The organism is Streptomyces sp. NPDC058470 (genome assembly GCF_042721055.1).
Taxonomy (GTDB): domain Bacteria; phylum Actinomycetota; class Actinomycetes; order Streptomycetales; family Streptomycetaceae; genus Streptomyces.
Genome location: NZ_JBHXMF010000010.1, coordinates 76,248 through 133,918, shown reverse-complemented (window position 1 = coordinate 133,918; position 57,671 = coordinate 76,248). Strand labels below are relative to the sequence as shown.

General features: G+C 68.9%; 49 protein-coding genes and 3 pseudogenes (2 of these 52 cut by a window edge). 45 read left to right on the top strand and 7 right to left on the bottom strand.

The genetic code is table 11. The features are described from left to right. Positions 1–1,657 carry the 5' portion of an HSP90 family protein gene (locus tag ACFWP7_RS10185; RefSeq protein WP_384378971.1) on the bottom strand. It extends 182 nt beyond the left edge of the window, so the window shows 1,657 of its 1,839 coding nt (coding positions 1–1,657); it begins with the start codon at positions 1,655–1,657; its stop codon lies beyond the left edge, outside the window. Positions 1,658–1,820: 163 nt separating this feature from the next. Between ACFWP7_RS10185 and ACFWP7_RS10180 the strand changes: the two genes are divergently transcribed. From ACFWP7_RS10180 to mutM, 8 genes are all read left to right on the top strand, one after another. Further along, entirely contained in the window at positions 1,821–5,054 is a 3,234-nt protein-coding gene (locus tag ACFWP7_RS10180; RefSeq protein ID WP_384378968.1) for a helicase-related protein, read from the top strand. Between the two features lie 306 nt (positions 5,055–5,360). Further along, entirely contained in the window at positions 5,361–5,948 is a 588-nt protein-coding gene (gene rsmD, locus ACFWP7_RS10175) for a 16S rRNA (guanine(966)-N(2))-methyltransferase RsmD (RefSeq protein ID WP_384378965.1), read from the top strand. Positions 5,949–5,974: 26 nt separating this feature from the next. Further along, on the top strand, positions 5,975–6,454 hold the full coding sequence (coaD, locus tag ACFWP7_RS10170; RefSeq protein ID WP_384379060.1) for a pantetheine-phosphate adenylyltransferase: 480 nt from the start codon (positions 5,975–5,977) through the stop codon (positions 6,452–6,454). 135 nt (positions 6,455–6,589) lie between these two features. Beyond that, positions 6,590–7,672, top strand: coding sequence for an ATP synthase F0 subunit B (locus tag ACFWP7_RS10165; protein ID WP_384378962.1), 1,083 nt, complete (start codon positions 6,590–6,592; stop codon positions 7,670–7,672). A gap of 126 nt (positions 7,673–7,798) precedes the next feature. Further along, positions 7,799–8,452, top strand: coding sequence for a YceD family protein (locus ACFWP7_RS10160; RefSeq protein WP_384378959.1), 654 nt, complete (start codon positions 7,799–7,801; stop codon positions 8,450–8,452). Between the two features lie 2 nt (positions 8,453–8,454). Then, positions 8,455–8,628 (top strand): 50S ribosomal protein L32, encoded by a 174-nt coding sequence (rpmF, locus tag ACFWP7_RS10155; RefSeq protein ID WP_033321093.1) that lies wholly within the window; start codon positions 8,455–8,457, stop codon positions 8,626–8,628. Between the two features lie 19 nt (positions 8,629–8,647). After that, positions 8,648–9,502 (top strand): ribonuclease III, encoded by an 855-nt coding sequence (rnc, locus tag ACFWP7_RS10150; RefSeq protein WP_384378955.1) that lies wholly within the window; start codon positions 8,648–8,650, stop codon positions 9,500–9,502. Between the two features lie 119 nt (positions 9,503–9,621). Then, positions 9,622–10,482: a bifunctional DNA-formamidopyrimidine glycosylase/DNA-(apurinic or apyrimidinic site) lyase gene (gene mutM / locus ACFWP7_RS10145; protein WP_384378952.1), complete on the top strand. Its 861-nt coding sequence runs from the start codon at positions 9,622–9,624 to the stop codon at positions 10,480–10,482. 23 nt (positions 10,483–10,505) lie between these two features. Here the strand turns inward: mutM and ACFWP7_RS10140 are convergent, their stop codons facing one another. Continuing rightward, complete coding sequence (locus ACFWP7_RS10140) at positions 10,506–10,919, bottom strand: winged helix-turn-helix transcriptional regulator (RefSeq protein WP_384378949.1); 414 nt, start codon at positions 10,917–10,919, stop codon at positions 10,506–10,508. Between the two features lie 106 nt (positions 10,920–11,025). Then, entirely contained in the window at positions 11,026–11,991 is a 966-nt protein-coding gene (locus ACFWP7_RS10135; protein ID WP_384378946.1) for a CAP domain-containing protein, read from the bottom strand. 143 nt (positions 11,992–12,134) lie between these two features. Here ACFWP7_RS10135 and ACFWP7_RS10130 point away from each other — a divergent pair, with 143 nt between their 5' ends. The 4 genes from ACFWP7_RS10130 (at position 12,135) to ACFWP7_RS10115 (ending at position 18,460) form a co-directional block, all read left to right on the top strand. Further along, a complete protein-coding gene (locus ACFWP7_RS10130; protein ID WP_384378943.1) occupies positions 12,135–12,416 on the top strand; it encodes an acylphosphatase in 282 nt (93 codons plus the stop codon). A gap of 385 nt (positions 12,417–12,801) precedes the next feature. Beyond that, positions 12,802–13,002, top strand: coding sequence for a hypothetical protein (locus ACFWP7_RS10125; protein ID WP_365428924.1), 201 nt, complete (start codon positions 12,802–12,804; stop codon positions 13,000–13,002). 208 nt (positions 13,003–13,210) lie between these two features. Further along, positions 13,211–16,792: a chromosome segregation protein SMC gene (gene smc, locus ACFWP7_RS10120; RefSeq protein ID WP_384378940.1), complete on the top strand. Its 3,582-nt coding sequence runs from the start codon at positions 13,211–13,213 to the stop codon at positions 16,790–16,792. A gap of 252 nt (positions 16,793–17,044) precedes the next feature. After that, positions 17,045–18,460 (top strand): sugar porter family MFS transporter, encoded by a 1,416-nt coding sequence (locus tag ACFWP7_RS10115; protein ID WP_384378937.1) that lies wholly within the window; start codon positions 17,045–17,047, stop codon positions 18,458–18,460. A gap of 142 nt (positions 18,461–18,602) precedes the next feature. On the opposite strand, the gene ACFWP7_RS10110 is transcribed toward ACFWP7_RS10115, so the two are convergent. Continuing rightward, positions 18,603–19,574, bottom strand: a complete 972-nt coding sequence (locus tag ACFWP7_RS10110; RefSeq protein ID WP_384378933.1) for an LLM class flavin-dependent oxidoreductase — start codon at positions 19,572–19,574, stop codon at positions 18,603–18,605. A gap of 194 nt (positions 19,575–19,768) precedes the next feature. On the opposite strand from ACFWP7_RS10110, the gene ftsY reads away from it, so the two are divergent. Then, complete coding sequence (gene ftsY / locus ACFWP7_RS10105) at positions 19,769–20,980, top strand: signal recognition particle-docking protein FtsY (RefSeq protein WP_384378930.1); 1,212 nt, start codon at positions 19,769–19,771, stop codon at positions 20,978–20,980. 108 nt (positions 20,981–21,088) lie between these two features. On the opposite strand, the gene ACFWP7_RS10100 is transcribed toward ftsY, so the two are convergent. Beyond that, positions 21,089–21,751 (bottom strand): bifunctional DNA primase/polymerase, encoded by a 663-nt coding sequence (locus ACFWP7_RS10100; RefSeq protein WP_384378927.1) that lies wholly within the window; start codon positions 21,749–21,751, stop codon positions 21,089–21,091. A gap of 447 nt (positions 21,752–22,198) precedes the next feature. Between ACFWP7_RS10100 and ACFWP7_RS10095 the strand changes: the two genes are divergently transcribed. The 6 genes from ACFWP7_RS10095 to ftsH all read left to right on the top strand — a co-directional run bounded on the left by ACFWP7_RS10095 (position 22,199) and on the right by ftsH (position 32,006). Further along, complete coding sequence (locus ACFWP7_RS10095) at positions 22,199–23,680, top strand: hypothetical protein (RefSeq protein ID WP_384378924.1); 1,482 nt, start codon at positions 22,199–22,201, stop codon at positions 23,678–23,680. Between the two features lie 339 nt (positions 23,681–24,019). Next, positions 24,020–25,357: an ammonium transporter gene (locus ACFWP7_RS10090; protein ID WP_384378921.1), complete on the top strand. Its 1,338-nt coding sequence runs from the start codon at positions 24,020–24,022 to the stop codon at positions 25,355–25,357. After that, positions 25,354–25,692 carry a P-II family nitrogen regulator gene (locus tag ACFWP7_RS10085; RefSeq protein ID WP_164411711.1) on the top strand — a complete coding sequence of 113 codons (339 nt, stop codon included), beginning with the start codon at positions 25,354–25,356 and terminating at the stop codon, positions 25,690–25,692. The genes ACFWP7_RS10090 and ACFWP7_RS10085 overlap by 4 nt, the downstream gene beginning before the upstream one ends. 28 nt (positions 25,693–25,720) lie before the next feature. After that, entirely contained in the window at positions 25,721–28,183 is a 2,463-nt protein-coding gene (locus ACFWP7_RS10080; RefSeq protein ID WP_384378917.1) for a [protein-PII] uridylyltransferase, read from the top strand. 225 nt (positions 28,184–28,408) lie between these two features. After that, a complete protein-coding gene (gene ffh, locus ACFWP7_RS10075; protein WP_384378914.1) occupies positions 28,409–29,959 on the top strand; it encodes a signal recognition particle protein in 1,551 nt (516 codons plus the stop codon). 121 nt (positions 29,960–30,080) lie between these two features. After that, a complete protein-coding gene (gene ftsH, locus ACFWP7_RS10070; RefSeq protein WP_384378911.1) occupies positions 30,081–32,006 on the top strand; it encodes an ATP-dependent zinc metalloprotease FtsH in 1,926 nt (641 codons plus the stop codon). 207 nt (positions 32,007–32,213) lie between these two features. Here the strand turns inward: ftsH and ACFWP7_RS10065 are convergent, their stop codons facing one another. After that, positions 32,214–33,071 carry an SAM-dependent methyltransferase gene (locus ACFWP7_RS10065; RefSeq protein ID WP_384378908.1) on the bottom strand — a complete coding sequence of 286 codons (858 nt, stop codon included), beginning with the start codon at positions 33,069–33,071 and terminating at the stop codon, positions 32,214–32,216. 199 nt (positions 33,072–33,270) lie between these two features. Between ACFWP7_RS10065 and proS the strand changes: the two genes are divergently transcribed. From proS to ACFWP7_RS09955, 22 genes and pseudogenes are all read left to right on the top strand, one after another. After that, positions 33,271–34,686 carry a proline--tRNA ligase gene (gene proS / locus ACFWP7_RS10060; protein ID WP_384378905.1) on the top strand — a complete coding sequence of 472 codons (1,416 nt, stop codon included), beginning with the start codon at positions 33,271–33,273 and terminating at the stop codon, positions 34,684–34,686. A 250-nt stretch (positions 34,687–34,936) separates the two neighbouring features. Further along, positions 34,937–35,539 carry a hypothetical protein gene (locus ACFWP7_RS10055; RefSeq protein WP_384378902.1) on the top strand — a complete coding sequence of 201 codons (603 nt, stop codon included), beginning with the start codon at positions 34,937–34,939 and terminating at the stop codon, positions 35,537–35,539. A 324-nt stretch (positions 35,540–35,863) separates the two neighbouring features. Further along, positions 35,864–36,283: a 30S ribosomal protein S16 gene (gene rpsP, locus ACFWP7_RS10050; RefSeq protein WP_384378899.1), complete on the top strand. Its 420-nt coding sequence runs from the start codon at positions 35,864–35,866 to the stop codon at positions 36,281–36,283. Positions 36,284–36,285: 2 nt separating this feature from the next. Continuing rightward, positions 36,286–36,525: an RNA-binding protein gene (locus ACFWP7_RS10045; RefSeq protein WP_005479813.1), complete on the top strand. Its 240-nt coding sequence runs from the start codon at positions 36,286–36,288 to the stop codon at positions 36,523–36,525. 84 nt (positions 36,526–36,609) lie between these two features. Next, positions 36,610–37,182, top strand: coding sequence for a ribosome maturation factor RimM (gene rimM, locus ACFWP7_RS10040; protein ID WP_384378896.1), 573 nt, complete (start codon positions 36,610–36,612; stop codon positions 37,180–37,182). Beyond that, positions 37,179–38,000, top strand: coding sequence for a tRNA (guanosine(37)-N1)-methyltransferase TrmD (gene trmD, locus ACFWP7_RS10035; RefSeq protein WP_384378893.1), 822 nt, complete (start codon positions 37,179–37,181; stop codon positions 37,998–38,000). The genes rimM and trmD overlap by 4 nt, the downstream gene beginning before the upstream one ends. Positions 38,001–38,132: 132 nt before the next feature. Further along, positions 38,133–38,483, top strand: a complete 351-nt coding sequence (gene rplS, locus ACFWP7_RS10030) for a 50S ribosomal protein L19 (protein WP_384378890.1) — start codon at positions 38,133–38,135, stop codon at positions 38,481–38,483. A gap of 45 nt (positions 38,484–38,528) precedes the next feature. Further along, positions 38,529–39,245: a signal peptidase I gene (gene lepB / locus ACFWP7_RS10025; protein WP_384378887.1), complete on the top strand. Its 717-nt coding sequence runs from the start codon at positions 38,529–38,531 to the stop codon at positions 39,243–39,245. After that, positions 39,238–40,323: pseudogene (lepB, locus tag ACFWP7_RS10020) on the top strand (signal peptidase I); the annotation flags it as partial. The gene lepB (ACFWP7_RS10025) and the pseudogene lepB (ACFWP7_RS10020), both read left to right, overlap by 8 nt. Continuing rightward, positions 40,214–41,149 (top strand): signal peptidase I, encoded by a 936-nt coding sequence (gene lepB, locus ACFWP7_RS10015; protein ID WP_384378884.1) that lies wholly within the window; start codon positions 40,214–40,216, stop codon positions 41,147–41,149. The pseudogene lepB (ACFWP7_RS10020) and the gene lepB (ACFWP7_RS10015), both read left to right, overlap by 110 nt. A 166-nt stretch (positions 41,150–41,315) precedes the next feature. Further along, positions 41,316–42,089 carry a signal peptidase I gene (lepB, locus tag ACFWP7_RS10010; protein ID WP_384378881.1) on the top strand — a complete coding sequence of 258 codons (774 nt, stop codon included), beginning with the start codon at positions 41,316–41,318 and terminating at the stop codon, positions 42,087–42,089. Next, a complete protein-coding gene (locus ACFWP7_RS10005) occupies positions 42,079–42,639 on the top strand; it encodes an NUDIX hydrolase (protein ID WP_384378878.1) in 561 nt (186 codons plus the stop codon). The genes lepB (ACFWP7_RS10010) and ACFWP7_RS10005 overlap by 11 nt, the downstream gene beginning before the upstream one ends. 55 nt (positions 42,640–42,694) lie before the next feature. Next, positions 42,695–43,003, top strand: coding sequence for a DUF2469 domain-containing protein (locus ACFWP7_RS10000; protein WP_003965949.1), 309 nt, complete (start codon positions 42,695–42,697; stop codon positions 43,001–43,003). Between the two features lie 151 nt (positions 43,004–43,154). Continuing rightward, entirely contained in the window at positions 43,155–43,529 is a 375-nt protein-coding gene (locus ACFWP7_RS09995) for a YraN family protein (RefSeq protein WP_384378875.1), read from the top strand. Then, positions 43,529–45,151 carry a YifB family Mg chelatase-like AAA ATPase gene (locus ACFWP7_RS09990; protein ID WP_384378872.1) on the top strand — a complete coding sequence of 541 codons (1,623 nt, stop codon included), beginning with the start codon at positions 43,529–43,531 and terminating at the stop codon, positions 45,149–45,151. Before ACFWP7_RS09995 ends, ACFWP7_RS09990 begins: the two co-directional genes overlap by 1 nt. Further along, a pseudogene (locus ACFWP7_RS09985) lies at positions 45,151–45,801 on the top strand (DNA-processing protein DprA); the annotation flags it as partial. The gene ACFWP7_RS09990 and the pseudogene ACFWP7_RS09985, both read left to right, overlap by 1 nt. A 55-nt stretch (positions 45,802–45,856) precedes the next feature. Continuing rightward, positions 45,857–47,056, top strand: a complete 1,200-nt coding sequence (locus tag ACFWP7_RS09980) for a tyrosine-type recombinase/integrase (RefSeq protein ID WP_384378869.1) — start codon at positions 45,857–45,859, stop codon at positions 47,054–47,056. Next, positions 47,049–49,526 (top strand): tyrosine-type recombinase/integrase, encoded by a 2,478-nt coding sequence (locus ACFWP7_RS09975; RefSeq protein WP_384378866.1) that lies wholly within the window; start codon positions 47,049–47,051, stop codon positions 49,524–49,526. The genes ACFWP7_RS09980 and ACFWP7_RS09975 overlap by 8 nt, the downstream gene beginning before the upstream one ends. Positions 49,527–49,600: 74 nt before the next feature. Then, entirely contained in the window at positions 49,601–50,584 is a 984-nt protein-coding gene (locus tag ACFWP7_RS09970) for a hypothetical protein (RefSeq protein ID WP_384378863.1), read from the top strand. A 37-nt stretch (positions 50,585–50,621) separates the two neighbouring features. Continuing rightward, positions 50,622–51,125 (top strand): annotated as a pseudogene (locus ACFWP7_RS09965) (DNA-processing protein DprA); the annotation flags it as partial. Between the two features lie 271 nt (positions 51,126–51,396). Beyond that, on the top strand, positions 51,397–52,239 hold the full coding sequence (whiG, locus tag ACFWP7_RS09960; RefSeq protein ID WP_383681685.1) for an RNA polymerase sigma factor WhiG: 843 nt from the start codon (positions 51,397–51,399) through the stop codon (positions 52,237–52,239). 377 nt (positions 52,240–52,616) lie between these two features. Continuing rightward, a complete protein-coding gene (locus ACFWP7_RS09955; RefSeq protein WP_384379057.1) occupies positions 52,617–53,174 on the top strand; it encodes a TetR/AcrR family transcriptional regulator in 558 nt (185 codons plus the stop codon). Between the two features lie 362 nt (positions 53,175–53,536). Here the strand turns inward: ACFWP7_RS09955 and ACFWP7_RS09950 are convergent, their stop codons facing one another. After that, the gene (locus ACFWP7_RS09950) at positions 53,537–54,187 is read right to left on the bottom strand and encodes a M23 family metallopeptidase (RefSeq protein WP_384378859.1); all 651 of its coding nucleotides are present in this window, start codon (positions 54,185–54,187) and stop codon (positions 53,537–53,539) included. A gap of 270 nt (positions 54,188–54,457) precedes the next feature. Here ACFWP7_RS09950 and rpsB point away from each other — a divergent pair, with 270 nt between their 5' ends. The 4 genes from rpsB to frr all read left to right on the top strand — a co-directional run. After that, positions 54,458–55,459 carry a 30S ribosomal protein S2 gene (rpsB, locus tag ACFWP7_RS09945; RefSeq protein ID WP_384378856.1) on the top strand — a complete coding sequence of 334 codons (1,002 nt, stop codon included), beginning with the start codon at positions 54,458–54,460 and terminating at the stop codon, positions 55,457–55,459. Between the two features lie 95 nt (positions 55,460–55,554). Continuing rightward, positions 55,555–56,391, top strand: a complete 837-nt coding sequence (gene tsf, locus ACFWP7_RS09940) for a translation elongation factor Ts (RefSeq protein ID WP_384378853.1) — start codon at positions 55,555–55,557, stop codon at positions 56,389–56,391. A gap of 191 nt (positions 56,392–56,582) precedes the next feature. Further along, complete coding sequence (gene pyrH / locus ACFWP7_RS09935; protein WP_384378850.1) at positions 56,583–57,353, top strand: UMP kinase; 771 nt, start codon at positions 56,583–56,585, stop codon at positions 57,351–57,353. Positions 57,354–57,521: 168 nt separating this feature from the next. Continuing rightward, on the top strand, positions 57,522–57,671 hold the 5' portion of the coding sequence (gene frr, locus ACFWP7_RS09930; RefSeq protein ID WP_384378847.1) for a ribosome recycling factor. 408 nt of this gene lie beyond the right edge of the window; 150 of the gene's 558 nt are visible here — the first part of the coding sequence; its start codon is at positions 57,522–57,524; its stop codon lies beyond the right edge, outside the window.

The following is a 57,671-nucleotide window of genomic DNA, read 5'->3' as shown; positions in this document are numbered from 1 at the left end:
TGCGGATCAGGGGGTTGAGGTGGTTGAGCACCAGACGCGCGCGTGGAGCGCTGCCCCGCAGCGAGCCGAGGATGCCCGCCCACAGGTCGTCGGCCTGGTTCTCGGCCTCCGCGCGGGCCTGTTCGTGGCGGGCCGCCCGGTCGTCCAGATGCAGCGCCGGGACCGAGAGCGGGTGGAAGGCGCGCAGCACCACATCGCAGCCCAGGGGGTCGAGTCTGGCCCGCGCGGCCCCCAGGAAGGCCGACAGTGCCAGCTCCTCCGCCGGGTCGACCGAGTCCAGGTGCGCCGTCACGGTGTCGGCGTCCAGCTCCGAGACGACCGTTCCGGGGCGTACCGACGGCAGTGCCTCGACCAGTTCGCTGTCGTACGTGTAGCCCCCGTTGACGACTCCGATGCCCTGTGCGGAGGCGATCGGCGCGACCTGCCGGTACTCCTCCACGGTCCGCGTGAAGTGGATCACCGGGTGCCGCTGGGCGAACTCCTCCAGGGAGAGCCGCCCGTCGGTCGTCTCGAAGGGCAGCCACGGCAGCATCGTGCGCAGCATCTCGGTGTCGTGCCGGGCCAGGGACTTCACGCCCAGGTGGTGAACCGAGAGGAAGGCTGCCAGCCGCTCCGGGTCGCCGGCCGCGAGCCCGGTCAGCCAGGACCGGATCCGCTCGCCCAGCGCCTCGCGTACGGCGGCGAGAGTCTCGTCCTCGTACAGCGACTCGCGCGACGCGGTGGGCCGCAGACTGTCCGTGTCCAGGACGCAGCGCACGAAGAACGCCCAGTCGGGCAGCAATTGTTCGGCCCGCTCGGTGAGCAGCATGCCCTTCAGGTGCACACGATGGCTCGCACGCTGGGCCGGGCTGACCGAGGACGGCAGGACGTACGCGACGCCCCGGATGCCGGCGACGGGCACATTCAGGTCGATCGAGTCCAACGGCGTGAACCCGAACAGGTCGTGGCAGTGCCGCGCCAGGGCCACCCTTCGGGTCGCGGGGCTCGTGTAGGGGCGGTCCCAGGGCGCCGGGAGGTCCGTGATCGCCTCGTCGCCCACGCGAACGTCGTACGGCAGCAGCGCGCCGAAGTCCCGCGCCAGCGAGCGGACCTTCTCCTCCGTGAGCCACTCGCCCGCCCCGGCGCGCGCCACCAGGTGCACGGTGGTGCCCGGTTCGGTGCGGGCCTCGTGCGGCAGGGTGCGCACGGTGTACGAGCCGTCGTCGGCCGCCGTCCACTCCACGGGCGCCGCCTCGGGCGTACGCGCGCTTCGGCTGACGACCCGGATCCGCTCGGCGACCACGAAACACGCCAGCAACCCGATGCCGAACTGGCCCAGGAAGTCGGAACGCGCCGATTCCAGACCGTCGTTGCGCTTGGAGCTGCGGCCGATGGTCGCCAGCAGATTGTGCACATCGGCTTCGGTGAGGCCGATCCCGGAGTCCTCCACGCGCAGCGTGCCGCCCTCGGCGTACAGGCGCACGGTGGCCGGAGCCTCCGGCTGTTCGGCACGCCGGGCGGTGATCGCGTCCACGGCGTTCTGCAGCAACTCGCGCAGATAGACCTTGGGACTGGAGTAGAGGTGATGGGAGAGGAGGTCCACCAAACCACGCAGGTCGACCTGGAAGGTATGAGGTGGCTGGGATGCCTGGGAGGGCTGTGAGGTCTGGGAGTCCATCGTCGCAGCGCCGGTGGGGGGACGGGCGACGGCGCGGGGTCGGGCGGTCCCGCAGGACGGTGACCGCGAAGAGGGCCGGAGCGGGTCATCCTAGGCCCGGAACGACCCGCCTGACCAGCGGATTTCCAGGACGTATACGGCGATGTCAGTGCGGTGGTGTGCAATGGATCTCGTGTCCGTGCTCGAAGAACCACTGAAGAAGGCGCTCGGCCCCGCCACCGCGAAGGTGATGGCCGAGCATCTCGGCCTGCACACCGTGGGCGACCTGCTGCACCACTATCCCCGCAGATACGAGGAGCGCGGTCAGCTCACCCACCTCGCCGACCTGCCCATGGACGAGCACGTGACAGTGGTCGCCCAGGTCGCCGACGCCCGACTGCACTCCTTCGCCTCGGCGAAGGCCCCGCGCGGGAAAGGCCAGCGCCTCGAAGTGACCATCACGGACGGCAGCGGCCGCCTCCAGCTGGTCTTCTTCGGCCACGGCGTGCACAAGCCCCACAAGGACCTCCTGCCCGGCACGCGCGCCATGTTCTCCGGCAAGGTCTCCGTCTTCAACCACCGCCTCCAGCTGGCCCACCCGGCGTACGAGCTGCTGAGCGGCGACGACGACGAGGCGACCGAGACCGTCGGCTCCTGGGCCGGGGCCCTCATCCCGATCTACCCGGCCACCGCCAAGCTGGAGTCCTGGAAGATCGCCAAGTCCGTGCAGACGGTCCTGCCGAACGCGCAGGAGGCCGTCGACCCGCTCCCGGACTCACTGAGGGACGGCCGCGGTCTCCTCGCCCTCCCCGAGGCACTCCTGAAGATCCACCGCCCGCACACCAGGGCGGACGTCGACGGCGCCCGCGCCCGCCTCAAGTGGGACGAGGCCTTCGTCCTCCAGGTCGCCCTGGCCCGCCGCCGGTACGCCGACGCCCAACTCCCCGCCGTGGCCCGCGAGCCCAAGCCGGCCGGCCTCCTCACCGCCTTCGACGCCAAGCTCCCCTTCACCCTCACCGAAGGCCAGCAGAAGGTCTCCAAGGAGATCTTCGACGACCTCGCGACCGAGCATCCGATGCACCGACTGCTTCAGGGAGAAGTGGGTTCCGGGAAGGCTCAACCACTTGATTCGCTGGTGCTGACGCCCATGGGCTTTCGCCGGATGGGGGACCTGCAGAAGGGCGACGAAGTTGTCGTGCCCAACGCAGAAATTGCCCTGATCGATGGGGTCTTCCCCCAAGGAGAGCGTGATGTCTGGCGCATTGTTCTCTCCGACGGCAGTTCCGTGGAGTGTGACGACGAGCACCTCTGGATCGTTGGTACGAGCTGCGGATGGGATCGCGGGCAGACACCCAAGGTGATGACCGCTCGGGAGATTCGTCTCGACACGTTCAAGGCGAACGGATCGTCGAAGTGGTACATCCCGGCAGCAACGCCGGTCGACCTGGGAGGGGACACAGGGCTGCGACTCGATCCTTACCTCTTCGGGTTGCTGCTGGGTGACGGTTCGTTCCGACACGATCTGCGTCTGTCCACGGTCGATGACGAGATCCATGACGCTGCGGCGAGTGCTGTCGCACCGGACTGCCGACTGGTACCGGTGACCGGTTCCCGCTGTGACTACACGATCCAGCTGACGCAGCGCTCCGGCGGTGTGCGGAATCCTGTCATCAAGGCTCTGCGGGCCCTGGACCTGTGGGGTAGGACATCCCACAACAAGTTCATTCCCGAAGACTTCAAGAACACGTCGATCAAGAACCGACTCGCTCTCCTCCAGGGGCTCATGGACACCGACGGCACAGTCCACGCGGACGGGATGAGTGTCTCGTTCTGCTCGGCTTCGCTCAGGCTCGCTGAGGATGTCGCGTGGCTTGTGCGTTCGCTGGGTGGCCGGGCGCGAGTGCTGCCCAGGAGGGCCGCGTTCGATGTGTCGGTGGCACTCCCGGACGAGTACGCGCCCTTCAGGCTGTCCCGCAAGGCAGAACGAGTGTGCCCGCGCCCGAAATACAACACGTTCCGACGAGGCATTCGGGCTGTGGAGTACGTGGGTCGTAAACCGGTCCAGTGCATCAGCGTCGCCCACCCGAGCCATGCTTACGTCACTGACAACTTCACGGTGACCCACAACACGATGGTGGCCCTGCGCGCCATGCTCACCGTCGTCGACGCGGGCGGGCAGGCCGCGATGCTCGCGCCCACCGAGGTGCTCGCCCAGCAGCACCACCGTTCGATCACGGAGATGATGGGGGAGCTGGCCGAGGGCGGGATGCTCTCAGGGGCCGAGCACTCCACGAAGATCGTGCTGCTCACCGGGTCCATGGGGGCCGCCGGCCGGCGGCAGGCGCTCCTTGACCTCGTCACCGGTGAGGCCGGGATCGTCATCGGCACGCATGCGCTGATCGAGGACAAGGTGCAGTTCCACGACCTGGGCCTGGTCGTGGTCGACGAGCAGCACCGTTTCGGTGTGGAGCAGCGCGACGCCCTGCGCGGCAAGGGCAAGCAGCCCCCGCACCTGCTCGTCATGACCGCCACGCCCATCCCGCGCACCGTCGCGATGACCGTCTTCGGTGACCTGGAGACCTCGGTCCTCGACCAACTCCCCGCCGGGCGCTCGCCGATCGCCAGCCATGTCGTCCCCGCTGCCGACAAGCCGCACTTCCTGGCGCGCGCGTGGGAGCGCGTGCGCGAGGAAGTGGAGAACGGCCATCAGGCGTACGTCGTCTGCCCCCGCATCGGCGACGACGAGGACGACCCGAGCAAGGCCAAGAACAAGAAGAAGTCATCCGATGCCGATGCCGAGAAGCGTCCGCCGCTCGCCGTCCTGGACATCGCCGACCACCTCGCCAACGGCCCTCTCCAGGGGCTCAAGGTCGAAGTCCTGCACGGCAGGATGCAGCCCGACGACAAGGACGCCGTCATGCGCCGCTTCGCCGCCGGCGAGACCGACGTCCTGGTCGCGACGACCGTGATCGAGGTCGGGGTGAACGTGCCGAACGCCACCGCGATGGTGATCATGGACGCCGACCGGTTCGGCGTATCGCAGCTCCACCAGCTGCGCGGCCGCGTCGGCCGTGGTTCGGCCCCCGGCCTGTGCCTCCTGGTCACCGAGATGCCGGAGGCGAGCCCGGCCCGCCAGCGGCTGAACGCGGTGGCGTCCACCCTCGACGGTTTCGAGCTCTCCCGCATCGACCTCGAACAGCGCCGCGAGGGCGACGTCCTCGGCCAGGCCCAGTCCGGTGTCCGCTCCTCGCTGCGCATGCTGGCCGTCATCGAGGACGAGGAGATCATCGCCGAGGCCCGCGAGGAGGCCGCCGCGGTCGTCGCCGCCGACCCGGAGCTCGCCGGCCTCCCCGGCCTGCGTACGGCCCTGCAGGCGCTCCTGGACGAGGAGCGGGAGCAGTACCTGGACAAGGGGTGAGAGCACGGGGAAGGGCGGGGGCTGGCAGGGAAGGGAAGGGCGGGGGCTGAGGGAGCAGGGAAGGTCCGCGGCTGAGACGTCTGGAAAGAGCGGGGGGCTGGCAGGGCAGGAAAGGGCGGAGGCCGAGAGACCTGGGAAGGGCAGAGGCGCACAGCGAAGGGAAGGGTGGACGCCGGCAGCGCCGGAGCAGGAAAGCGCGGAGGCTGAGAGGCGGTGCGCGGACAGCGGCTGAGAGACTGGGAGCCGACAGACCCGCCCGCCGCCTTGCAGAACCCGCCGCCTTCCTCACCAGCGCAAAGGACCCTCATGACCCGCGTGATCGCCGGCCGGGCCGGCGGACGCCGTCTGGCCGTCCCGCCGGGCACCCGCACCCGGCCCACCTCCGACCGGGCGCGCGAGGGCCTCTTCTCCACCTGGCAGTCCCTGCTCGGCGGCCCTCTGGCGGGCGAGCGCGTCCTCGACCTGTACGCCGGGTCGGGCGCCGTCGGCCTGGAGGCGCTCAGCCGCGGTGCCGGACACGCCCTGCTCGTCGAGGCCGACGCCCGCGCGGCCCGCGTCATCCGCGAGAACGTGAAGGCACTGGGCCTCCCCGGCGCCGAGGTCAGGCCGGGCAAAGCGGAACAGATCGTCCAGACGCCGGCGCCGTCGGACCCGTACGACCTCGTCTTCCTCGACCCCCCGTACGCCGTCTCGGACGACGATCTTCGCGAGATTCTGCTCACACTCCGGACGGGGGGCTGGCTCGCGGCCGAAGCCCTCGTCACCGTGGAGCGCAGCACCAGAGGCGGCGAATTCGGGTGGCCGGTCGGTTTCGACGCGATCAGGGCCCGTCGTTACGGCGAGGGGACGTTTTGGTACGGTCGCGCCGCCGCTACGTGCGAAGACGCACGATGACCGGACTGGAGAGCGAGGGACCTCAGTTGCGCCGCGCCGTCTGTCCCGGGTCGTTCGACCCGATCACCAACGGACATCTCGACATCATTGCCAGAGCCTCCAAGCTGTACGACGTCGTGCACGTCGCGGTGATGATCAACCAGTCGAAGAAGGGCCTCTTCGAGATCGACGAGCGGATCGACCTGATCCGCGAGGTCACCGCCGAGTTCGGAAACGTCGAGGTCGAGGCGTTCCACGGCCTTCTCGTCGACTTCTGCAAGCAGCGCGACATCCCCGCGATCGTCAAGGGACTGCGCGCCGTCAGCGACTTCGACTACGAGCTGCAGATGGCCCAGATGAACATCGGCCTGTCGGGCGTGGAGACCCTCTTCGTCCCCACCAACCCCACCTACAGCTTCCTGTCCTCCTCGCTCGTCAAGGAGGTCGCGACCTGGGGCGGCGACGTCTCCCACCTGGTGCCGCCCGTGGTCCTGGACGCGCTCAAGGAGCGTCTCGGCAAGGACTGAGCCCGTTCCCGAGACAAGGACTGAGCCCGCCCCACAGAACTGACAGTCCGTCATCCGGTGTCGGGCGGGGAGGCAGTGGTCGTACAGTCGACCCGTCCGTCTCCATCAACACCTGTAGAGAGTGGCGAGCACAGAGTGGACGTGCAGAAGAAGCTCGATGAGATCGTCGCGTCGGTCGGCAGCGCCCGTTCCATGCCCATGTCGGCCTCGTGCGTGGTCAACCGCGCCGAGCTGCTCGCCATGCTCGAAGAGGTGCGCCAGGCGCTGCCCGGCTCCCTCGCCCAGGCCGAGGAGCTGATCGGCGGCCGCGAGCAGCTGGTCGAGCACGCTCGCCAGGAGGCCGAGCGGATCATCGAGACCGCGCACGCCGAGCGCGGCTCGCTGATCTCCGACACGGAGGTCGCCCGGCGCTCCCAGGCCGAGGCCGAACGCATCCTCGCCGAGGCCCGCCAGGAGGCCGAGGAGGTCCGCGCGGAGGCCGACGACTACGTCGACTCCAAGCTCGCCAACTTCGAGGTCGTCCTCACCAAGACCCTCGGCTCCGTCGGCCGCGGCCGCGAGAAGCTGCTGGGCACCGGCCCGGGCACCGACGAGCAGGGGTACGAGGACGAGGACGCCCCCGAGCGCAGCCACGACCCGGAGACACTGCGCCGGAGCGCCGACGAGTACGTCGACGTCAAGCTCGGCGCCTTCGAGGCCGTCCTCGCCAAGACCCTGGACGCCGTCGGCCGCGGCAGGCAGAAGCTGCACGGCCGCATCGCCAGCGACGACCTCGGCCTCCTCACGGACGAGGACGGGACGCCCGCGCACCACACGAACGACTCCGACTACCTGGCGGGCCTCGCGGGAATCACGGAGACCCCCGAGCAGCCCGTGGTGCCCCAGGCTCCGGACATCCCGGCCCAGCAGCAGGTGTACGCGCAGCAGGACGCGTACGCCTATCAGCAGCAGGCCCCGGATCCGTACGGATACCAGCAGCAGTACGTCCAGCAGGATCCGTACGCCTACCAGCAGCAGACCGCCGACCCGTATGCCGCCTACCCGCAGCAGCAGGGCTGCGACCAGCAGCCGGCGTACGACCAGAGCCAGCAACAGGCCTACGCGCAGCCCCAGGCGCACGCCATGGACGCGCAGCAGCACGCCCTCGACGAGACCAGCCTCTTCGACACGAGCATGATCAGTGCGGAGCAGCTGCGGGCGTACGAACAGGGGCGCTGACACCGGATTGGGCCGAGAGCAAAAGGTCCAGTATCCTGGCCCTTCGGTCGCGTGTACGTCCGCGATCACTGCTGCCCGGAACGTCGCGGGCAGCATCCTCTTGAGCTTCGAAGATCGAAAGCAGGAATGGCTCTGAACGCCCGCCTCGACCACCGCAACCCGCTCGTGTTCGACACACGCGAGCTGGGACGGCGTCCTGGCGCGCTCCAGCGGCTGTCCCGCACGATCGACGCTCCCAAGGATCTCGGGATCCAGGGAGTCATCGGAGTGCCGGAAGGCACCCCGGTGGAGCTCGACCTCCGGCTTGAGTCGGTCATGGAAGGTGTGCTTGTCACAGGCACCGCCCGTGCACTGGCCAAGGGGGAGTGCGTAAGGTGTCTGGAGCCGCTTGAGCTGGAGCTCGAAGCGGAGTTCCAGGAGATGTTTTCGTACCCTGACGCCGACGACCGGGGCCGCCCCAAAGCGGAGCCGGCCGACGACGCCGAGGACGACGAGGACACGCTCCCTCTCGAGGACGGCCTGTTCGACCTCGAACCCGTGCTGCGTGATGCGGTGGTGCTCGCACTGCCGATGCAGCCGGTGTGCCAGGACGACTGCCCCGGCCTGTGCTCCGAATGCGGAGCGCGGCTCGCGGACGCCCCGGACCACCACCACGAGGCCGTCGACATCCATTGGGCGGCACTGCAGGGACTCGCCGGTTCACTTGAAGATGGCGAGAAGGACGAGTTGGGCGACGGCGCGCTTCCATCAGCGCACGTCGACGAGAAGCAGGAGAAGTAGCCGTGGCTGTTCCGAAGCGGAAGATGTCGCGCAGCAACACGCGCCACCGCCGGTCGCAGTGGAAGGCTGCGGTCCCCAACCTGGTTGCGTGCGAGCGCTGCCACGAGCCCAAGCTGCAGCACATCGCGTGCCCCGCTTGCGGCACTTACAACAAGCGCCAGGTCCTCGAGGTCTGAGCGGCTGGTGAGAGGTCTGATGTCTGACGCCAAGGCGGATTCAAACGCCAAGAAAAAGGCGGACAACACAGCCTCGTCCCACACGCTTCTGGAAGGGCGGCTCGGCTACAAGCTCGAGTCCGCCCTTCTGGTGCGTGCACTGACCCACCGTTCGTACGCGTACGAGAACGGCGGTCTGCCGACCAACGAACGCCTGGAGTTCCTCGGGGACTCCGTGCTCGGCCTCGTGGTCACGGACACGCTGTACCGCACTCACCCCGACCTCCCAGAAGGCCAACTGGCCAAGCTGCGGGCCGCGGTGGTCAACTCGCGTGCGTTGGCGGAGGTGGGTCGTGGCCTCGAACTCGGCTCCTTCATCCGGCTTGGCCGGGGTGAAGAAGGCACGGGTGGCCGGGACAAGGCGTCCATCCTCGCCGACACCCTTGAAGCGGTGATCGGCGCGGTCTATCTCGACCAGGGTCTGGAATCGGCGGGCGAACTCGTTCACCGGCTCTTCGACCCGCTCATTGAGAAGTCCTCGAATCTCGGGGCCGGCCTGGACTGGAAGACCAGTCTCCAGGAGCTCACCGCGACCGAAGGGCTCGGGGTTCCCGAGTACCTGGTCTCGGAGACCGGCCCTGACCATGAGAAGACCTTTACTGCTGCCGCCCGCGTCGGAGGCGTCTCGTACGGCACCGGCACCGGCCGCAGCAAGAAGGAAGCGGAACAGCAGGCCGCGGAATCCGCGTGGCGTGCGATCCGTTCCGACGCGGACGAACGCGCGAAGTCGGCCAGGGCGGCCGCCGCTGAACAAGCAGAACAAGCGGCAGCCCAGGTCGCCGAGGGGAACGCCGACACCCCCTCGGCTCCGACAAGCGATTCGGCCACGGCCTGATTCCTTCACAACTGAAGCACCTGCAGCACTCGTGGTAGGTGATGTACCCGCAGTATCCGAACCCCGTCGCAGCGTTCGCGCAGCGGCGGGGTTCGTATCGCATTCTCCGGAGGAGCGCCGTGCCCGAGTTGCCCGAGGTCGAAGTCGTGCGGCGCGGTCTTGAGCGCTGGGTCAGCGGGCGGGTCGTACAGGCGGTGGAGGTCCGGCATCCGCGAGCCGTACGGCGGCACCTGGCCGGGCCCGAGGCCTTCGCGAAGGCGCTCGCAGGCCTTCGCGTGGAAGAGGCCAGGCGTCGCGGCAAGTACCTCTGGCTGCCCCTCGCCGACTCCCCGTACTCCGTTCTCGCGCACCTCGGCATGAGCGGTCAGCTGCTGGTGCAGCCCGAGGACGCCCCGGACGAGAAGCACCTGCGCGTCCGTATCCGCTTCGAGGACGGCCAGGGCACCGAGCTGCGCTTCGTCGACCAGCGCACCTTCGGCGGCCTCTCCCTGCACGAGAACACCGCGGACGGCCTCCCGGACGTCATCGCACACATCGCCCGTGACCCGCTCGACCCCCTCTTCGACGACGCCGCGTTCCACACGGCGCTGCGCGGCCGCCGTACGACGATCAAGCGCGCCCTGCTCGACCAGTCGCTGATCAGCGGGGTCGGCAACATCTACGCGGACGAGGCGCTCTGGCGCTCCAGGCTGCACTACGAACGCGCCACCGGAACCTTCACCAGGCCGCGCAGCACCGAGCTGCTCGGCCACATCCGCGACGTCATGAACGACGCCCTCGCCGCCGGCGGCACCAGCTTCGACAGCCTGTACGTCAACGTCAACGGGGAGTCGGGCTACTTCGACCGCTCGCTCGACGCGTACGGGCGCGAGGGCGAACCCTGCGGGCGGTGCGGGACACCGATGATGCGGCGCGCGTGGATGAACCGGTCCAGCTACTTCTGCCCGCGCTGTCAGCGGGCGCCGCGCGCGACCGCGTAGCCGAAGCGGGGAGCCTTGGCCGGCTAGCTCTTGCGGCGCGCCTCGTCGTAGCGCCCGCGGGACTCCAGTACGTCGTCCATGCGGGCCTCCATGAAGTGGATGAGGGTCAGGAGGTGCTGGGCGACCTCGCGGCCCAGCGGTGTGAGCGTGTAGTCGACGCGTGGGGGATTGGTCGGCTGGGCGTCGCGGTGCACCAGCCCGTCGCGCTCCAGCGCCTGAAGGGTCTGGGAGAGCATCTTCTCGCTGACGCCGTCGACACGGCGCCGCAGCTCGTTGAAGCGGAAGGTGCCGTCGTGCAGGGCTCCCAGGGTGAGCGCGCCCCAGCGTCCGGTGATGTGCTCAAGTGTGCCGCGGGACGGGCAGTCCCGGGCGAACACGCTGTACGCGAGATCCTGACACTCACTGCTCGCGACGGCGGACTGCACGGCTGACTCCATGCTTTGAGGGTACTTCGGCACAGCGCTCACCGTGGGGTCGCGCTAACTCATCGATAGTGCGCGCTGGGTCGGGTACCGGTCGTCGACGACCGGTACCCGGGGTCGGTCAGTAGCCGAAGTCCTGTGTCCACCAAGGGCCGCCCTCGCCGAGGTGCACACCCACGCCCAGGGTCTTGAAGTCGCAGTTCAGTATGTTGGCGCGGTGGCCGGGACTGTTCATCCAGGCTTCCATCACGGCCTCGGCGGTGGCCTGGCCGCGGGCTATGTTCTCGCCGCCCAGGTTGCTGATCCCGGCGGTCGCCGCGCGGTCCCAGGGGGTCGCGCCATCAGGGTCGGTGTGGTCGAAGAAGCCGCGCGCGGCCATGTCCGTGCTGAAGACGGAGGCCAGCTCGGTCAGGGAGCTGTTCGCCGCCACCGGGCTGCAACCCGCGCCGGCCCGCTCCACGTTGACCAGTGCGAGCACGGTGGCCTCGGCCGCGGTCTCCGCGGATACCGTCACCGGGGCGGTGGTCTCCGGAGTCTTGGTGGGCTCCTCGGCGGGCTTCGAGGGCGTGGCCGTCTCGGTCTCGGTGGGCTCGGCCGTGGGCTTCTTCGAGGGTGTCGTCACCGGCGGGGCTGTGGAGGTGGAGGGGGCGGCCGAGGGTGTGGCCTCGCGCTCGGCGCCACGGCTCGTCCCCGTGTCGTCGCGGTTCTCCTCCGCGCTGCCCGAGGTACCGCCCTGCGGGGTCTCCACGCTGGACGGGGAGCCGGCGGCCTGCACGTTGTCGGCGTTGCGGCCGCCGAGGGAGTAGTTCTCAGCGCCGGGCATCACACCGGCCGCGACGGCGACGGTGCCGAGGGCCACGGCGGCGGAGACGCCCAGCAGCCCCGTACGTACGGGGGTCGCGGCCTTCCTCTTACGGTGCGAGCGGGCTACGGCACCGCTCGGGAAGTCGGCGACAGCCGCGTAGCCATACAGGTTCTCCGGCCCGTAGGGACCGGTGGTGCCCGTGCGGTCCGTGCGGGTGTCCGTGCCCCCGGTGGCGCGACCTGTGGCGGCGCGGCCGGCGGCTGAGCGTCGGTGGCGTCCCATCTATGTGGCCTTCCTCGATCTTGCAGTCAGCGAACCTCACCCTAAAGAGTGAGTTTCATATGAGACTCATTGGGTCGGGACGGTACCGCATGGCGCAAGGGGAGGATGTGTCCCGAGAGACATTGTCCGGTTAGCGTGCACTCATGAACGAGGTTGCACGGGTGGTCGTCTGGGTCCGCGGAAGGGTTCAGGGCGTGGGTTTCCGCTGGTTCACGCGGGCCAAGGTGCTGGAGATCGGAGGGCTGAGTGGTTTTGCTCTCAATCTCGACGACGGACGGGTCCAAGTGGTCGCGGAGGGCCCTCGGACCGGTTGCCAGAGTCTGCTCGACTGGCTCCAGGGGGACGACACACCCGGGCGCGTGGACGGAGTCACTGAGATCTGGGACACGCCCCGCGGGATCTACGAAGGCTTCGCCATCCGCTGACGGAGCGGCGGCGACCGACCGGGCCGGAGCGGCGGGGCATACCACCAGCACCTGCCGGAAGCGGAAAGGCCCAGGTGGTTGCCAAGAACGACCGGTCGTGGGAGGCTCCGCCGATACGGATGATCTCCATGCCCCCAGGGCCCGAGGGAGTCGCAGCGCCGCCCTTGCAGGGCCGCGTGCCCCGGCGTAGCCCGCCATTGCGGGCGTGATCGTGTTGACCGTCAAACTTTTTGGTGAGACGCTGAAAGCCCCGCGCACCTTAGCTGTTTGGCATGTGGAACAGCAGTAAGAACTTAAAAGTGTCAAGCATCGCGGGTGCGATTCCCTCACGACCCATCGACCCACACCGTTTCGGTCGGTCACTCAGTGTGGAGGACCATCCATCATGGCAAAGGCGCTTCTCGGTTACGTCGGCGGTTCCGACCCGCGACTCATTGCCGAGATGCGACGGCTCCAGCAGCGCGTACAGGACCTCGAATCCGAGCTCGGACGGATCCAGGCCGAGAACGACGCGCTCGCGGCTGCCGCTTCTCACGACTCGCTTCTTGATCTCGACGTACCCCAGGCGGAGCCTGCGCTCACCTGATCACTGCATCGCACCACGACAGCAGTGGTTGGGCAGCCCACATCAACCGCTAAGTTGTCAGAATTGCAAGGGACGCCTCTTCGGCGTCCCTTCTTCTTTCCCCCGCGTACTTTTCCCCTGTCTTCAACGTCTGGTGTGCCCTGCACCTTCATGGGTGAAACCGCGTGTTCATGGAGTGATACCGGCCCGAAAGGTAGAGTCCAGCGGCGTGCACCTCAAGGCCCTCACCCTGCGCGGGTTCAAATCGTTCGCCTCGGCGACCACACTGCGGTTCGAGCCGGGCATCACCTGTGTCGTGGGCCCCAATGGTTCGGGCAAGTCCAATGTCGTGGACGCGCTGAGCTGGGTCATGGGCGAGCAGGGTGCCAAGTCGCTGCGCGGCGGCAAGATGGAGGACGTCATCTTCGCCGGCACCACCGGGCGTCCGCCGCTCGGCCGTGCCGAGGTGTCGCTCACCATCGACAACTCCGACGGCGCGCTGCCCATCGAGTACGCCGAAGTCACCATCACGCGGATCATGTTCCGCAACGGCGGCAGCGAGTACCAGCTCAATGGCGACACGTGTCGACTGCTGGACATCCAGGAACTGCTGAGCGACTCCGGCATCGGCCGTGAGATGCACGTCATCGTCGGACAGGGCCAGCTCGACTCCGTACTCCACGCCGATCCGATGGGCCGCCGCGCCTTCATCGAGGAGGCCGCGGGCGTACTCAAGCACCGCAAGCGCAAGGAGAAGGCGCTGCGGAAACTGGACGCGATGCAGGCCAACCTGGCCCGTGTCCAGGACCTGACGGACGAGCTGCGCCGGCAGTTGAAGCCGCTGGGCCGGCAGGCCGCGGTCGCGCGCCGCGCCGCCGTCATCCAGGCCGACCTGCGCGACGCCCGGCTCCGTCTCCTCGCCGACGACCTCGTACGACTGCGCCAGGCGCTCCAGAGCGAGATCGCCGACGAGGCCGCGCTGAAGGAACGCAAGGAGACCGCCGAGGCCGAGCTGAAGAAGGCGCAGCAGCGCGAAGCGCTCCTGGAGGACGAGGTCCGCCGGCTCGCTCCCCGCCTGCAGAGCGCCCAGCAGACCTGGTACGAGCTGTCGCAGCTCGCCGAGCGGGTGCGCGGCACGATCTCGCTGGCCGACGCGCGCGTGAAGAGCGCGACTTCCACACCGCCCGAGGAGCGGCGCGGGCGCGACCCCGAGGACATGGAGCGCGAGGCCGCGCGGATCCGTGAGCAGGAGGCCGAGCTCGAAGCGGCCCTGGAGGCTGCCGAGCACGCCCTTGAGGACACCGTCGCGCACCGGGCCGAGCTGGAGCGCGAGTTCGCTGTCGAGGAACGCCGCCTCAAGGACGTCGCCCGCGCCATCGCCGACCGCCGCGAAGGCCTCGCCCGGCTGGGCGGCCAGGTCAACGCCGCCCGTTCGCGGGCCGCCTCCGCACAGGCCGAGATCGACCGTCTGGCCGCGTCCCGCGACGAGGCCCAGGAGCGCGCGGTCGCGGCCCAGGAGGAGTACGAGCAGCTGAAGGCCGAGGTCGACGGCCTCGACGCGGGCGACGCCTCGCTGACGGATCAGCACGAGGCGGCCAAGCGGGCGCTGACCGACGCGGAGGCCGCGCTGACAGCGGCCCGCGAGGCGGCCACGGCGGAGGAACGCAAGCGCGCCGCAACGCAGGCCCGTCGCGAGGCTCTCGCTCTCGGACTGCGCCGCAAGGACGGCACAGGGGCGCTGCTCGGCGCCAAGGACCGCCTCACCGGCCTCCTGGGACCCGCGGCCGAGCTCCTCACGGTCACCCCCGGCTTCGAGATCCCCCTGGCCGCCGCCTTCGGTGCCGCGGCCGACGCGATCGCGGTCACCACCCCCGCCTCGGCGGCGGACGCCATCCGCATGCTCCGCAAGCAGGACGCGGGGCGGGCGGCGCTGCTGCTGGCGGGCGCGCCGGACGAGCGGAGCACGAACGCGGCGGAGGGCGGCGTATCCCGTCAGGAACGGAACGACGGGCCGCCGCACGCGGCCGAGCTGGTGCGCGGGCCCGCCGAGCTCATGCCCGCCGTACGGCGGCTGCTGCGCGGGATCGTCGTGGTCGGCACCCTTGAGGACGCTGAGGAACTCGTCTACGGGCGGCCGGAGTTGACGGCCGTCACCGCTGAAGGAGACCTGCTGGGTGCCCACTTCGCGCACGGCGGCTCGGCCGGGGCGCCGAGTCTGCTGGAGGTGCAGGCGTCCGTCGACGAGGCGGCGGCGGAGCTCGAAGAGCTGGCCGTGCGGTGTGAGGCGCTCGGCGAGGCGCAGCACGAGGCCACGGAGCGGCGGAAGGAAAGTGCCGCGCTCGTCGAGGAGTTGGGCGAGTGGCGGCGGGCCGCCGAGCGCGAGAAGTCGGCCGTGGCACAGCAGTTGGGGCGGCTCGCCGGGCAGGCGCGGGGCGCGGTGGGGGAGGCGGAGCGGAGTACCGCCGCCGCGGCGCGGGCGCAGGACGCGCTCGACCGTGCCGTGGAGGAGGCGGAGGAGCTGGCCGAGCGGCTCGCCGTCGCCGAGGAGATGCCGGTGGAGGAGGAGCCCGACACCGGCGTACGGGATCGGCTGGCCGCCGACGGCGCCAACGCGCGGCAGACCGAGATGGAGGCCCGGCTCCAGGTGCGTACGCACGAGGAGCGGGTGAAGGGGCTTGCCGGGCGGGCCGACGGTCTCGACCGGGCCGCGCGGGCCGAACGTGAAGCACGCGCGCGTGCCGAGCAGCGCCGGGCCCGGCTGCGGTACGAGGCCGAAGTCGCCGAGGCCGTTGCCTCCGGGGCACGGCAACTGCTCACGCACGTCGAGGTCTCGCTGACCAGGGCCGATGAGGAGCGGACCGCCGCCGAGAGCGCCAAGGCCCACCGGGAGCAGGCTCTCGGCGTCGCCCGTGGAGAAGGACGTGACCTCAAGGGCGAGCTCGACAAACTCACGGATTCGGTTCACCGCGGCGAGGTACTCGGTGCCGAGAAGCGGATGCGTATCGAGCAGCTGGAGTCGAAGGCGTTGGAGGAACTCGGTGTCGAACCGGCGGGGCTGGTGGCGGACTACGGCCCGCAGCAGCTCGTGCCGCCCTCGCTCGCCGCCGAGGGCGAGGAACTGCCCGAGGACCCGGAGCACCCGCGCAACCAGCCCCGGCCGTTCCACCGCGCCGAGCAGGAGAGGCGGCTCAAGTCAGCCGAGCGGGCGTACCAGCAGCTCGGCAAGGTCAACCCGCTCGCGCTGGAGGAGTTCGCCGCTTTGGAGGAGCGCCACAAGTTCCTCAGTGAGCAGCTGGAGGACCTCAAGAAGACGCGTACCGACCTGCTTCAAGTGGTGAAGGAGGTCGACGAGCGCGTCGAGCAGGTCTTCACCGAGGCGTACCGGGACACGGCCCTGCAGTTCGAGGGCGTCTTCAGCCGGCTGTTCCCGGGAGGGGAGGGGCGGCTGATCCTGACCGATCCCGACAACATGCTCACCACGGGTGTGGACGTGGAGGCCCGCCCTCCGGGCAAGAGGGTCAAGCGGCTGAGTCTGCTCTCCGGCGGCGAGCGGTCCCTGACCGCCGTGGCGTTGCTCGTGTCGATCTTCAAGGCACGGCCCAGCCCGTTCTATGTGATGGACGAGGTCGAGGCGGCGCTCGACGACACCAACCTCCAGCGGCTGATCGGGATCATGCGGGAGCTGCAGGAGGCCTCGCAGCTGATCGTGATCACGCACCAGAAGCGCACGATGGAGGTCGCCGACGCGCTGTACGGCGTCTCCATGCAGGGTGACGGTGTGTCGAAGGTCATCAGCCAGCGCCTCCGCTAGATGTGTGTAGCTCACACGGGTCTTGACCTGGGCCTTTCTCTTGAGTTCAAGTCTTGAACATTTGACGGCTTCTCTCTACCGAAAATTCACAACAGACCCCCCTGTTGACTTCGAAACTTGAAGGAATAGTCTCTGCAACGTTGCTTTTACCTTCAGGTGGTGGGTGGCGCCAAGTTATGTGCCACTTGTACGACCACTTGAAGGGCTCGCCCCCACCCCCGGCAGTGAGGCCGGTGGCCCGAGGAGTTACACGTGACCAGCACAGTGCCCCCGAACGCAGGCGCCCGAGCGGCTCATCCCGAGCATCTCGGCCATGTCATCTTCATCGCGGCGGCGGCCGCGATGGGCGGGTTCCTCTTCGGCTACGACAGTGCCGTGATCAACGGCGCCGTCGAAGCCATCCGAAGCCGGTACGACATCGGCTCGGCGGCGCTGGCCCAGGTCATCGCCATCGCACTGATCGGCTGCGCCATCGGCGCGGCGACCGCGGGACGCATCGCCGACCGCATCGGCCGCATCCGCTGCATGCAGATCTCCGCCGTCCTCTTCACCATCAGCGCCGTCGGCTCCGCGCTGCCCTTCTCCCTGTACGACCTGGCCTTCTGGCGGGTCATCGGCGGCTTCGCCATCGGCATGGCCTCCGTGATCGGCCCCGCCTACATCGCCGAGGTCGCCCCGCCCGCGTACCGCGGCCGCCTCGGGGCCTTCCAGCAGGCCGCGATCGTCATCGGCATCGCCATCTCGCAGCTGGTCAACTGGGGCATCCTGAACGCCGCCGACGGCAACCAGCGCGGCACGCTCGTGGGCCTGGAGGCCTGGCAGGTCATGCTCGGCGTGATGGTCATCCCGGCCGTCCTCTACGGCCTGCTCTCCTTCGCGATCCCCGAGTCGCCGCGCTTCCTGATCTCCGCGGGCCGGGACGAGCACGCCCGTCAGGTGCTCAAGGAGGTCGAGGGCGACAAGATCGACCTCGACGCCCGTGTCGCCGAGATCGAGCACGCCATGAAGAGCGAGCACAAGTCGACCTTCAAGGACCTGCTCGGTGGCAGCGTCTTCTTCAAGCCGATCGTCTGGGTCGGTATCGGTCTCTCGGTCTTCCAGCAGTTCGTCGGCATCAACGTCGCGTTCTACTACTCCTCGACGCTGTGGCAGTCGGTCGGCGTCGACCCGACGGAGTCGTTCTTCTATTCGTTCACGACGTCGATCGTCAACATCATCGGCACCGTGATCGCCATCATCTTCGTCGACCGCATCGGCCGCAGGCCGCTCGCCCTCATCGGTTCCGTGGGCATGGTCGTGGGTCTCGCCCTTGAAGCCTGGGCCTTCTCCTTCGACCTGGTGAACGGCAAGTTGCCGGCGGCCCAGGGCTGGGTCGCCCTGATCGCCGCCCACGTCTTCGTTCTCTTCTTCGCCCTCTCCTGGGGTGTCGTCGTCTGGGTCTTCCTCGGCGAGATGTTCCCGAACAGGATCCGCGCCGCCGCGCTCGGCGTCGCCGCCTCCGCGCAGTGGATCGCCAACTGGGCCATCACCGCGAGCTTCCCGTCCCTGGCCGACTGGAACCTCTCCGCGACCTACGTGATCTACACGGTCTTCGCCGCGCTCTCCATCCCCTTCGTGCTCAAGTACGTGAAGGAGACCAAGGGCAAGACCTTGGAAGAGATGGGCTAGGTCCCGTCGTACGGCCCCCGGAACTCGGGGAGACGGGCCACATCCCCGCCGCCCGTCTCCCCGTACTCATCAGAAGAAGACGTTCGGCCCCGGCTCGGCCTTCGAGGTCCTGAGCCGGGGCCGTTCGCCGTTCTCCGTCCCGTCAGTCCTTGAGGCGGGGCAGGACGTTCTCGCAGAACAGGTGCAGGCTGCGCCAGCCCTCATCGACGGGCATTCCGCCGGACAGTGGGTGCAGGACGTAGTTGTCGAGGCCCTGTGCCACGCACTCGTCGGGCGTGAGGATCCGGTAGACGCCCTCGGCGCGCAGTTCGTCCACCGTCGTGGCCGCCGACTTCACCGCCGAGCGGATGTCGCCGGACTGCCAGGAGGCGTACGTCCGTGCCTCGTGCAGGAAGTGCGTGCCGTACTCGGCCCAGGCCCGGTCCGGGTCCTCGGCGAGGTGCAGCAGCGGGGTCTCCGCAGACGGCATCATGGTCCAGCCCTCGGTGCCGTACTCGAGGAGCCGCTCCTTGTAGTACGCCTCCAGGTCGGGAAGGTGGGCGCTGGGGAAGAACGGCAGGCCCAGACGTGCCGCCCGGCGGGCCGCCGCCTTCGAGGAACCGCCGACCAGCAGCAGGGGATGCGGGTCCGAGAACGGCCGCGGAGTGACCCGTACGGTCCTGCCTCGGTACTCGAAATCCTCGCCGGTCCACGCCTTCAGGACCGTCTCCAGCAGCTCGTCCTGGAGTTTGCCGCGCCGCTTCCAGTCGACGTCGAAGAGGGCGTACTCCTCGGGCCGGTAGCCGATGCCCGCGACCGTGATGAGGCGTCCGCCGCTGAGCAGATCGAGTACGGCGATGTCCTCGGCGAGGCGCAGCGGATCGTGCAGCGGTCCGATGACCGCCGACACGGTGACCGCGATGTGCCGGGTCGCGCCGAACACCGCGCCCGCGAAGGCGAACGGCGACGGCAGCCAGTTGTTGGCCACGCCGTGGTGCTCCTCGGTCTGCACGGTGGTGATGCCGCGGTCGTCGGCGTACGCGGCCATCTCAACTGCCGCTTTGTAGCGGGCGCTCAACGACGCGGGGGTGGCGTCGGGCTCGACGAGGTTGAAACGTACGACGGTTACGGGCATGGGGAGTCCCCTTCGTGTGTGGAGGGGGACGGTAGCTGACGGTTCATCAGGTCGCCAGAGTGGCGGGTTCGGGTTCGCAGGGTGCGCGGCGTTCCGCGCGGAGGAAGCCCCCCTCTTTGGAGGAAGCTACAAAATCCCTTGCTCGGGAGGGGTTCTCCCTCCCGAGCAAGGGATGGCCGATACTGGGTGGCGTTATGGAAATCGTCATCCTTGCTGTAGTCATCGCCGTGGTCGTGATCGGCGCGCTCGGTGGGCTCGTCGTCGGCAGTCGTAAGCGGAAGCTGCCTCCGCCGCCCCCGGCCGCCCCCGACATCACCGCCCCCCCGGCCGAGCCGCATGTCGGCGACGAGGCCGCGACACCGCGCGACGAACCGCGCCGCACGATCGAGGAGGTGGATCTCCCGGGCCCCGGCCCCGACGCCTCGGCGCCGTCCCCCGTCGCTGTCGAGGAACCCCCGGCACCCCCCGCGATCGAGGTCCCGGAGCCCGCCGCGGGGCGCCTGGTGCGGTTGCGCGCCCGGCTCTCGCGCTCGCAGAGCGCGCTCGGCCAGGGCCTGCTCACGCTGCTCTCGCGCGAGCACCTCGACGAGGACACCTGGGAGGAGATCGAGGACACGCTGCTCACCGCCGATGTCGGTGTGCAGCCCACCCAGGAGCTGGTCGACCGGCTGCGGGAGCGCGTGAAGGTGCTCGGCACCCGTACGCCCGTCGAACTGCGCGCGCTGCTGCGCGAGGAGCTGCTCCAGCTGCTCGTCCCCGAGTTCGACCGAGAGGTCAAGACGGACTCGAACCTCGACACCCCGGGCATCGTGCTGGTCGTCGGGGTCAATGGCACCGGCAAGACCACCACGACGGGCAAGCTCGCGCGCGTGCTGGTCGCCGACGGCAAGCACGTCCTCCTGGGCGCCGCGGACACCTTCCGTGCCGCCGCCGCCGACCAGCTGCAGACCTGGGGTGAGCGTGTGGGCGCCCGCACCGTGCGCGGTCCCGAGGGCGGTGACCCCGCCTCGATCGCGTTCGACGCGGTCAAGGAGGGCATCGAGGAGGGCGCCGACGTCGTCCTCATCGACACCGCGGGCCGGCTGCACACCAAGACCGGGCTCATGGATGAGCTCGGCAAGGTCAAGCGTGTCGTCGAGAAGCACGCCCCGCTGGACGAGATCCTGCTCGTCCTCGACGCCACCACCGGGCAGAACGGCCTGGTCCAGGCCCGGGTCTTCGCCGAGGTCGTCAACATCACCGGCATCGTGCTCACCAAGCTCGACGGCACGGCCAAGGGCGGCATCGTGATCGCGGTGCAGCGCGAGCTGGGCGTGCCGGTCAAGCTGGTGGGACTGGGGGAGGGAGCGGACGATCTGGCGCCGTTCGAGCCGGAGGCGTTCGTGGATGCCCTTATCGGAGAGTAGGCGCACACCGAATTCAGGCAGAGTCACCAGGTGCTCGGAGAAGCGCCCGCCCCCAAGGTGCAGTGGGAGGCGGGCGCTCGGTCATGTGAGCCCGCGGTTCGCGAACGGCTACGCCCGCGACCGATGGGCCACGTAGGCCAGCGTCCCCAACAGCAGCCGTGCCTGCGGCGGTTTCGTCGCCGAGTCCAGGGCGGGGGAGCGCAGCCAGCGGACCGGGCCGAGCCCCGCGCGGTCGGAGGGCGGGGCCGTGATGTGCGTACCCGAGCCCAGGCCGTGCAGGTCGAGGGAGGCATCGTCCCAGCCCATTCGGTAGAGCAGCTCGGGCAGTTCGGGTGCGGAGCCGGGGGTGACGAAGAAGTGGGCGCGGCCGTCCGGGGTCGCCGTCACGGGTCCGAGGGGGAGCCCCATGCGTTCGAGTCGGACGAGGGCGCGGCGCCCGGCGGCCTCGGCGACCTCGATCACGTCGAACGCGCTGCCGACCGGCAGCATCATGGCGGCACCCGGGAAGTCGGCCCAGGCCTCGGTCACTTCGTCGAGCGTGGCGCCGGCCGGGATCGTCGGTGCGAAGTCGAGTGGGTGCGCACCCGGCGCGGGACAGTCGGCCCTGCCGCAGGAGCACGCGCCCGCGGCGGTCCGGGCGCCCGGGACCACGTCCCAGCCCCAGAGTCCGGTGAACTCCGCCACCGCGGTGCACTCCGACGAGCGGCCGCGGCGCCGTGAGCCGGGCCGGAGCTCGCGCGTGCCCCGACTACTGCCGATCGTGAAGCCCATGCCCCCTCCAACGGGTCCGATCCACCGGCGGTTACGTGTTGGAATGGGAACGTGACCCTGTGTTCCCGACTTCCCCTGTGTCGCCCGGTCCAGACGGCGCTCAGTGGTGCCCTGGGTAGTGCGCTCGGCATTGTGCGCCCCGGCGCACACCGCTCCGCCCACTCCCGGCCGTCCTATGTCAAGTGAATCGCGCGTGGGCGATGCGGAGTTCATTCGAAGGGGTGGCGAATGGTGGCGTTTCCAGGATCGCCATGGCTGGAGGCGTGATCGTAGGATTACTTTGAGTACACGAGTCCTGGGGACGTGTGCACTCGTGGGTATGCCAAGGGCAAGTCGACTTCCCGTTCGAAGGGTGAGAAGTACCGGACGGGCGGCCGTATTTACCGGCATTCTGATAGGGCTTGGCGCACGCAGCGTACAAGTGGTCTCAGGGATGGGGGCGTTCCAGTGGGCGGCAACGGCGGAGGCGGGACGACCGCGACCGGCACGGACAAGCGCCCCAACGAGCTGCTCGGCTCGTGGTTCGTGCGCAGCGGCTGGTCCAAGGGTGAGCTCGCACGTCAAGTGAACCGCAGGGCCCGCCAGTTGGGGGCCAGCCACATCTCCACGGACACCTCGCGGGTACGTCGCTGGCTGGACGGCGAGAACCCGCGCGAGCCGATCCCGCGGATCCTGTCCGAGCTGTTCTCCGAGCGGTTCGGCTGTGTCGTCGCCGTCGAGGACCTCGGCCTGCGCGCCGCCCACCAGTCACCGTCCGTGTCCGGCGTCGACCTGCCCTGGACGGGCCCGCAGACCGTGGCGCTGATCAGCGAGTACTCACGCAGCGACCTGATGCTGGCGCGGCGCGGCTTCCTCGGCAGCTCGCTCGCCCTCGCCGCGGGTCCGGCCCTCATCGAGCCCATGCAGCGCTGGCTCGTGCCCTCGTCCGCAGCGCTCCGCGAGGAGCCCGAGCCCGCCACCTCGGTGCGCCGCGGACAGCTCTCCAAGCCGGAGCTGGACCTCCTGGAATCCACCACGGTGATGTTCCGGCAGTGGGACGCCCAGTGCGGCGGCGGCCTGCGCCGCAAAGCGGTCGTCGGACAGCTGCACGAGGTGACGGACCTGCTCCAGGAGCCCCAGCCCGCCGCGACGAACCGGCGCCTGTTCAGGGTCGCCGCCGAACTGGCCGAGCTGGCGGGCTGGATGAGCTACGACGTGGGGCTCCAGCCCACCGCGCAGAAGTACTTCGTCCTCGCCCTGCACGCCGCCAAGGAAGCGGGCGACAAACCGCTCGGCTCGTACGTCCTCTCCAGCATGAGCCGCCAGATGATCCACTTGGGCCGGCCCGACGACGCACTGGAACTCATCCACCTCGCGCAGTACGGAAGCCGCGACTGCGCGAGCCCGCGCACCCAGGCCATGCTGTATGCGATGGAGGCGCGCGCGTACGCCAACATGGGCCAGCCCGGAAAGTGCAAGCGCGCCGTCCGGATGGCCGAGGACAGCTTCGCCGACGTGCACGATTGGGACGACCCGGACCCCGACTGGATCCGCTTCTTCTCCGAGGCCGAGCTGTACGGCGAGAACTCGCACTCCTACCGTGACCTCGCCTATGTCGCCGGACGCAGCCCCACCTACGCCTCCATGGCCGAGCCCCTGATGCAGCAGGCCGTCGACCTCTTCGCCAAGGACGCCGAACACCAGCGTTCGTACGCACTGAACCTGATCGGCATGGCCACCGTGCACCTCCTCCAGCGGGAGCCCGAGCAGAGCGCGGTCAGGGCCAAGCAGGCCATGTCGTACGCGAGGAAAGTGCGCTCGGAGCGCGTCAACACTCGTATCCGAAAGACAGTCGACACGGCGGCCCGGGACTTCGGGGATCTCGCCGAGGTCGTCGACCTCACCGACCAGCTCGCCGTCGACCTGCCTGAGACCGCGGAGGCGGTCTGACCGGGGCCGCGCAAGCGGCTACTCCCCAGTACCCCGGCCGTGGCCGGCCGTCCCGAACTGCCCGACTCGGCTCCCCCATGCCAGGTCATCGGACGGCCCGCCGCGGCCGGCCTGTCTCCCCCTCGGGGAAGGTTGCGCCACGATAACGATCGCTCGGTCCGGTCTCAGGCAGTTCATCGAGGCGTAACACGTGAGATGTCTTCGTCACTTCGGTGAAACATCGAGGGGTGCCGACCGAAACCGCGCTGCGCCAATCTCATGGCGCATAACCGGCCCACCCCTCACGCCCACTTCAGGCTTCGCCCGCACGGGGCCGTACCAACCGACGAGGAGACGCCGATGGCACCAGCCATCACCCTTGCCGCAGATGCACCCACGCTGTCTGCTGCCAACACAGGGTTCATGCTCATCTGTTCCGCCCTGGTGCTGATCATGACGCCCGGCCTGGCCTTCTTCTACGGAGGCATGGTCCGCGTAAAGAGCACCTTGAACATGCTGATGATGAGCTTCATCAGCATGGGCATAGTCACCATCCTGTGGGTGGTGTACGGCTTCTCCCTCGCCTTCGGTACGGACAAGGGCTCGCTCATCGGCTGGACCTCCGACTACGTCGGGTTCGGCGGTGTCGGCATCACGGACCTCTGGGACGGCTACACCATCCCGATCACGGTCTTCGCCGCGTTCCAGCTGATGTTCGCCATCATCACACCGGCTCTGATCAGCGGCGCTCTTGCGGACCGCGTGAAGTTCACCGCATGGTCCCTCTTCATCGCCCTGTGGGTCACGGTCGTGTACTTCCCGGTCGCGCACTGGGTGTGGGGCACCGGCGGCTGGGCGTTCGAACTCGGCGTGATCGACTTCGCGGGTGGTACGGCGGTTCACATCAACGCCGGTGCGGCGGCGCTCGGCGTGATCCTCGTCATCGGTAAGCGTGTGGGCTTCAAGAAGGACCCGATGCGCCCGCACAGCCTCCCGCTGGTCATGCTCGGCGCCGGTCTGCTGTGGTTCGGCTGGTTCGGATTCAACGCCGGTTCGTGGCTCGGCAACGACGACGGTGTCGGCGCGCTGATGTTCCTCAACACGCAGATCGCCACCGCCGCTGCGATGCTCGCCTGGCTCGCCTACGAGAAGATCCGGCACGGCGCGTTCACCACGCTGGGTGCCGCCTCCGGTGCGGTCGCCGGTCTGGTCGCGATCACCCCGTCCGGCGGTGCGGTCTCCCCGCTCGGCGCGATCGCCGTCGGCGCCATCGCCGGTGTGCTGTGCGCCATGGCCGTCGGCCTGAAGTACAAGTTCGGCTACGACGACTCGCTCGACGTCGTCGGTGTCCACCTCGTCGGCGGTGTCGCCGGCTCCCTGCTCATCGGCTTCTTCGCCTCCGGCAAGGGCCAGTCCGATGTCGAGGGCCTCTTCTACGGCGGCGGCCTGACCCAGTTCTGGAAGCAGTGCGCGGGCGTCGGCGCGGTCCTCGCCTACTCCCTCATCGCCTCCGCGATCCTCGCCTTCCTGATCGACAAGACGATCGGGATGCGGGTCAGCGAGGACGAGGAGGTCGCGGGCATCGACCAGGCCGAGCACGCCGAGACCGCATACGACTTCAGCGGCACCGGTGGTGGTGCGGGCTTCACCTCCACCCCGACCCCCGCTGCGGGCACGGCCAAGAAGGTGGACGCATGAAGCTCATCACCGCCGTCGTGAAGCCTCACCGGCTCGACGAGATCAAGGAGGCCCTGCAGGCCTTCGGAGTACACGGCCTGACGGTCACCGAGGCCAGCGGCTACGGTCGGCAGCGGGGACACACCGAGGTCTACCGTGGTGCCGAGTACACGGTCGACCTGGTCCCCAAGATCCGCATCGAGGTGCTGGCCGAGGACGACGACGCCGAAGGCCTGATCGACGTCATCGTCAAGGCGGCCCGCACCGGCAAGATCGGTGACGGCAAGGTCTGGTCGATCCCGGTCGAGACCGCCGTCCGGGTCAGGACCGGCGAGCGCGGCCCGGACGCGCTCTAAAGAGACAAAGAAAGACAGGAGTCGCTGGGTGACGAGTACGGACACGCGTTCCGAAGCAGAGGACTCGGGACCCAGCGGCTATGCGGCGGCCCGGCTGCGCCTCCTCCAGGGGGAGGCACAGTCCGGGCCGCCGCGTCGTGCAGCCCTGGCCGAACTCACCGACGACTGGCTCACCGGCCTCTTCGACGCCGGCGCCGAGGCGCTGCGCGGCGTCTCCCTCGTCGCCGTCGGCGGCTACGGCCGCGGCGAGCTCTCCCCGCGCAGCGACCTCGACCTGCTCCTCCTGCACGACGGCAGCGACTCCGGCGCCGTGGCCGCCCTGGCCGACCGCATCTGGTACCCCGTCTGGGACCTCGGCCTCGCCCTCGACCACTCCGTCCGTACGCCCACCGAGGCCCGTAAGACCGCAGCTGAGGACCTCAAGGTCCAGTTGGGCCTGCTCGACGCCCGGCATATCGCGGGCGACCTCGGCCTCACCGCCTCACTGCGTACGGCCGTCCTCGCCGACTGGCGCAACCAGGCGCCGAAACGTCTCCCCGAACTCCAGGAGCTCTGCGCCGAACGGGCCGAGCGCCAGGGCGAGTTGCAGTACCTGCTGGAGCCGGACCTGAAAGAGGCACGCGGCGGACTGCGCGATGCCACCGCCCTGCGCGCCGTAGCCGCCTCCTGGCTCGCGGACGCGCCCCGCGAAGGCCTCAGCGACGCACGAAGGCGCCTCCTGGACGTCCGCGACGCACTCCACCTCACCACCGGCCGCGCCACCGACCGCCTCGCCCTCCAGGAACAGGACCAGGTCGCCGCGGAACTCGGACTCCTCGACGCCGACACACTGCTGCGCCAGGTGTACGAGGCGGCGCGCGTCGTTTCGTATGCGAGCGATGTGACCTGGCGCGAAGTGGGGCGCGTACTGCGGTCGCGCGCCGTCCGTCCGCGCCTGCGCGCCATGCTCGGCGGTGGCGCCAAGCCCGCCACGGAACGCTCACCGCTCGCCGAGGGCGTGGTCGAGCAGGACGGCGAGGTGGTGCTCGCACGTGCCGCGCGCCCCGAGCGCGACCCCGTGCTCCCCTTGCGTGCGGCGGCCGCGGCGGCGCAGTCGGGACTTCCGCTCTCCCTGCACGCCGTACGGCGCATGGCGGCAACCGCGCGCCCGCTGCCCACGCCCTGGCCCGCCGAGGCGCGCGAACAGCTCGTCACACTCCTCGGCTCCGGCCGCCCGACCATCGAGGTCTGGGAGGCGCTGGAGGCGGAGGGCCTGATCACCAGACTGCTGCCCGACTGGGAGCGCGTGCGTTGCCGGCCGCAGCGCAACGCCGTCCACATCTGGACCGTCGACCGCCACCTCATCGAGACGGCCGTCCGCGCCTCCGAACTGGCCCGCCGCGTGGGCCGCCCCGACCTGCTCCTCGTCGCCTCCCTGCTGCACGACATCGGCAAGGGCTGGCCCGGCGACCACTCCGTGGCGGGCGAGATCATCGCCCGGGACGTGGCCGCCCGGATCGGCTTCGACCGCGCGGACGTGGCGGTGCTCGCCACCCTCGTACGCCACCATCTGCTGCTCATCGAGACCGCGACCCGGCGCGACCTGGAGGACCCGGCCACCGTCCGCTCGGTCGCCGAGGCGGTCGGCTCGCAGGGCACGCTCGAACTGCTGCACGCGCTCACCGAGGCGGACGCCCTGGCCACCGGGCCCGCCGCCTGGTCCTCCTGGCGCAGTTCCCTGGTCACCGACCTGGTGAAGCGGGTCTCGGCGTCGCTCTCCGGGGACGCCCCCGAGGAGCCCGAGGCAGCGGCCCCCACGGCCGAACAGGAACGGCTCTCGATCGAGTCGTTCCGCACGGGCGGCCCCGTACTCTCGCTGCGCGCACAGACCGAACCGGTCGACTCCGAGGCCGCCGGCACGTCCGCGCCGCACGACCCGGAGCCGCTGGGCGTGGAGCTCCTCATCGCCGTACCGGACCAGCCCGGTGTGCTCCCGGCCGTCGCGGGCGTCCTCGCCATGCACCGGCTGACCGTTCGCACGGCCGGACTGCGCGCCCTCGACCTGCCCGACGGCGTCGAAGGATCGGTCCTGCTGCTCAACTGGCGGGTCGCCGCCGAGTACGGCTCCCTGCCCCAGGCCGCCCGCCTGCGCGCCGACCTCGTACGCGCCCTGGACGGCTCCCTCGACATCGCGGCCCGGCTCGCCGAGCGGGACGCCGCCTACCCCCGGCGCCGGGGCACGATCGCGCCGCCGCCCCGGGTCACGGTCGCGCCCGCGGCATCACGTCATGCCACCGTCATCGAGGTCCGTGCCCATGACGCCCCCGGCCTGCTGCACCGCATCGGACGGGCGCTGGAGGAGGCGAACGTACGGGTGCGGAGCATGCATGTGTCGACGCTGGGCGCGAACGCCGTGGACGCCTTCTATGTGACGGGGGCGAAGGGCGCGCCCCTGCCGGGGGAAGAGGCGGCTTCGGTGGCCCGGGGGCTGGAAGAGATGCTGCGGGGGTGAGCGCGTGAGGGCGAGCCCGCGTACGGGGGATGCCTTCAGGGGCGTACGAACGCGGTGTGAGTCCGAATACGAGGGGTGCCTCCAACCTCGTACGAACGCGGTGTGAGTCCGAATACGGGGGTGCCCTCAGCCTCGTACCAACGCGGTGGAGTCCCTTCCGCGCGCGGCCAGATACCCTGGAGGGCGATTCCCATCGCCCCCGACCCCTGAGGACAGACGAGCGCCGTGTTCGATACTCTCTCCGATCGCCTCTCAGCGACGTTCAAGAACCTGCGGGGCAAGGGCCGGCTGTCCGAAGCTGACATCGACGCCACCGCACGCGAGATCCGTATCGCGCTCCTCGAAGCCGACGTCGCCCTGCCGGTCGTGCGGACCTTCATCAAGAACGTCAAGGAACGCGCTCTCGGCGCCGAGGTCTCCAAGGCGCTGAACCCGGCCCAGCAGGTCCTGAAGGTCGTGAACGAGGAACTCGTCACGATCCTCGGCGGCGAGACCCGCCGGCTCCGGTTCGCCAAGAACCCGCCCACCGTCATCATGCTGGCGGGTCTGCAGGGCGCCGGTAAGACCACGCTCGCGGGCAAGCTCGGCAAGTGGCTGAAGGACCAGGGCCACTCGCCGCTCCTTGTCGCCGCCGACCTCCAGCGTCCGAACGCCGTGACCCAGCTCAGCGTCGTCGCCGAGCGCGCGGGCGTCGCCGTCTACGCGCCCGAGCCGGGCAACGGCGTCGGTGACCCGGTCAAGGTCGCCAAGGACTCCATCGAGTTCGCCAAGCAGAAGGTCCACGACATCGTGATCGTGGACACCGCGGGCCGCCTGGGTATCGACCAGGAACTGATGCGGCAGGCCGCGGACATCAGGGATGCCGTCAGCCCGGACGAGATCCTCTTCGTCGTCGACGCGATGATCGGCCAGGACGCGGTCAACACCGCGGAGTCCTTCCGTGACGGTGTCGGCTTCGACGGTGTGGTGCTCTCCAAGCTCGACGGCGACGCCCGGGGCGGCGCGGCCCTCTCCATCGCGTCGGTCACCGGCAAGCCGATCATGTTCGCGTCGAACGGCGAGAAGCTCGACGACTTCGACGCGTTCCACCCGGACCGGATGGCCTCCCGAATCCTCGACATGGGTGACCTGCTCACCCTGATCGAGCAGGCGGAGAAGACGTTCAGCCAAGAAGAGGCCCAGGAGATGGCCTCGAAGCTGGCGTCCAAGAAGGGCCAGGACTTCACGCTCGACGACTTCCTCGCCCAGATGGAACAGGTCCGGAAGATGGGCAGCATCAGCAAGCTGCTCGGCATGCTCCCGGGCATGGGCCAGATCAAGGACCAGATCGCCAACCTCGACGAGCGCGATGTCGACCGCACGGCCGCGATCATCAAGTCGATGACCCCGGGCGAGCGCCACGAGCCGACGATCATCAACGGCTCGCGCCGCGCCCGTATCGCCAAGGGCTCCGGCGTCGACGTCAGCGCGGTCAAGGGCCTGGTCGAGCGCTTCTTCGAGGCACGCAAGATGATGTCCCGCATGGCCCAGGGCGGCGGAATGCCGGGCATGCCCGGGGTGCCGGGCATGGGTGGTGGTCCGGGCCGCACCAAGAAGAAGCAGAAGCAGGCCAAGGGCAAGCAGCGCTCCGGCAACCCGATGAAGCGCAAGCAGGAGGAGGCGGAGGCCGCGGCCCGCCGCGAGGCCGGTGCCCAGCCGGGCGGCGCCCTCGGACTGCCCCAGCAGGCGCCCCAGGACTTCGAGCTGCCGGACGAGTTCAAGAAGTTCATGGGCTGACGGTTCGTCGCGTGCGGGATTCTTTTCTCGTACGACACTGGGGGCGCCCCTTCTCTTAGGGGGCGCCCCCAGTGCGTTCTCTGCGGGTGCTGGCGCTCTTTTCCTGTCGTAACGTCCGGATATGAGCAACCCTGTGCCGCCACGCAAAACCCATGACCAGCCGTGGCGTACCGAGGGCACTCCGCCCGAGCCGACGCCGCCGCCTTCCGGCAGGAGGAAGATGCCCGGCGGCTGGGGCGGTCTGATCCTCACCGCCCTGGTCGTGTACCTGATCGCCAACCTGGTGCTGTCCTTCTTCAACGACGGTGACGAGCCGACGATCTCGTACACGGAGTTCAGCAAGCAGGTCGACGACGGCAACGTCACCAAGATCTACTCCACGGGCGACGCGATCCAGGGCCAGCTCAAGAACGCCCTGGACAACCCGGAGGGCGACGGGAAGTACACCAAGTTCAAGACCCAGCGGCCGTCCTTCGCGGACGACCAGCTCTGGGAGAACCTGGACAAGCACAACGTCACGGTGACCGCCGAGCCGGTGGTCCAGCAGCGCAGCTTCCTGTCCAACCTGCTGATCTCGCTCGCGCCGATGCTGCTGCTCGTCGTCCTGTGGATCTTCATCGCCCGGCGGATGAGAGCCGGCATGGGCGGCGCGGGCGGCATGCTCGGCCGCAAGGCACCGCCGAAACCGGTCGAGCTGCAGCCCGGCGCCCAGCGCACGACGTTCGCCGACGTGGCCGGGATCGACGAGGTCGAGGGCGAGCTGAACGACGTCGTGGACTTCCTCAAGAACCCCGACGAGTACCGGAAGATGGGCGCCAAGATGCCCCGTGGGGTGCTGCTGGCCGGCCCTCCCGGCACCGGCAAGACGCTGCTCGCGCGGGCGGTCGCGGGGGAGGCGGGTGTGCCGTTCTTCTCGGCCTCGGCGTCCGAGTTCATCGAGATGATCGTGGGCGTGGGCGCGTCCCGGGTCCGCGAACTGTTCGGGGAGGCCCGCAAGGTGGCCCCCTCCATCATCTTCATCGACGAGATCGACACGATCGGGCGGGCGCGGGCCGGCGGTTCGGGCATGGGCGGCCACGACGAGCGCGAGCAGACACTGAACCAGATCCTGACCGAGATGGACGGCTTCTCGGGCTCGGAGGGCGTCATCGTCATCGCGGCGACGAACCGCGCGGACATCCTGGACCCGGCGCTCACCCGCCCCGGCCGCTTCGACCGCGTCGTCAACGTCTCGCCACCCGACCGTGGCGGCCGCCAGGCCATCCTGGAGATCCACACCCGGGGGATTCCGCTGGCCCCGGACGTGGATCTGGCCCAGGTGGCCCGTTCGACCCCGGGCATGACCGGCGCCGATCTGGCCAACCTCGCCAACGAGGCCGCGCTCCTCGCCGTCAAGCGGAAGCAGGACCAGGTCACGCGGGCGGACCTCTCCGAAGCGCTCGAAAAGGTGCAACTGGGCGCCGAACGGCCCCTGGTGATGCCCGACGAGGAACGCCGCCGGACCGCCTATCACGAGAGCGGCCATGCTCTCCTCGGCATGCTCCAGCCCGGCGCCGACCCCGTCCGCAAGATCACCATCGTCCCGCGCGGGCGCGCTCTCGGCGTCACGCTCTCCACCCCGGACGCGGACCGGTACGCGTACACGGAGGAGTATCTGCGCGGTCGCATCATCGGCGCCCTGGGAGGCATGGCCGCCGAACACGTCGTCTACGGAGTCGTCACGACGGGTTCGGAGAACGACCTGGAGCAGGTCACGAACCTCGCGCGCGGCATGGTCGCCCGCTGGGGCATGAGTGAACGCGTGGGTCGGCTCTCCGCCCTCCCGAACGACGCCCAGCAGGCCTACGGTCTCTCCGCCGCCCCGGCGACCCTCGACTCGATCGACCACGAGATGCGCCGCATTGTCGACGAGTGCTACGAGGAGGCGTGCCAGAAGCTCCGCGATCACCGGGGGCAGCTGGACGCCCTGGCCGAGGCGTTGCTGGCGAACGAGACGCTGGAGGAGGCGGACGCGTACCGGATCGCGGGGGTGAAGCGGCTGGCTTAGGTGGTGGTTTTTCGCCCCCTCCGCCCCTGCCCGTCCCGTACCTGGGCGCTGCCCCCTGGACCCCCGCTCCTCAAACGCCGGAGGGGCTATCTCCAGCCCGTTCGGCGTTTGAGGACGAGCGCGTTCAGCGCGATGCGGGGCTCTGGGGGCGGCAGCCCCCAGGTACGGGACGGGTAGGGGCGGAGGGGGCGAAAAACGTCTGTCATCTCACCTTGTGCGGGCGATCAGGTAGCGGAAGACGTTCGGCATCCACACCGCTCCGTCCCGCCGCCGGTGGGGATGGAGCGCCTCCCGGAGCTCCTTGTCGACCTGCGCCTCGTCCGTCGCACCGACCGCCGCGTCGAACAGCCCGGTCGACAACAACCCCCGCACCGCGCTGTCCACATCGGCATACCCGAACGGACAGGCGACCCGCCCCGACCCGTCCGGCCTGAGCCCGGCCCGCTGGGCGACCTCCTCGAGGTCGTCACGACGGGCGGCCCGCCAACTGCCCGCCGCCCGCAGGGGGTCGGCCAGCTTGGTGGCGACCCGCAGCACGGACGAGGTGGCGCACCGTTCCGGCGGCCCCCACCCGGCGAGTACCACGGCCGTCCCCCGTTCGGCGAGCGGTGTCGCCGAGTCCAGGAGTTCGGCGAGTCCTTCGGAGTCGCCGGCCGCACACCCGATGGGCTCGAGGGCGGTGATCAGGTTGAACGGAGGTACCGCCGCGTCGGCCACGTCTTCGGGGACGCCGTCGACGAGGCGGGTGTCCGCACGCACGCGCGTGCCCCACGTCCGGGGCAGTAACCGCTCCCGCGCGAGGGCCACTCGTTGGGGGGAACCGAAGTCGACACCGGTGACCGCGGCGCCCCGCGAGGCCGCCATCAGAAGGGCGAGCCCGGAGCCACAGCGCAGGCCGAGCAGCCGCGTTCCGCTGCCCACTTCGAGTCGCTCATAGACGGCCTCATGGAGCGGCACCAGCATGCGCTCCTGGATCTCGGCCCAGTCACGCGCGCGTGCACACGGGTCCACCCGGGGCACCGGCCCCGCGTGAGGTAGGTCCTGCCGCACGAGCGTAGGTGTCATAGAAAGCGCCCCAATCCGCCGAGAGTTGCCGCTGCGCCCCGTTACCCCGACCCCCGTGACAGTGCGCCGCACTCCCCCGTATGCCAGGAAACTCCGCACTCGACGTGCCGTCCAGGGGTTGAGGCGCCCGGTTTGGGCGTCAAGGTGTGCGCTCGGTAAGAATTCACATCCCGGCAACGTGGGCCCGTACCATCGCGCCATGGCCAAGGCACCTGTTCTCACGCCCCAGGCGGACGATTTCCCGCGCTGGTACCAGGACCTGATCAACAAGGCCGAGCTGGCCGACAACGGTCCGGTGCGCGGAACCATGGTCATCCGACCGTACGGATACGCGCTGTGGGAGCGGATGCAGCAGGAGATGGACGCCCGTATCAAGGAAGCGGGTGCCCAGAACGCGTACTTCCCGCTCTTCATCCCGCAGTCGTACCTGACGAGGGAGGCCGAGCACGTCGAGGGCTTCGCCCCGGAGCTCGCGGTCGTCACGCACGGCGGCGGCAAGGAGCTGGAGGAGCCGATCGTCGTCCGCCCCACCTCCGAGACGATCATCAACGAATACTTCTCCAAGTGGGTGCAGAGCTACCGTGACCTGCCGCTGCTGATCAACCAGTGGGCGAACGTGGTCCGTTGGGAGATGCGCCCACGCGTGTTCCTCCGTACGACCGAGTTCCTGTGGCAGGAAGGGCACACCGCCCACGCCACGTACGAGGAGGCCAGGGACTACGCCGCGTACATCCACGAGAAGGTGTACGCCGACTTCATGGTCAACGTCCTCGGGATCGACGTCGTACTCGGGCGCAAGACGGCGAGCGAGCGGTTCGCCGGAGCCATCAACACCCTCACGCTCGAAGCGATGATGGCCGACGGCAAGGCCCTTCAGATGGGCACCAGTCACGAGCTCGGGCAGAACTTCGCGAAGGCCTTCCACACCCGGTTCCTGTCCAGGGACGGCCGGCAGGAGCTCGTCTGGCAGACCTCCTGGGGGTCGTCCACCCGCATGGTGGGCGGCCTGATCATGTCGCACGGTGATGACAACGGGTTGCGGGTGCCGCCACGGCTCGCCGCCGTGCAGGCCGTCGTCCTCGCGATCAAGGGCGACGATGCGGTTCTGGCCAAGGTCCGCGAAATCGGCGATCGGTTGAAGGCGGCAGGCGTGCGGGTGCACGTGGACGACCGCACGGACACGCCTTTCGGGCGCCGCGCCGTCGACTGGGAGCTCAAGGGAGTGCCTGTACGCATCGAGCTCGGACCCCGTGACCTGGAGAACGGCACCGTGATGCTGGTCCGTCGTATCCGCGGCGGCAAGGAGCCGGTGTCGATCGACAGCCTCGCCGCCCTGCTTCCCGCCGTCCTCGAAGAGGACCAGGCGTTGCTTCTCGAGCAGTCGCGCGCGCGGCGTGAGTCCCGGACGGCGGAGGTGTCGACGGTCGAGGAGGCCGTCGAGGCGGCGGTGGCCGGCGGCTGGGCGCGCATTCCGTGGGCCGACCTCGGCGAAGAGGGCGAGGCCAGACTGGCCGAACACTCCGTGACCGTACGGTGTCTGATCGCTGCGGACGGGTCGGTGCCCGACTCCGACGATTCACCCGGTAACGTCGCAGTCGTGGCGCGCGCGTACTAGGTTTGCCCAACTGCGACCGAAACGCCTCTTGCGCATCTGATGACCACAGGTGCCCCGTGGCGCGGACCTCGTCTACGCGCAGGGGCGTACGGGTGTCTACGTACCGGCTAGGTATGAACTGTGAGGCTTCTCCGCAGATCAGCGCACCCGCCCTCGTCCGGACGCATCAGCGGCAACTGACGGGTACGTGCAAATTATTTGAGATGCCCCGGAATAGGAACACGGCGGTACCCCCGCTCGTTGTCATTACGTGAGCACGACACAGACACCACCTGTTCTCGCCGCAGAGCTGGCAGAGGCGTGGGCCGAGATTCAGCGGTACCACCCCGAGTTGCCGGACCTTGCCGCGCCAGAGTCCCTGATCGGGGAGTCGTCGTCCGCCTGCGGGCACGAGCTCTCCTTCGAGCGACTGCTTCATGAGGCAGTCCATGGCATCGCAGCCGCGCGCGGAGTCCGCGACACCTCGCGCGCCGGCCGCTACCACAACCGCAGATTCCTCGCGATCGCCGAGGAGTTGGGCCTGGACCACCCGGAGGAGCCACACCCCAGCAGTGGCTTCTCGCTGGTCATGCTCAACCCCGAGGCGAAACGACGCTACCGCCCGACCATCGAGCGGCTGCAGCGCTCCCTCAAGGCGCACACCGTCGCGACCGCCGCGGACACGGCCCGCAGTTTCCGGGGCCCGGCCGCCAGACACGGCTCCTCCGGAGGAGGCGTGCGAGTGAAGGCGGTGTGCGACTGCGGCCGCAACGTACGAGTCGTTCCGTCGGTGCTGGCACAGGCGCCGATCGTGTGCGGGGGGTGCGGCAAACCGTTCCGAATCCCTGAGGTGGTCGGCGCGGCGGCCGGCTGAGGCGGTATCCCGTTAGGCGCCGGGTGCGCGGTGGGCCCGGTGGGTTTCAGTCGGTTTCGACGGTGAGCGGCGGCACCTCGTGGGTGCCGGAACACACGGTCGTGATCCGGCTCGTCCCGGCGCCGGGAGCCGTCGTGCCCAGGTAAGGACGTCACCGGGGTCCGGTCGCCCGCCAGGGTGTGGCAGAATGGCCAGCTGTACTCGACAGCCGCATAGGACCCCTCTCTCCTCCGGCTGACGCGTCCATCGGGCACTCGGGTACCGCAACCCCACGCGGCCATCTCGCCGTGCCCAACCACGTCAAGACCAGGAGAGACCACTCCCGTGGCAGTCAAGATCAAGCTGAAGCGTCTGGGCAAGATCCGTTCGCCTCACTACCGCATCGTCGTCGCCGACTCCCGTACCCGCCGTGACGGCAGGGCCATCGAGGAGATCGGCCTGTACCACCCGGTGCAGAACCCCTCGCGCATCGAGGTCGACACCGAGCGTGCGCAGTACTGGCTGGGTGTCGGCGCGCAGCCGACCGAGCCGGTTCTCGCCATCCTCAAGCTGACCGGCGACTGGCAGAAGTACAAGGGCCTGCCCGCCCCGGCTCCGCTGCTCGTGGCCGAGCCGAAGGCCGCGCGCCCGCTGTTCGAAGCCCTCGGTGGCGAAGAGGCGGGCAAGGGTGAGGCCATCACCCAGAAGAAGAAGGCTGAGAAGAAGGACGAGGCTCCGGCCGCGTCCGAGTCGACCGAGGCCTGAGCATGCTCGAGGAGGCTCTCGAGCACCTCGTGAAGGGCATTGTCGACAACCCCGACGATGTGCAGGTCGCCTCGCGTGACCTGCGCCGTGGGCGCGTTCTCGAGGTCCGGGTCCACCCCGACGACCTCGGCAAGGTGATCGGCCGCAACGGCCGCACCGCACGCGCTCTGCGTACCGTCGTGGGTGCTATCGGCGGCCGCGGTGTCCGCGTCGACCTTGTCGACGTGGATCACGTTCGCTGACGTACACGCAGCACCGGCTCGGGCCGGGGAGGGCCTTTCGGGCCGTCCCCGGCCCGTAGTCGTACTGACAGGAGATCAAGCACAGTGCAGCTGGTAGTCGCTCGCGTCGGCCGTGCCCATGGCATCAAGGGCGAGGTCACCGTGGAGGTACGTACGGACGAGCCGGAACTCAGGCTCGGGCCCGGTGCCGTCCTGCTCACCGACCCGGCCTCCGCCGGACCGCTGACCATCGAGACGGGTCGCGTCCACAGCGGCCGTCTCCTGCTGCGCTTCGAAGGCGTCCGCGACCGGACCGCCGCCGAGGCGCTGCGCAACACCCTGCTCATCGCCGAGGTCGACCCCGACGACAAGCCCGAGGACCCGGACGAGTACTACGACCACCAGCTGATGGACCTGGACGTGGTCACGCTCGACGGCACCGAGGTCGGGCGGATCACCGAGATCTCCCATCTGCCGTCACAGGACCTCTTCGTGGTCGAGCGGCCGGACGGGACCGAGGTGCTGATCCCGTTCGTCGAGGCGATCGTCACCGAGATCGACCTGGAGGAGCAGCGGGCGGTCATCGACCCGCCGCCGGGGCTCATCGACGACCAGGCCGCCAGCGACGAAGTCGCTGATGGAAACAGCGCCGCCTCGTCGGAGGACGAGAACGGATGAGGCTCGACGTCGTCACGATCTTCCCCGAGTACCTGGAGCCCCTGAACGTCTCGCTGGTCGGCAAGGCACGCGCGCGTGGACAGCTGAAAGTGCACGTGCATGATCTTCGGGAGTGGGCGTACGACCGCCACAACACGGTCGACGACACCCCCTACGGCGGCGGCCCCGGCATGGTCATGAAGACCGATCCCTGGGGCGACGCCCTGGACTCCGTGCTCGCTGAGGGCTACGAGACGGGCTCGCACGGGCCCGTGCTGGTCGTGCCCACCCCCAGTGGACGCCCCTTCACCCAGGAGCTCGCCGTCGAGCTCTCCGAGCGCCCCTGGCTCGTCTTCACGCCCGCCCGCTACGAGGGCATCGACCGCCGGGTCGTCGACGAGTACGCGACGCGGATGCCCGTCTACGAGGTGTCCATCGGGGACTACGTACTGGCCGGCGGTGAAGCGGCCGTACTCGTCGTCACGGAGGCCGTGGCCCGGCTGCTGCCGGGTGTCCTCGGCAACGCGGAGTCGCACCGGGACGACTCCTTCGCGCCCGGGGCCATGGCCGACCTTCTGGAGGGGCCGATCTACACCAAGCCTCCTCAGTGGCGCGGCCGCGGGATCCCCGAGGTGCTCCTCAGCGGTCACCACAGGAAGATCGCCCGCTGGCGCCGGGACGAGGCGCTGCGGCGTACGACCGCCAACCGGCCCGACCTCATCGAGCGCTGCGATCCCTCGGCCTTCGACAAGAAGGACCGCGAAATGCTCTCGATCCTGGGCTGGGAGCCCGGGCCCGAGGGCCGATTTTGGCGCAGGCCAGAGGCCGTGGAACAATAGGGGGCTGTTGTGCGTCGTCCGGCGTGCGCCCCTGCCACAGGGGGACATGACGCCCGCCCCGGCGGAGACAGCACCTCTTTTGGAAACGACTTCCGTTGATGACCTGTGGCATCAGCGAAGAAAGCAGACAAAATGGCTCACTTGCTCGACTCCGTCGACAGCGCGTCGCTGCGCACCGACATCCCGGCCTTCCGTCCGGGTGACACCGTCAACGTCCACGTCCGCGTCATCGAGGGCAACCGCTCCCGTGTGCAGCAGTTCAAGGGCGTAGTCATCCGCCGTCAGGGCGCCGGTGTCCGTGAGACCTTCACGGTTCGCAAGGTCTCCTTCTCCGTGGGCGTGGAGCGCACCTTCCCGGTGCACACCCCGATCGTCGAGAAGATCGAGCTCGTCTCCCGCGGTGCCGTGCGTCGCGCCAAGCTGTACTACCTGCGCGACCTGCGCGGCAAGGCCGCGAAGATCAAGGAGAAGCGCGACAACTGAGCTCGCGGGAGTGTTCATATCGGGGCCGGATAGCATCTGGCTCCGATGAACACCGAAGCACAGCACACGGAGCGCGACCGCTCCTCCCGTCCTGGTGTGTCCGAGGAGATCTCGGACACAGAGGGACCGGAGGGACGGTCGCGTTTCGCTTTGGTGGCCCGTGTCGCGGACTGGCTCCCAGGTGGGCGGATCACTCTCACCGCGCTGGCCTGCCTGCTCTTTCTGCTCCTTTTCAGCACCTTTGTGATGCAGCCCTTCCAGATTCCCAGCGGCTCCATGGAGCTCGGATTGAGGGTTGGCGACCGCGTTCTCGTAAATAAGTTGGCGTACCGTTTCGGTGCCGAGCCGCAGCGGGGTGACGTCGTTGTGTTCGACGGAACCGGGTACTTCGGAAACGCCGACTACATCAAGCGCGTTGTCGGTGTGGGGGGAGACCATGTGGTCTGCTGCGACAAGGAGGGGAGGGTCGAGGTGAACGGCCGGTCGGTCGACGAGTCGACGTTTCTGTACCCGGGGGACAGTCCGTCCGACGTGCCCTTCGACGTCGTCGTGCCCGACGGAACCCTCTTCCTCCTCGGCGACCATCGCAGCAACTCCCGCGATTCCCGCGACCATCTGGGGTCACCGGGAGGCGGCATGATCCCCGTCGGTGACGTCATCGGCAGAGCGGACTGGATCGCCTGGCCCGCGGACCACTGGACCCGGCTGACGCGTCCCGGTGCCTACGCGCGCGTGCCCGCCGCGGACGGTGCCCATGGGTAACCGCGGTAAGCAGCGCGGAGTTTCCAGCCATCCGGCCGACAACCTGCTGCCGACCGGGACCCGGCGCGCGTCCGGTGGAGCGGCCCGCCCCAGCCGTGTCGAGCGGCGCAAGCTGGCTCGCAAGATCAAGCGGCGCAGGCGGCGTTCCTCGGTCAAGGAGATACCCCTCCTCGTCGGCGTCGCGGTGCTCATAGCCCTGGTCCTGAAGACCTTCCTGGTCCAGGCGTTCGTGATCCCGTCGGGCTCCATGGAGAACACGATCCAGATCGGCGACCGGGTTCTGGTCGACAAGTTCACCCCGTGGTTCGGCTCCAAGCCCCAGCGCGGCGACGTCGTCGTCTTCCAGGACCCGGGCGGCTGGCTCACCGCGGAGGAGACCAAGAAGGCGGACGACCCCGTCGTCGTCAAGCAGCTCAAGCAAGGGCTCACCTTCATCGGTCTGCTGCCGTCCGACAACGAGCAGGACCTCATCAAGCGGGTCGTCGGGGTCGGCGGCGACACGGTCAAGTGCTGTGACGCGCAAGGGCGGGTGACCGTCAACGGATCGCCGCTGAGTGAGCCGTACATCCTCGCCGGCGACAAACCCTCCGACTTCGCGTTCGAGGTGAAGGTGCCCGAGGGGCGCCTGTGGGTCATGGGCGATCACCGGTCCAACTCCGCGGACTCCCGTTACCACCGCACCGACCAGTACGGCGGCACCGTCTCCGAGGACTCCATCGTCGGCCGGGCCATGATCATCGCCTGGCCCATCGGGCACTGGACACGCCTGGAGGAGCCGGGGACCTACGCCTCGGTGGCCGACGGGCCCGGAGATGCGAACTCCGCTCTTCTCACGTCGCATAGGGTGGCCCCTGCGGATCTAGACGGATTGATCCCGCTCCCGAGCCCTGCGGAACTCCCGCTCGTTATGGGAGTGGTGGGCCTGCGACGAATCCGACGCGGGCTGCGGCACGGAGTGAGGAGTGGATGTGGGGGATGTGGCGGTCGGCGCACGGTCCGGACACGAAGGTCCCGAAGGGCGGCCCGAGCGGCCCGACGACTCGGCTGCCCCGGCTGTAGACGCCGAAATCTCCGAGAGCGGGTCCGTGGACGACAACGCGGAGCAGGAGCGCGCGGAGCAGGACGAGCAGGCGAGGAAACAGAAGCAGCGCTCCTTCTGGAAGGAGCTGCCGATCCTGATCGGCATCGCCCTGGTGCTCGCGCTGCTCATCAAGACCTTCCTGGTCCAGGCGTTCTCGATCCCCTCGGACTCGATGCAGAACACCCTCCAGCAGGGTGACCGCGTTCTCGTCGACAAGCTGACCCCGTGGTTCGGTTCCGAGCCGGAGCGTGGCGAGGTCGTCGTCTTCCACGATCCCGACGCCTGGCTGGCCGGCGAGCCCGCGGCCAACCCGAACGCCCTGCAGACGGTTCTCAGCTGGATCGGTCTCATGCCGTCCGCCGAGGAGAAGGACCTCATCAAGCGGGTCATCGGGGTCGGCGGCGACACCATCGAGTGCAAGGGCACCGGACCGCTGACGGTCAACGGCAAAGCGTTGAACGAGCCGTACGTGTACCCCGGGAACACCCCGTGCAGTGTCGATGAGGAGGGCGGCCAGTTCAAGGTCACCGTTCCCACCGGCAAAATCTGGGTAATGGGCGACCACCGTCAGAACTCACGGGACTCGCGCTACAACCAGACGGACAAGAACCACGGCATGGTCCCGGTGAACGAGGTCGTCGGGCGCGCCATCGTGAGGGCGTGGCCCATCAACCGCTGGGGCACCCTCCCGGTTCCGGACACCTTCGACCAGTCCGGCATCAACACCAAGGCGGCGGCCGCCATCACCTCGCCGGGCGCCGTGGCGCTCGTAGGGGCTGTGCCGCTGGTCGTGGCGCGGCGCCGGCGCAAGGCGTCGCAGTAGCGCACAGGAGTTCCTCCTGGGGCCGGTGTGCTCGGATTCGTCCGGGCGCACCGGCCCTGCCGTTTGTACGGGGGTCCTGCGCGCCGTGAGGAGTCGGTGGGGCCCGTGTGCGTGATCCGGACCATGGGCTGACCTCCGCCCGTACCCCCGGGTAAGGTGCCGATCCATGGGTGGCGAGAGCTCGACAGGTACGGCCGCGCGTGGCGGCACACGCAATACCTCGGCAGGTGGCCGGACCGGAGAGGTGCTGTCCGGGGTCGCTGTCGCGCTGGGCCTTGTGCTGTTCCTCGGCGGGTTCATCTGGGGGGCGGTGGTCTACCGGCCGTACACCGTGCCCACGAGGTCGATGACGCCGACGATCGACGCGGGGGATCACGTGCTGGCACAACGCGTCGACGGCGCGGACATCCGGCGCGGCGATGTCGTCGTCTTCAAAGAGGCCAGCTGGGGCGACGTGCCGATGGTCAAGCGCGTGGTCGCCGTCGGCGGCGACGAGGTCGCCTGCTGCACGGACGGGAAGCTGACCGTCAACGGGAAGCAGATCGAGGAACCGTATCTCCCCAAGGGCTCTGCGGCCGAGGTCACGAGCATCCCGACCGTGAAGGTTCCGGACGGCAACCTGTTCCTGCTCGGTGACGAGCGCAGCGGCTCCCTGGACTCCACCGCCCATCTGACCGACGCCGCCAGCGGAACCGTGCCGCGCAGCGCCGTCGAGGGGCGGGTCGACGCCGTGGCCTGGCCCATGAACGGCATGCTCGCGCGACCGACCGGCTTCGAGACACTGGGCGGCCTCTCCGAGCCGGGACCGCTGCGCCTGATCGTCGGTGCGGTGGTGGCAGGCGCGGTGCTGGTCCTGGGTGGTGCCGCGTACGGTCCGCTCGCCAAGAAGCGCGCGGCTCGGCGCGGCCGGGCTCGGACGGAGCTCGCCGGTGTCCGCTGAGGTGTCGTACGGCGGGGGTCCGCACGACGAGGGGACCGCGGCCCCCGACGAGTACGCGGGCGGACTGCGCCGGGTCGCCCGGGTGGTGCTGCTCGACCCCGACGAGCGGATTCTGCTGCTCCATGGGCATGAGCCGGACGACCCCTCGGACGACTGGTGGTTCACGCCCGGCGGCGGCCTGGAGGGTGACGAGACACGCGCGGAGGCCGCACTGCGGGAGCTCGCGGAGGAGACCGGAATCACCGAGGTCGAGCTGGGCCCGGTGCTGTGGCGGCGGAAGTGCTCCTTCCCGTTCGCGGGGCGCCGCTGGGACCAGGACGAGTGGTACTACCTGGCCCGTACGGCCGCTACGGCCCACACGACGCCGGTTGCCACCGGGCTGACGGAGCTGGAACGGCGCAGTGTCGCCGGAGCGCGTTGGTGGACGTGCCAGGAACTTAACCAGGCACATGAGACGGTGTATCCGACCAGACTCGCCGAGCTGCTGCGCAGGGTGCTCGACGAGGGTCCCCCGGCCACACCCGAGGTCCTCGACACCGAAATCGTCTAGGGGCTCCCGGGGCTGGCGCACAATAGGGGGACGCACGGCTGAAGGGGAACATGCCATGAGCGCCGAGGACCTCGAGAAGTACGAGACCGAGATGGAGCTGAAGCTCTATCGGGAGTATCGCGATGTCGTCGGTCTGTTCAAATATGTGATCGAGACCGAACGGCGCTTCTACCTCACCAATGACTACGAGATGCAGGTGCACTCGGTCCAGGGCGAGGTGTTTTTCGAGGTATCCATGGCGGATGCCTGGGTGTGGGACATGTACAGGCCCGCTCGCTTCGTGAAGCAGGTAAGGGTACTCACGTTCAAGGACGTGAATATCGAGGAGCTGAACAAGAGCGATCTGGAGCTGCCGGGCGGTTGATGACGCGGGGTGGCTGCTCGTCGGGCGTCCGTTCGTGGGGCGGGCGCCCGCTCGTGTGGGTGACGGAGTTTTCCACAGTCGGCCGTCCGTCCACCAAGATCCAATAGCGAGCTGAAGTGGCCGCAATGTTGGCGCCGGAGGTGGTGCCGACATGAACACACGCAACGCACAACGCAGCGCACTCGGCAGGTACGGCGAGGATCTGGCCGCACGGCGGCTGACCGAGACCGGGATGACGGTCCTGGCGCGCAACTGGCGCGCCGGCAGGACCGGCGAGATCGACATCGTGGCCCGCGACGGCGACGCACTGGTCGTCTGCGAGGTCAAGACCCGCAAGGCGGGGGCCTTCGAGCACCCGATGGCGGCCGTCACGACGGCCAAGGCGCAACGCCTGCGGAGCCTGGCCGAACGCTGGCTACAGGAACACGGCGGAGCCCCACCGGGCGGCGTCCGCATCGATCTGATCGGCGTCGTCCTTCCCGACCGCGGTGCGCCCGTGGTCGAGCATGCGCGGGGGGTGGCCTGATGGGGTTCGCGCGTACGTGCTCAGTGGCTCTGGTCGGTGTCGAGGGCGTCGTCGTGGAGGTCCAGGCGGACCTGGAACCCGGCGTCGCGGCGTTCACCCTGGTGGGGCTGCCGGACAAGAGCCTGACGGAGAGCAAGGACCGGGTCCGGGCGGCCGTGGTGAATTCCGGGGCCCCGTGGCCGCAGAAGAAGCTGACGGTGGGGCTGAGCCCGGCGTCGGTGCCCAAGAGCGGCAGCGGGTTTGATCTTGCTGTGGCGTCGGCGGTGCTCGGGGCTTCCGAGCGGATCGACCCACGCGTGCTCTCCGACATCGTGATGATCGGGGAGCTCGGCCTGGACGGGCGGGTCCGGCCGGTACGCGGAGTCCTGCCGGCGGTCCTGGCCGCCGCGAATGCGGGATACGAACAGATCGTGGTGCCGGAGTGCGCGGCAGCAGAAGCCTCATTGGTGCCGGGGATCTCCGTACTTGGCGTCCGCAGCCTGCGCCAGCTGATCGCCGTGCTCACGGACGAACCGGTGCCCGAGGAGGATCCGGACGAGCAGGGGCGGCCGGATCCGCTGCTGGCCGGACTGCGGATGCCGGGCACGGGCGAGGCGACCGGCCTGTGCGGCATGACTGTGCCGGAACACGACCAGGGACACGACCTTGCCGACGTCGTCGGCCAGATGTCGGCGCGCACCGCCATGGAGGTCGCGGCCGCCGGAGGTCACCACGTCATTCTCCAAGGGCCGCCCGGCGCGGGCAAGACCATGCTCGCCGAGCGGATGCCTTCCCTCCTGCCTCGCCTCAGCAGGCAGGAATCCCTGGAGGTGACGGCGATCCACTCGGTGGCGGGACTACTGCCACCGGGCAAGCCGATGGTGGAGATCCCGCCGTACTGCGCGCCACACCACTCGGCGACGATGCAGTCCCTCGTCGGTGGCGGCAAGGGCCTCGCCCGACCCGGCGCGGTGTCTCTTTCGCACAGGGGTGTTCTTTTTCTGGATGAAGCACCCGAGTTCAGCGGTTTTGTTCTCGACGCCCTGCGGCAGCCCTTGGAAGCGGGGCATGTCGTGATCGCGCGCAGCGCCGGTGTCGTGCGGTTTCCGGCGAAGTTCCTGATGGTCCTCGCGGCCAACCCCTGCCCCTGCGGGCGGTTCAGCGTGGCGAACGACATCTGCGAGTGCCCGCCCTCCTCCGTCCGCCGGTACCAGTCCAGGCTCTCCGGCCCGCTGATCGACCGGATCGATCTGCGGGTCGAGGTCGAGCCGGTCACCCGGTCCGAACTGACGGCGGCCGGCGCGCTGGGCGAGTCGACACGGACGGTGGCCGACCGGGTGAGTGCCGCTCGCGAGCGTTCCGGCGCGCGGCTGACCGGCACTCCGTGGCACACGAACAGCGAGATGCCGGGGCGTGAACTGCGCAGCCGCTGGCAGGCACTGCCCGGAGCGATGGACGAGGCCGAGCGTGGACTGGAGCGAGGTGTGCTGACCGCACGCGGTCTGGACCGTGTTCTCCGGGTCGCCTGGACCGTGGCCGACCTCGCGGGCCACGATCGACCCGACGCCGGGGACGTGGCCCTGGCCCTGCAACTGCGCACCGGGGTCCCCCGCGGGGTGCCGATGATGATCGGCTCACGGTGATGACGTACGACGAACGTATGGCCCGCGTCGCCCTCGCGCGGGTCTTCGAACCCGGCGACGAGCTCGGCGGGCGGTGGCTGCGGGAGCTCGGAGCGGTGGAGGTGGTGCGGCGGCTCGTGGAGGGACGGGAGCCGCCGCCCGGGGCGAGCGCGCAGCGCTGGGAGGGGCTGCGGGGGCGGGTCGCGCGGATGCAGCCCGAGCGGGACCTGGCCCAGGCGCAGGATGCAGGCGCGAGATTCATCTGCCCCGGAGAGCCACAGTGGCCCGTGCAGCTCGACGATCTGGGCGACGCCAGGCCCACGGGACTCTGGGTCCGAGGGCAGCCCAGTCTACGGATATGGGCACTGCGCTCCGTCGCCGTCGTCGGAGCCCGGGCGTGCACCGAGTACGGCGCACATATGGCGGCCACGCTGGGCGCGGGGCTCGCGGAGCGGGGCTGGGTGGTGGTGTCGGGCGGCGCGTACGGCGTGGACGGCGCCGCACATCGAGGTGCCCTCGGGGCGGGCGGCGCCACCGTCGCGGTGCTGGCCTGCGGCGTCGACAAGCCCTACCCGCGCGGGCACACCGAGTTGATCACCAGAATCGCCGAACAGGGGCTGGTGGTGGGGGAGTTGCCGCCCGGGGATCACCCCACGCCGAGCAGGTGTGTTAACTGCACCTTCTCTGGCTCGTTAGGCGGGGTGATCCCCAGTCCTAAGGAGAGCCGTGCAAGACCTCCACCGTGAGCTGATCGAGGGACGAGTCACCGTGCCCCGCGTTGGCTCCGTCGTCGAGTTGATGACCACGCACCCCAGGCATGCCGTCCTCGATGCCTCCGGCGTTGCCGCCGAGCCCGTGGTGCCGTATCTGCGGAATCTCGCACTTGATGACAACCGGCCGCTGACCGGCCGGAGTTACGCCTACGACATGCTGCGCTGGTTCCGGCTGCTGTGGTTTCTCGGGGTGCCGTGGGACCGTGCAACCGAGGCTGAAGCGTCCGCACTGGTGGGTTGGCTTCGAATCGCCGAGAACCCGCAGCGCCGCCGCAGGAATCGGAATGCTCCGGCGCCCGGCTCGGTCAACCCCCGGACCGGCAAGCGGTACCTCAAGGCCGGCTACGCACCGACGACGATCAACCACAACCTCACGGTGGTCTCTGGCTTCTATGCCTTCCACCAGCACCACAATCGCGGTCCACTGGTGAATCCGGTCCCGGAATCGGCCGCGGCCCGCCGGGCCCTGGGACACCTTGATCCCGATGCCGCCGCTCCACCGTTCCGACGGGCCCGCTTGCGTCAGCGGGTCCGGCAGACCGACCCACGAGCGATCCCGGACGCGATGTGGGACGAGCTCTTCGCGGCCATGACGCACGACCGGGACCGGGCCGCCGTCCTGCTCTACGTCTCCAGCGGCTCCCGGGCCAGCGAACTACTGGGGGTAACTCCCGGTGACATCGATTGGGCTGGCCAGTTGATCTACGTGGTGACCAAGGGCACCGACGACCGCGAACCGGTCCCGGTCAGCCCGCAGGCTCTGGTCATTCTGGCCGCTTATCTCGACCAGGCAGGCCTGCCTCCGGTCCACGAGCCGGTCTTCCGAACTCGCCGGGGCCCCGACAAGTCACTGAGTTACTGGGCGATGCGGCGGATCATCCAGCGCGCGAACGACAAGCTCAAGACGAATTGGACCCTGCACGACCTGCGGCACACAGCCGCGGACCGGATGGCCAATGATCCGAGCCTCAATCTTGCCCAGGTCCGCGCGATCATGCGGCACGTCGATCTGGCGACCACTAGCCGCTACCTCAACGCCCGTGTTGAGGACCTCTTCGACGCTTTGCAGGCGCACTACAACCGGCCTCGCATCGAACGGCGTTTCGCGCCTGGCTACGACCCTGACGACTTCAAGGCGGTATTCGGTGGTTAATCGGACGACTGTCGAGACCTACACCGTCCGCAGCCGACGGCTGAACTACAGCGAGACGAACAGGCCGCAGCCACCGACGAGATTCATTCGCGCCGAGGACCAAGCAGCGCCAGCCCCGCGTCCCGAGCATCCGCCAGTACCGTTCGGGGATCTGTCGGCGGCCTCCATCGAGGACCTGTGCCAGTTGGCCACGGAGATCCTCCGCGGGCAGACGAAGTCGAGAGGGGAGAAGCGTCGGAAGGGAATCCGCCTGCTGTTCGGCCACCTGGGGGTCCTGCCCGGGGACACGTGGCAGGAGCGTTGGGAAGCCAGTGGCTTCAACGACGAGAACGCTCCCTCGGTCAGCACCCTGGCCAGGCCGGAAGTTCGCTATGACAGCAGCAATCTGAGCTCCGCGCTGAAGATGGCGTTCGGCCTGCGGGTGATCCAGCCGTCGCTGTCGGGCTTCAGAGCGAACAGGTTCGGGGACTATGCGGAGCCGTTCCGAGAACTCCAGCGGGACTCGAAACTCGACGACTTCTTCGCCGCGGTCGACTCCCAGCCCGAGATGAGTCCCCTGAACCGGCTACGGGTGAAGTTCGACGTGACTTGCGCACTGACCACGCAGGGCATTGCCCTCAGGGACCTGACGCCGTCGGCGCTCCTGCACTACTCGCTGGAGAACAAGCGGCTCGGCCTCTTCCACGGCAGCAAGAACGGGGACCGCACGCGCTTTGGTGCGCTTGCTGCATGGGAGGTGCTCCACAGCACGGGGCACTTCCCGCACGGCACTCCACCGACCTTGCGGATGTTCATCTACAACGGCCAGAAGACCGTCGAGGAGCTCGTCGACAGCTACGACATCAAGAACGCGAGCATCCGCCAGCTCCTGATCGACTACCTGGCCCGTCGCCGGTCCGACACCGACTACATCACCCTCCAAGCCCTGGCCCGCAACCTGGCCAGCCTGTTCTGGGTGAGCATCGAGAAGATCAACCCTGGTCAGAAGGATCTTGCGCTCAGCCAGGAGGTCTACGACCAATGGAGAGCGGACCTCCGGTACTGGACGAACGATAAGACGAAAGTCCGCAAGCACTTCGAGTCGATCCTGCTTGCCGTTCGTGGCTTCTACGTCGACCTCCACAGCTGGGCCATCGCTGAGCCGGAGAGATGGGCCCAGTGGGTCACTCCGTGCCCGATCATGCCGCGCGATCTTAAAGGCTTCGGGAAGCGCCGTCGTGAGAACCACCGGAACATGGCCGACCGCACGCGCGTCCGCCAGCCCCTGCTGTCGGTGCTTGTCCAGCATGTTGAATCGCGGCACGAGCACTTGGCCGCGTTGCTTGAGGCCGGCCGGAGTGTTCCCTTGGGCGGTGAGTTCACCCTCAAGGGCCAGCGCTACAGTCGCACCGACTCCCGCGCGGACCGTCGCCGAGCAAGGCTCCTCGAAGAATTGTCCGTCAGAGTCATTGATCATGGCATCGGCGAAACGATCAACGTGACCATGGCGGAGGACACTGCGTTCTGGGAATGGGTGTCCGTCGAGCTGTTGCGGCACAGCGGTATCCGGGTCGAGGAACTGACGGAACTGACTCACCTCAGCATTCGTCAATACCAGCGGCCAAACGGCGAGGTCATCGCCCTGCTCGTGGTGGCACCGTCGAAGACCGATCGGGAGCGCGTGATCCCGATGTCCGCCGAGCTCTTCCATGCAGTCGCCCAGATTGTGAGGCGCCAGACACCAGGCCGGGAGCCGATCCCGCTGGTCAGCCGTTACGACCCTCACGAAAGGGTCTGGTCGGAGCCGATGCCCTTCCTGCTTCAACGCCAGATCGGCACAGTGCGGGGAGTTGTGGCCGCCGGCACGGTCCTCAAGATGCTGGGCCGTACCTGCAAGGAGATCGCCAAGACGAACAAGGCCTTCGCCGGTATGACGTTCACGCCGCACGACTTCCGCAGGCTCTTCGCCACTGAGGTCGTCAACGGCGGCCTGCCCATCCACATCGGAGCCGCTCTACTTGGGCACCTGAATCTCCAGACCACTCAGGGTTACGTCGCTGTCTTTGCCGAGGACATCGTCGGGCACTACCAGGAGTTCCTCAGCAACCGCCGGGCCCAGCGGCCCGAGGGCGAATACGGCGACGTCACCCCCGCGGAGTGGGCCGAGTTCGAGGAGCACTTCGACAAGCGCAGGGTCGAGCTCGGCAACTGTGCTCGCCCCTATGGAACCCCCTGTCAGCACGAGCACGCCTGCATCCGCTGCCCGATGCTCCAGATCAATCCACAAATGGTCGCGCGCCTGGACGAACTGGAGGAAGATCTACAGGTCAGGCGAAAGCGGGCGGAGGCCGAGCAGTGGCTTGGTGAGATCGACGGCATCGACCTGACGCTGACGTTCCTGCGCGCCAAGCGCGACGAGGCCCAACGGCTCAGCCGACGCGGTCCCGTCATCCTCGGCCTGCCTCGTTCACGTCCTCCGGAGCCCGAATGACCACGCCTGCGAACCCGCTGACCCCTCAGACCGTTCAGCGGCTCGCCTTCATCCGCTTCCTCTACGAGCAGGGCGTGGCTCAGGCCCAGCAACCCCAACCCCTCGCCGCAACCTCGGTGTTGTCCTTCCACGACGCGGTCGAGCTCTACCTTGTCCTCGCGGGCGAACATCTGCAGGTCAACCTCCCGACACAGATCAGCTTCTCCCAGTACTGGGAGAAGCTCACGCCCGGGCTGCCTCCGAACACGCAGCTGCCGAGCAAGAAGGCCATGGAGCGGATGAACAAGCTCCGGGTCAACCTCAAACACCACGGCTCAGTGCCATCTACGACGGACATCACGCAGGTCCGCGCTGACGTGCTGACGTTCTTCACCGATGCGACACCGTTGGTCTTCGGCGGTGACTTCACCCGCATCGACATGATCGACCTGGTGAACCGCCAGGAGACGGTGATGTTCCTGCAATACGCACAGACCTGCGTGGACAAGGGTGACCTCCTGCAGGCCATGGCAGGACTCGCCATCGCGTTCGATGAACTCATCGACCACTACACGGAAGCCGGTGAAGGGACTTACCGACCGCCGTTCCAGTTCGGACAAAGGCTGCGGAACTACCGCGACGAGAGTCGGCGCATCTCTGGCGACCGGGGGGTCAAGAAGCTCTCCGACCTGTCCGCCTTCGTGGGATTCGTCAAGGACATTTCTGTGCAACTCGCGAGCCTGACCAAGGTCACCCAGGACATTCGACGGGCGATGCAAGTGACGGGGCTGGGCATCGACTACACCCGCCATGCCCAGTTCGAAGTGGTGACGCCCGAAATCCTGAACTACATAGACGGACATGCCGAGTTCCTCGTCGAGGAAGGGCACAAAGCCCTCACCGCCGACGACTACCACTTCGCACGCCTCTTCGTGATCGAGTCCGCCTTGCAGGCGGCGAGGGTGGATGAGGTGTTGCAGCGGAGACGCGCGCACCACGCTGCCGGAACTCCATCGCCGGGCGTCTGGAAGACCGGCGACACCCGCAACTGGGAAGGGCCTGATCCTTCTGGGCGGTGATCAAGAGCTCATCACTCGCCTGAACGAAGTGCAGAGAAGATTCATCCTGCGGAACAGGGTCATCGCCGCGCTCACCCGGGGGACCGTGGTCGTCGAGGCCGCCTACCGCAGCGGCGCGCTGGTCACGGCTCGCGCGGCGGCGCGGCTCGGGCGGTTCACGATAGGGGTGCCGGGGCCTGTCACCAGCGGGTTGTCGGCCGGGGTGCACGAGTTGTTGCGCGGGGACGCGGTCCTGGTCTCCGACGCCGCGGAAGTCGCCGAGCTGGTGGGCGACATAGGAGACCTGGCTCCCGACCGGCGAGGGCCCGTGCTTCCGCGCGATCTGCTCGACCCGGGCGCGGGGCGGGTGCTGGCCGCGCTGCCGGCCCGCGGCCTGGTGGGGGCCAAGGAGGTCGCCCGTGGCGCGGGGACCACGACGGACGAGGCGGTCGGGAGACTGTACGAACTCCGAGCACTTGGTTTCGTCGAACGACACGGCGACGGCTGGAAGTTGACACGCCAGGCAATGATCTCTGTCCGCGGTGCTCGAGGCGGCTGCTGACCGAGCGTGTTCGGCCGTCCGGGCGAACGCCGACAGCCTTGGCAATTCCCGCAGTTGGCGGCTCCCGGCGATCACACAGGGCGATCACCGGGAGCCCGGGCGGCGCCCACCAGAACGCATCTGCGTAGGGGTGATCACCCGCCCTTCGCGCACTGCGACGCTTCAGTCACGCTACGCTCACGGGGTTTCCGGCGTAGACAGGCAACTCGACATCAGACCGACAGCTCACCCAGGCATCCCCAGTTCACAGCAGAACGGCACAAGGCGACGAATGCCCCAGCACACCTCCGGGTCCGACCGGGCGGCGATCCCCCCGGCCGCCCGTGACGGCCGCAGCGTGCGCCCGCCCGCTCCCTCGACGCTCGACGAGCTGTGGCGGTCGTACAAGTCGACGGGCGACGAGCGGCTGCGGGAGCAGTTGATCCTGCACTACTCGCCGTTGGTGAAGTACGTCGCCGGGCGGGTGAGTGTCGGCCTGCCGGCCAATGTCGAACAGGCCGACTTCGTCTCCTCGGGGGTGTTCGGGCTGATCGACGCGATCGAGAAGTTCGACATCGAGCGGGAGATCAAGTTCGAGACGTACGCGATCACGCGGATCCGGGGCGCGATGATCGACGAACTGCGGGCGCTGGACTGGATTCCGCGGTCCGTACGGCAGAAGGCGCGCAATGTGGAGCGGGCCTACGCGACGCTGGAGGCGCGGCTGCGGCGCACCCCCTCCGAGGGCGAGGTGGCCTCCGAGATGGGGATCGGCGTGGACGAACTCCACGCGGTCTTCAGTCAGTTGTCGCTGGCGAACGTGGTGGCTCTGGAGGAGTTGCTGCACGTCGGAGGCGAGGGCGGTGACCGGCTGAGTCTGATGGACACCCTTGAGGACACCGCGGCCGACAATCCGGTGGAGGTCGCGGAGGACCGGGAACTGCGGAGGTTTCTGGCGCGGGCGATCAATACGCTGCCGGACCGCGAGAAGACCGTGGTCACGCTGTACTACTACGAGGGACTCACGCTCGCGGAGATCGGCAACGTGCTGGGGGTGACCGAGAGCCGGGTGAGTCAGATCCACACGAAGTCGGTGCTTCAGCTGCGGGCGAAGCTGGCCAGTTTCGGGCGCTGACCGCGATGGGGGCAGGGAGCTGAATCGTCTCTGCCGCGCTTTGTCCCGTACCGGGGCTCGTACTGGGGCCTGTACTGGGTTCCCGCACCTTGTCTCGTATCGAGGCCTGTACTGGGTCCCGCGCCTTGTCTCGTATCGAGGCCCGTACTGGGTTCCCGCGCCTTGTCTCGTATCGAGGCCCGTACTGGGTCCCGCGCCTTGTCCCGTACCGGGGCCCGCCCTTCGCGGGGGCGTTCCCTGTGCTTGCCTCGGCTGTGGCCCGCCACCGTCTTGTCCCTGTTTGGCGACGCCTCGAATGGTCGGGTGATCGGGGTGGGTGCCGTTCGGGGCGGTCCGTCCGTAAAGTGGTGGCCGTGCCAAGGATTCGAGCGGCCTCCGTGGCCGAGCACCGGTCGATGCAGCGAGCCGCCTTGCTGGACGCGGCTCGGTCCCTGTTGTCCGAGGGCGGGACGGAGGCGCTGACCTTCCCCGCTCTCGCCGAGCGCACGGGGCTTGCGCGGTCTTCCGTCTATGAGTACTTCCGGTCGCGGGCTGCCGTCGTCGAAGAGCTGTGCGAGGTCGACTTCCCGGTCTGGGCGGCGGAGGTGTCCGACGCGATGCAGCGGGCGGCGACCTCGGAGGCCAAGGTCGAGGCCTATGTCCGACAGCAGCTGGCCCTCGTCGGGGACCGGCGGCACCGGGCCGTGGTGGCCATCTCCGCGAGTGAGCTCGATGCCGGAGCTCGGGAGAAGATCCGTGCGGCTCATGGCGGCCTTGTGGCGATGATCGTTGAGGCGCTCGGGGAGCTGGGGCACACAGAGCCGCGGTTGGCGGCGATGCTTCTTCAGGGCGTGGTGGACGCCGCCGTGCGCCGCATCGAGCTGGGGGCGGCCGAGGATCCCACCGCCATCACCGACGCGGCGGTCGCCATGGCTCTGCGGGGCGTTCGGGGCTGAGGCTCTGTGTTCTGCGCACCCGGCGTGGGGGCTGAGGTGGGGGTGGGCTGCGCAGCCCGGCGGTTGAGGGGTGCCGCTCTCGTCGGGACGGGAACTGCCCCTGGCGGCGCGCATGCCCACAGCTATGACGGTTGCGGAGCGGCCGCATGTCCACAGCGCGGACTGTTGCGGAGCAACACGTAGGCCGACGGCGAAGGCGGGGGGCGGAGCGTCAGGTGTGCCGGTGGTGAAGGCGGGGGCGGAGCCGGTGGTGAAGGCGGGGCGGAGCCGTTGGTGTGCCGGTGGTGAAGGCGGGGCGGAGCCGTTGGTGTGCCGGTGGTGAAGGCGGGGCAGAGCGGCAGGTGCGCCCATGGTGAAGGCGGTTATCGCTTCGCCCCAGTCAGCGGTAGCAAGCGCGACGGGCCCCTGCTGAGTAGCCAAGGTGGGAGCAGTGACAGTGGGTCCAGGTATGTCCTGCCTCTGAGCAGGCCCCAGTGCAGGCACGACGTCGGGCAGTGGGAGCTGCCTGGTTCCACGGTGCCCAGGATCTCGCCGGCCGCGACCTCGGCGCCCTTGTCCACCGACGCCCGCACCGGACCGTACGTCGTGCGCAGAGGCGGCGTACCCGTGCCCGTCAGTTCCACCGAGACCACTCCGCGCCCCGCGACCCGGCCGGCGAAGGACACCCGGCCCGCTGCGACTGCCCGTACCGGTGTGCCCGGGGCCGCCGCGAGGTCCACGCCCCGGTGACCGCGGCCGTATGCCGTCGCCGGGGGATCCCAGCCTCGTACGACCGTGGGACGTACGCCCAAGGGCCAGGCGCGGGCGACGGCCGGGACCGTCGGATCGGCCGCCGCGGGCGGTCCCGGGGACCGTGCCCCTGAAGACCCCGGCGAACCAGGGGATCCCGGCGGCACCGGTGACGCGGGGCCGGTCGTCCGGGCCAGGGCGGACGGGGCCAGGGATCCCAGGACGGTCACCGTCAGTCCCAGCAGCACACCCAGCCACGTACGCAGACATCGTTTCGCTCGCATGCGAGAACCGTCCCGCATCGGGCCGATCATGGCCGGGATCTGTGGAGTACCGGCCGGTTGTGGAAAGCGGCGTCACCCGGTGCCTCTCAGGTCCCGTACACTTCTGGTGGCGATCCGGGCGACCGGGTCGACTTCGCACGCCCCGACACGAGGCCGTCAAACAGCCGGTGTCAGCGCCCCTCGGTCCCTAGTGGCAAGGCGCAAGCGGGCGTCAGGCGCGGGTGCCGTCCGGCACGCGCGGCACAACCGAGAACACCAAGGAGAACGGCCATGGCCGTCGTCACGATGCGGGAGCTGCTGGAAAGCGGCGTCCACTTCGGTCACCAGACCCGTCGTTGGAACCCGAAGATGAAGCGCTTCATCTTCACGGAGCGCAACGGCATCTACATCATCGACTTGCTCCAGTCGCTGTCGTACATCGACCGCGCCTACGAGTTCGTCAAGGAGACCGTCGCCCACGGCGGCACGGTCATGTTCGTCGGCACGAAGAAGCAGGCGCAGGAGGCCATCGCCGAGCAGGCCACCCGCGTCGGCATGCCCTATGTCAACCAGCGCTGGCTGGGCGGCATGCTCACCAACTTCTCGACCGTCTACAAGCGTCTGCAGCGCCTCAAGGAGCTTGAGCAGATCGACTTCGAGGACGTCGCCGCGTCCGGTCTGACCAAGAAGGAGCTTCTCGTGCTGTCGCGCGAGAAGGCCAAGCTGGAGAAGACCCTCGGTGGTATCCGCGAGATGTCCAAGGTGCCCAGCGCCGTCTGGATCGTGGACACCAAGAAGGAGCACATCGCCGTTGGTGAGGCCCGGAAGCTCCACATTCCGGTCGTCGCGATCCTCGACACCAACTGCGACCCCGACGAGGTCGACTACAAGATCCCGGGCAACGACGACGCGATCCGCTCCGTCACCCTGCTCACCCGCGTGATCGCCGACGCCGTCGCCGAGGGCCTCATCTCCCGCTCCGGTGTGGGCAAGGCCGCCGAGGGCGACAAGGCTGCGGGCGAGCCGCTCGCCGCGTGGGAGCGCGACCTGCTCGAGGGCGAGAAGAAGGCGGACCCCGAGGACGCTGCCGAGGCTCCGGTCGCCGAGGTCCAGACCTCCGCCGAGACGGAGAAGGTCGCCGACGCCGAGCAGGCCGAGGTTGTCGCTGAGGCCCCGGTCGCTGAGGCTCCGGTCGCCGAGGCGCCCGCCGCTGAGGCTCCGGTCGCCGAGGCGCCCGCCGCCGACGCTCCGGTCGCCGCCGAGGCCCCCGCCGCGGACGCCGAGCAGGCCTGACCCCTCACCCCTTCGGGTTCTGAACGGCGGGGGCGCACCAAGCCCCCGCCGTTCGGCCCGTAGATCTTCAGACTTCGAGAGAGATTCCGGGAATCATGGCGAACTACACCGCCGCCGACGTCAAGAAGCTCCGTGAGCTCACCGGCGCCGGCATGATGGACTGTAAGAAGGCGCTGGACGAGTCCGACGGCAACGTCGACAAGGCCGTCGAGGCGCTGCGGATCAAGGGCCAGAAGGGCGTCGCCAAGCGCGAGGGCCGCTCCGCCGAGAACGGCGCTGTGGTCTCGATCATCGCTGACGACAACTCCTCCGGTGTCCTGGTCGAGCTGAAGTGCGAGACGGACTTCGTCGCCAAGGGCGACAAGTTCCAGGCCGTCGCCAACCAGATCGCCGAGCACGTCGTGGCGTCCTCCCCGGCCGACCTCGACGCCCTCCTCGGCTCCGAGATCGAGCCCGGCAAGACGGTTCGGGCGTTCGTCGACGAGGCCAACGCGAGCCTGGGCGAGAAGATCGTCCTGGACCGCTTCGCCCAGTTCTCCGGCGCCTACGTCGCCGCGTACATGCACCGCACCATGCCCGACCTGCCCCCGCAGATCGGTGTCCTGGTCGAGCTGGACAAGCCGAACGCCGAGCTTGCCAAGGGCATCGCGCAGCACATCGCCGCCTTCGCGCCGAAGTACCTCTCCCGTGAGGACGTTCCGGCCGAGGTCGTCGAGTCCGAGCGCCGCGTAGCCGAGGAGACCACGCGCGCCGAGGGCAAGCCGGAGGCCGCGCTTCCGAAGATCGTCGAGGGTCGCGTCAACGGCTTCTTCAAGGAGGCCACCCTCCTCGGCCAGCCGTACGCGCTCGACAACAAGAAGTCCGTCCAGAAGATTCTGGACGAGGCCGGTGTCACCCTGAAGCGCTTCGTGCGTATCAAGGTCGGCATCTGAGTCCGTACCGCGATCGACGCCCGACCCCGCTAGGGTCGACAGCAGTCGTCCGCGTATGTGGGCACGCGCGCGTGCGTGTCGGACGACAGCAGATCTGACGAGGAGGCCATTGCCAAGCATGGGATGCGAACAACACCCCAGCGGCAATGGCCTTCTTCGTATGTGTGACACGTAAAAGAGGCGAGAGATCCATGACCACCACCCAGGCCGACAAGGGCGAGAAGACCGACGACGGCAAAGGCGCGGGACGCTTCATGCTGAAGCTTTCCGGCGAGGCGTTCGCCGGCGGCGGCGGACTGGGCGTCGACCCCGACGTGGTGCACAAGATTGCCCGTGAGATCGCGGCCGTCGTGCGCGGCGGAGCCCAGATCGCGGTCGTCATCGGCGGCGGCAACTTCTTCCGCGGCGCGGAACTCCAGCAGCGCGGCATGGACCGGGCGCGCTCCGACTACATGGGCATGCTCGGCACGGTCATGAACTGCCTGGCCCTCCAGGACTTCCTGGAGAAGGAAGGCATCGACAGCCGGGTCCAGACCGCCATCACCATGGGGCAGGTAGCCGAGCCGTACATCCCGCTGCGTGCCGTACGGCACCTGGAGAAGGGCCGTGTGGTCATCTTCGGCGCCGGTATGGGCATGCCGTACTTCTCCACCGACACCACCGCTGCCCAGCGTGCCCTGGAGATCGACGCCGAGGCCCTGCTGATGGGCAAGAACGGTGTCGACGGTGTGTACGACTCCGACCCGAAGACCAACCCCGAGGCGGTCAAGTTCGACTCGCTCAGCTACGCCGAGGTCATCACCCGCGACCTCAAGGTCGCCGACATGACCGCCATCACGCTGTGCCGGGACAACAAGCTGCCCATCCTGGTCTTCGAGCTCCTGGCGGAGGGCAATATCGCGCGGGCGGTCAAGGGTGAGAAGATCGGCACACTCGTGGGTGAACACAGCAGCCGGGCCTGACGGGACCGGCCCCGAGCGGGGGTCGAGCCCTGACCGGGCACGGACCCCGACCGGGGGATGGACAATGTCCTGCCGGTCCGGAACCGTGCAGGAACAAGACGCGACGCAGCCGGCTGCCACCCCTCCGAGGAACAGCTGCCGGGCCTACTCAAGACGCAGGAGCAAGTGGTGATCGAAGAGACCCTCCTCGAGGCCGAGGAGAAGATGGAGAAGGCCGTCGTGGTCGCCAAGGAGGACTTCGCCGCGATCCGCACCGGTCGTGCGCACCCGGCGATGTTCAACAAGATCGTGGCGGACTACTACGGCGCACTGACGCCG

Excerpts from the sequence above, each read along its gene's own strand:
- ACFWP7_RS10180 (WP_384378968.1), top strand. The coding sequence starts at position 1,821 with ATGGATCTCGTGTCCGTGCTCGAAGAACCACTGAAGAAGGCGCTCGGC.
- rsmD (WP_384378965.1), top strand. The coding sequence starts at position 5,361 with ATGACCCGCGTGATCGCCGGCCGGGCCGGCGGACGCCGTCTGGCCGTC.
- ACFWP7_RS10160 (WP_384378959.1), top strand. The coding sequence starts at position 7,799 with ATGGCTCTGAACGCCCGCCTCGACCACCGCAACCCGCTCGTGTTCGAC.
- rnc (WP_384378955.1), top strand. The coding sequence starts at position 8,648 with ATGTCTGACGCCAAGGCGGATTCAAACGCCAAGAAAAAGGCGGACAAC.
- ACFWP7_RS10140 (WP_384378949.1), bottom strand. The coding sequence starts at position 10,919 with ATGGAGTCAGCCGTGCAGTCCGCCGTCGCGAGCAGTGAGTGTCAGGAT.
- ACFWP7_RS10135 (WP_384378946.1), bottom strand. The coding sequence starts at position 11,991 with ATGGGACGCCACCGACGCTCAGCCGCCGGCCGCGCCGCCACAGGTCGC.
- ACFWP7_RS10130 (WP_384378943.1), top strand. The coding sequence starts at position 12,135 with ATGAACGAGGTTGCACGGGTGGTCGTCTGGGTCCGCGGAAGGGTTCAG.
- ACFWP7_RS10125 (WP_365428924.1), top strand. The coding sequence starts at position 12,802 with ATGGCAAAGGCGCTTCTCGGTTACGTCGGCGGTTCCGACCCGCGACTC.
- ACFWP7_RS10110 (WP_384378933.1), bottom strand. The coding sequence starts at position 19,574 with ATGCCCGTAACCGTCGTACGTTTCAACCTCGTCGAGCCCGACGCCACC.
- ftsY (WP_384378930.1), top strand. The coding sequence starts at position 19,769 with ATGGAAATCGTCATCCTTGCTGTAGTCATCGCCGTGGTCGTGATCGGC.
- ACFWP7_RS10100 (WP_384378927.1), bottom strand. The coding sequence starts at position 21,751 with ATGGGCTTCACGATCGGCAGTAGTCGGGGCACGCGCGAGCTCCGGCCC.
- ACFWP7_RS10090 (WP_384378921.1), top strand. The coding sequence starts at position 24,020 with ATGGCACCAGCCATCACCCTTGCCGCAGATGCACCCACGCTGTCTGCT.
- ACFWP7_RS10085 (WP_164411711.1), top strand. The coding sequence starts at position 25,354 with ATGAAGCTCATCACCGCCGTCGTGAAGCCTCACCGGCTCGACGAGATC.
- ftsH (WP_384378911.1), top strand. The coding sequence starts at position 30,081 with ATGAGCAACCCTGTGCCGCCACGCAAAACCCATGACCAGCCGTGGCGT.
- ACFWP7_RS10065 (WP_384378908.1), bottom strand. The coding sequence starts at position 33,071 with ATGACACCTACGCTCGTGCGGCAGGACCTACCTCACGCGGGGCCGGTG.
- proS (WP_384378905.1), top strand. The coding sequence starts at position 33,271 with ATGGCCAAGGCACCTGTTCTCACGCCCCAGGCGGACGATTTCCCGCGC.
- ACFWP7_RS10045 (WP_005479813.1), top strand. The coding sequence starts at position 36,286 with ATGCTCGAGGAGGCTCTCGAGCACCTCGTGAAGGGCATTGTCGACAAC.
- trmD (WP_384378893.1), top strand. The coding sequence starts at position 37,179 with ATGAGGCTCGACGTCGTCACGATCTTCCCCGAGTACCTGGAGCCCCTG.
- rplS (WP_384378890.1), top strand. The coding sequence starts at position 38,133 with ATGGCTCACTTGCTCGACTCCGTCGACAGCGCGTCGCTGCGCACCGAC.
- lepB (WP_384378887.1), top strand. The coding sequence starts at position 38,529 with ATGAACACCGAAGCACAGCACACGGAGCGCGACCGCTCCTCCCGTCCT.
- lepB (WP_384378881.1), top strand. The coding sequence starts at position 41,316 with ATGGGTGGCGAGAGCTCGACAGGTACGGCCGCGCGTGGCGGCACACGC.
- ACFWP7_RS10000 (WP_003965949.1), top strand. The coding sequence starts at position 42,695 with ATGAGCGCCGAGGACCTCGAGAAGTACGAGACCGAGATGGAGCTGAAG.
- ACFWP7_RS09995 (WP_384378875.1), top strand. The coding sequence starts at position 43,155 with ATGAACACACGCAACGCACAACGCAGCGCACTCGGCAGGTACGGCGAG.
- ACFWP7_RS09990 (WP_384378872.1), top strand. The coding sequence starts at position 43,529 with ATGGGGTTCGCGCGTACGTGCTCAGTGGCTCTGGTCGGTGTCGAGGGC.
- whiG (WP_383681685.1), top strand. The coding sequence starts at position 51,397 with ATGCCCCAGCACACCTCCGGGTCCGACCGGGCGGCGATCCCCCCGGCC.
- ACFWP7_RS09950 (WP_384378859.1), bottom strand. The coding sequence starts at position 54,187 with ATGCGAGCGAAACGATGTCTGCGTACGTGGCTGGGTGTGCTGCTGGGA.
- rpsB (WP_384378856.1), top strand. The coding sequence starts at position 54,458 with ATGGCCGTCGTCACGATGCGGGAGCTGCTGGAAAGCGGCGTCCACTTC.
- tsf (WP_384378853.1), top strand. The coding sequence starts at position 55,555 with ATGGCGAACTACACCGCCGCCGACGTCAAGAAGCTCCGTGAGCTCACC.
- pyrH (WP_384378850.1), top strand. The coding sequence starts at position 56,583 with ATGACCACCACCCAGGCCGACAAGGGCGAGAAGACCGACGACGGCAAA.